The 57,671-nt window shown below is 39.6% G+C and carries 45 protein-coding genes (1 of these 45 running past the window's edge); 29 read left to right on the forward strand and 16 right to left on the reverse strand.

Annotated features, from left to right (window positions below):
* From PHO71_RS18490 to leuB, 7 genes are all read left to right on the forward strand, one after another.
* Positions 1 to 182 (forward strand): hypothetical protein (locus PHO71_RS18490; RefSeq protein WP_300206167.1); only part of this gene is annotated, 182 nt, incomplete at its 5' end.
* A 14-nt stretch (positions 183 to 196) separates the two neighbouring features.
* On the forward strand, positions 197 to 490 hold the full coding sequence (locus tag PHO71_RS18495) for a hypothetical protein (RefSeq protein WP_300206169.1): 294 nt from the start codon (positions 197 to 199) through the stop codon (positions 488 to 490).
* Positions 491 to 890: 400 nt separating this feature from the next.
* Positions 891 to 2,387: a 2-isopropylmalate synthase gene (locus PHO71_RS18500; RefSeq protein WP_300206171.1), complete on the forward strand. Its 1,497-nt coding sequence runs from the start codon at positions 891 to 893 to the stop codon at positions 2,385 to 2,387.
* A gap of 47 nt (positions 2,388 to 2,434) precedes the next feature.
* Entirely contained in the window at positions 2,435 to 3,829 is a 1,395-nt protein-coding gene (leuC, locus tag PHO71_RS18505; RefSeq protein WP_300206173.1) for a 3-isopropylmalate dehydratase large subunit, read from the forward strand.
* 27 nt (positions 3,830 to 3,856) lie between these two features.
* Positions 3,857 to 4,456 carry a 3-isopropylmalate dehydratase small subunit gene (gene leuD, locus PHO71_RS18510; RefSeq protein WP_300206175.1) on the forward strand — a complete coding sequence of 200 codons (600 nt, stop codon included), beginning with the start codon at positions 3,857 to 3,859 and terminating at the stop codon, positions 4,454 to 4,456.
* Complete coding sequence (locus PHO71_RS18515; protein ID WP_300206177.1) at positions 4,432 to 5,964, forward strand: alpha-isopropylmalate synthase regulatory domain-containing protein; 1,533 nt, start codon at positions 4,432 to 4,434, stop codon at positions 5,962 to 5,964. The genes leuD and PHO71_RS18515 overlap by 25 nt, the downstream gene beginning before the upstream one ends.
* 61 nt (positions 5,965 to 6,025) lie before the next feature.
* The gene (gene leuB, locus PHO71_RS18520) at positions 6,026 to 7,087 is read left to right on the forward strand and encodes a 3-isopropylmalate dehydrogenase (RefSeq protein WP_300206179.1); all 1,062 of its coding nucleotides are present in this window, start codon (positions 6,026 to 6,028) and stop codon (positions 7,085 to 7,087) included.
* Between the two features lie 196 nt (positions 7,088 to 7,283).
* On the opposite strand, the gene PHO71_RS18525 is transcribed toward leuB, so the two are convergent.
* Both PHO71_RS18525 and PHO71_RS18530 read right to left on the reverse strand, forming a co-directional pair.
* Positions 7,284 to 7,967, reverse strand: a complete 684-nt coding sequence (locus PHO71_RS18525; protein ID WP_300206181.1) for a phosphatase PAP2 family protein — start codon at positions 7,965 to 7,967, stop codon at positions 7,284 to 7,286.
* Positions 7,968 to 7,998: 31 nt separating this feature from the next.
* Positions 7,999 to 9,834 (reverse strand): LTA synthase family protein, encoded by a 1,836-nt coding sequence (locus tag PHO71_RS18530; RefSeq protein ID WP_300206183.1) that lies wholly within the window; start codon positions 9,832 to 9,834, stop codon positions 7,999 to 8,001.
* A gap of 88 nt (positions 9,835 to 9,922) precedes the next feature.
* On the opposite strand from PHO71_RS18530, the gene cysK reads away from it, so the two are divergent.
* Positions 9,923 to 10,870 carry a cysteine synthase A gene (cysK, locus tag PHO71_RS18535; RefSeq protein WP_300206185.1) on the forward strand — a complete coding sequence of 316 codons (948 nt, stop codon included), beginning with the start codon at positions 9,923 to 9,925 and terminating at the stop codon, positions 10,868 to 10,870.
* A gap of 70 nt (positions 10,871 to 10,940) precedes the next feature.
* Positions 10,941 to 11,813 (forward strand): tetratricopeptide repeat protein, encoded by an 873-nt coding sequence (locus tag PHO71_RS18540; protein WP_300206187.1) that lies wholly within the window; start codon positions 10,941 to 10,943, stop codon positions 11,811 to 11,813.
* 400 nt (positions 11,814 to 12,213) lie between these two features.
* Here PHO71_RS18540 and recQ read toward each other — a convergent pair whose 3' ends face one another.
* The gene (gene recQ / locus PHO71_RS18545; RefSeq protein ID WP_300206189.1) at positions 12,214 to 14,022 is read right to left on the reverse strand and encodes a DNA helicase RecQ; all 1,809 of its coding nucleotides are present in this window, start codon (positions 14,020 to 14,022) and stop codon (positions 12,214 to 12,216) included.
* 268 nt (positions 14,023 to 14,290) lie between these two features.
* Between recQ and PHO71_RS18550 the strand changes: the two genes are divergently transcribed.
* The 7 genes from PHO71_RS18550 (at position 14,291) to PHO71_RS18580 (ending at position 21,623) form a co-directional block, all read left to right on the forward strand.
* On the forward strand, positions 14,291 to 14,755 hold the full coding sequence (locus PHO71_RS18550) for an AraC family transcriptional regulator (protein WP_300206191.1): 465 nt from the start codon (positions 14,291 to 14,293) through the stop codon (positions 14,753 to 14,755).
* A 95-nt stretch (positions 14,756 to 14,850) separates the two neighbouring features.
* Entirely contained in the window at positions 14,851 to 16,899 is a 2,049-nt protein-coding gene (locus PHO71_RS18555) for a dihydrofolate reductase (RefSeq protein ID WP_300206193.1), read from the forward strand.
* A gap of 3 nt (positions 16,900 to 16,902) precedes the next feature.
* Positions 16,903 to 17,565, forward strand: a complete 663-nt coding sequence (locus tag PHO71_RS18560) for a DNA alkylation repair protein (RefSeq protein ID WP_300206195.1) — start codon at positions 16,903 to 16,905, stop codon at positions 17,563 to 17,565.
* Positions 17,566 to 17,676: 111 nt separating this feature from the next.
* Entirely contained in the window at positions 17,677 to 18,165 is a 489-nt protein-coding gene (locus PHO71_RS18565) for a Fur family transcriptional regulator (protein ID WP_300206255.1), read from the forward strand.
* The gene (locus PHO71_RS18570) at positions 18,162 to 19,433 is read left to right on the forward strand and encodes an adenylosuccinate synthase (protein WP_300206197.1); all 1,272 of its coding nucleotides are present in this window, start codon (positions 18,162 to 18,164) and stop codon (positions 19,431 to 19,433) included. Before PHO71_RS18565 ends, PHO71_RS18570 begins: the two co-directional genes overlap by 4 nt.
* A gap of 78 nt (positions 19,434 to 19,511) precedes the next feature.
* Positions 19,512 to 20,816 carry an alpha-L-fucosidase gene (locus PHO71_RS18575; RefSeq protein WP_300206199.1) on the forward strand — a complete coding sequence of 435 codons (1,305 nt, stop codon included), beginning with the start codon at positions 19,512 to 19,514 and terminating at the stop codon, positions 20,814 to 20,816.
* A 120-nt stretch (positions 20,817 to 20,936) separates the two neighbouring features.
* Entirely contained in the window at positions 20,937 to 21,623 is a 687-nt protein-coding gene (locus tag PHO71_RS18580; RefSeq protein ID WP_300206200.1) for a zinc metallopeptidase, read from the forward strand.
* A gap of 187 nt (positions 21,624 to 21,810) precedes the next feature.
* Here the strand turns inward: PHO71_RS18580 and PHO71_RS18585 are convergent, their stop codons facing one another.
* A complete protein-coding gene (locus tag PHO71_RS18585; RefSeq protein WP_300206202.1) occupies positions 21,811 to 22,020 on the reverse strand; it encodes a hypothetical protein in 210 nt (69 codons plus the stop codon).
* Positions 22,021 to 22,155: 135 nt separating this feature from the next.
* Between PHO71_RS18585 and hisS the strand changes: the two genes are divergently transcribed.
* A complete protein-coding gene (gene hisS / locus PHO71_RS18590; RefSeq protein WP_300206204.1) occupies positions 22,156 to 23,520 on the forward strand; it encodes a histidine--tRNA ligase in 1,365 nt (454 codons plus the stop codon).
* 62 nt (positions 23,521 to 23,582) lie between these two features.
* Here the strand turns inward: hisS and PHO71_RS18595 are convergent, their stop codons facing one another.
* The 5 genes from PHO71_RS18595 to PHO71_RS18615 are packed head-to-tail and all read right to left on the reverse strand — an operon-like array spanning position 23,583 to position 31,351.
* A complete protein-coding gene (locus tag PHO71_RS18595) occupies positions 23,583 to 26,120 on the reverse strand; it encodes a S9 family peptidase (RefSeq protein ID WP_300206206.1) in 2,538 nt (845 codons plus the stop codon).
* Positions 26,121 to 26,141: 21 nt separating this feature from the next.
* Positions 26,142 to 27,350, reverse strand: coding sequence for a [FeFe] hydrogenase H-cluster maturation GTPase HydF (gene hydF / locus PHO71_RS18600; RefSeq protein ID WP_300206208.1), 1,209 nt, complete (start codon positions 27,348 to 27,350; stop codon positions 26,142 to 26,144).
* A 52-nt stretch (positions 27,351 to 27,402) separates the two neighbouring features.
* Positions 27,403 to 28,824 carry a [FeFe] hydrogenase H-cluster radical SAM maturase HydG gene (gene hydG / locus PHO71_RS18605; protein WP_300206210.1) on the reverse strand — a complete coding sequence of 474 codons (1,422 nt, stop codon included), beginning with the start codon at positions 28,822 to 28,824 and terminating at the stop codon, positions 27,403 to 27,405.
* Positions 28,825 to 28,842: 18 nt separating this feature from the next.
* On the reverse strand, positions 28,843 to 29,901 hold the full coding sequence (hydE, locus tag PHO71_RS18610; RefSeq protein WP_300206212.1) for a [FeFe] hydrogenase H-cluster radical SAM maturase HydE: 1,059 nt from the start codon (positions 29,899 to 29,901) through the stop codon (positions 28,843 to 28,845).
* The gene (locus PHO71_RS18615) at positions 29,882 to 31,351 is read right to left on the reverse strand and encodes a 4Fe-4S dicluster domain-containing protein (RefSeq protein WP_300206214.1); all 1,470 of its coding nucleotides are present in this window, start codon (positions 31,349 to 31,351) and stop codon (positions 29,882 to 29,884) included. The genes hydE and PHO71_RS18615 overlap by 20 nt, the downstream gene beginning before the upstream one ends.
* A 198-nt stretch (positions 31,352 to 31,549) precedes the next feature.
* Between PHO71_RS18615 and PHO71_RS18620 the strand changes: the two genes are divergently transcribed.
* From PHO71_RS18620 to PHO71_RS18635, 4 genes are all read left to right on the forward strand, one after another.
* Entirely contained in the window at positions 31,550 to 32,698 is a 1,149-nt protein-coding gene (locus tag PHO71_RS18620; RefSeq protein WP_300206216.1) for a glycosyltransferase, read from the forward strand.
* A gap of 5 nt (positions 32,699 to 32,703) precedes the next feature.
* Complete coding sequence (locus PHO71_RS18625) at positions 32,704 to 33,714, forward strand: lysylphosphatidylglycerol synthase transmembrane domain-containing protein (protein ID WP_300206218.1); 1,011 nt, start codon at positions 32,704 to 32,706, stop codon at positions 33,712 to 33,714.
* Positions 33,715 to 33,796: 82 nt separating this feature from the next.
* On the forward strand, positions 33,797 to 33,958 hold the full coding sequence (locus PHO71_RS18630; protein WP_300206220.1) for a hypothetical protein: 162 nt from the start codon (positions 33,797 to 33,799) through the stop codon (positions 33,956 to 33,958).
* Positions 33,959 to 34,120: 162 nt separating this feature from the next.
* Positions 34,121 to 34,663 (forward strand): NUDIX hydrolase, encoded by a 543-nt coding sequence (locus PHO71_RS18635; RefSeq protein WP_300206257.1) that lies wholly within the window; start codon positions 34,121 to 34,123, stop codon positions 34,661 to 34,663.
* A 144-nt stretch (positions 34,664 to 34,807) separates the two neighbouring features.
* On the opposite strand, the gene PHO71_RS18640 is transcribed toward PHO71_RS18635, so the two are convergent.
* Together PHO71_RS18640 and PHO71_RS18645 are read right to left on the reverse strand one after the other, a co-directional pair.
* Positions 34,808 to 35,527 (reverse strand): murein L,D-transpeptidase catalytic domain family protein, encoded by a 720-nt coding sequence (locus PHO71_RS18640; RefSeq protein ID WP_300206222.1) that lies wholly within the window; start codon positions 35,525 to 35,527, stop codon positions 34,808 to 34,810.
* 43 nt (positions 35,528 to 35,570) lie between these two features.
* A complete protein-coding gene (locus tag PHO71_RS18645; RefSeq protein ID WP_300206224.1) occupies positions 35,571 to 36,587 on the reverse strand; it encodes a L,D-transpeptidase in 1,017 nt (338 codons plus the stop codon).
* A gap of 258 nt (positions 36,588 to 36,845) precedes the next feature.
* Between PHO71_RS18645 and PHO71_RS18650 the strand changes: the two genes are divergently transcribed.
* Positions 36,846 to 37,118 (forward strand): co-chaperone GroES, encoded by a 273-nt coding sequence (locus PHO71_RS18650; RefSeq protein ID WP_300206226.1) that lies wholly within the window; start codon positions 36,846 to 36,848, stop codon positions 37,116 to 37,118.
* A 42-nt stretch (positions 37,119 to 37,160) separates the two neighbouring features.
* Positions 37,161 to 38,798 carry a chaperonin GroEL gene (groL, locus tag PHO71_RS18655; protein ID WP_300206228.1) on the forward strand — a complete coding sequence of 546 codons (1,638 nt, stop codon included), beginning with the start codon at positions 37,161 to 37,163 and terminating at the stop codon, positions 38,796 to 38,798.
* 177 nt (positions 38,799 to 38,975) lie between these two features.
* Here groL and PHO71_RS18660 read toward each other — a convergent pair whose 3' ends face one another.
* Entirely contained in the window at positions 38,976 to 39,866 is an 891-nt protein-coding gene (locus tag PHO71_RS18660; protein ID WP_300206230.1) for an AraC family transcriptional regulator, read from the reverse strand.
* Positions 39,867 to 40,046: 180 nt separating this feature from the next.
* On the opposite strand from PHO71_RS18660, the gene PHO71_RS18665 reads away from it, so the two are divergent.
* The 6 genes from PHO71_RS18665 to PHO71_RS18690 all read left to right on the forward strand — a co-directional run bounded on the left by PHO71_RS18665 (position 40,047) and on the right by PHO71_RS18690 (position 54,442).
* Positions 40,047 to 41,429, forward strand: a complete 1,383-nt coding sequence (locus tag PHO71_RS18665) for a sugar porter family MFS transporter (RefSeq protein ID WP_300206232.1) — start codon at positions 40,047 to 40,049, stop codon at positions 41,427 to 41,429.
* A gap of 195 nt (positions 41,430 to 41,624) precedes the next feature.
* Entirely contained in the window at positions 41,625 to 44,912 is a 3,288-nt protein-coding gene (locus PHO71_RS18670; RefSeq protein WP_300206234.1) for a DUF5107 domain-containing protein, read from the forward strand.
* A gap of 188 nt (positions 44,913 to 45,100) precedes the next feature.
* Positions 45,101 to 48,247, forward strand: coding sequence for a TonB-dependent receptor (locus tag PHO71_RS18675; RefSeq protein ID WP_300206236.1), 3,147 nt, complete (start codon positions 45,101 to 45,103; stop codon positions 48,245 to 48,247).
* 21 nt (positions 48,248 to 48,268) lie between these two features.
* Complete coding sequence (locus PHO71_RS18680) at positions 48,269 to 50,224, forward strand: RagB/SusD family nutrient uptake outer membrane protein (RefSeq protein WP_300206238.1); 1,956 nt, start codon at positions 48,269 to 48,271, stop codon at positions 50,222 to 50,224.
* Positions 50,225 to 50,244: 20 nt separating this feature from the next.
* Positions 50,245 to 51,594, forward strand: a complete 1,350-nt coding sequence (locus PHO71_RS18685; RefSeq protein WP_300206240.1) for a DUF1735 domain-containing protein — start codon at positions 50,245 to 50,247, stop codon at positions 51,592 to 51,594.
* 52 nt (positions 51,595 to 51,646) lie between these two features.
* Complete coding sequence (locus PHO71_RS18690; protein ID WP_300206242.1) at positions 51,647 to 54,442, forward strand: sugar-binding domain-containing protein; 2,796 nt, start codon at positions 51,647 to 51,649, stop codon at positions 54,440 to 54,442.
* Positions 54,443 to 54,660: 218 nt separating this feature from the next.
* Here the strand turns inward: PHO71_RS18690 and PHO71_RS18695 are convergent, their stop codons facing one another.
* The 4 genes from PHO71_RS18695 to PHO71_RS18710 all read right to left on the reverse strand — a co-directional run.
* On the reverse strand, positions 54,661 to 55,164 hold the full coding sequence (locus PHO71_RS18695; RefSeq protein ID WP_300206244.1) for a GDYXXLXY domain-containing protein: 504 nt from the start codon (positions 55,162 to 55,164) through the stop codon (positions 54,661 to 54,663).
* Positions 55,151 to 56,110 (reverse strand): DUF4401 domain-containing protein, encoded by a 960-nt coding sequence (locus PHO71_RS18700; RefSeq protein WP_300206246.1) that lies wholly within the window; start codon positions 56,108 to 56,110, stop codon positions 55,151 to 55,153. The genes PHO71_RS18695 and PHO71_RS18700 overlap by 14 nt, the downstream gene beginning before the upstream one ends.
* Positions 56,094 to 57,011 (reverse strand): DUF2157 domain-containing protein, encoded by a 918-nt coding sequence (locus tag PHO71_RS18705; RefSeq protein ID WP_300206247.1) that lies wholly within the window; start codon positions 57,009 to 57,011, stop codon positions 56,094 to 56,096. Before PHO71_RS18705 ends, PHO71_RS18700 begins: the two co-directional genes overlap by 17 nt.
* Before the next feature lie 164 nt (positions 57,012 to 57,175).
* Positions 57,176 to 57,671 carry the 3' portion of a thiamine pyrophosphate-dependent enzyme gene (locus tag PHO71_RS18710; RefSeq protein WP_300206249.1) on the reverse strand. 1,244 nt of this gene lie beyond the right edge of the window, so only the last 496 of its 1,740 coding nucleotides appear in the window; the start codon falls outside the window, past its right edge; the stop codon is at positions 57,176 to 57,178.

Below are 57,671 nucleotides of genomic sequence, written 5' to 3' on the forward strand. Positions count from 1 at the left end.
CATTCCGAACAGAGAAGTTAAGCCTCGTCACGCCGATGGTACTGCGTAACAGTGGGAGAGTAGGTAACTGCCGTTTTTCAAGAAGCCCCTTGATTCGAAAGAGTCAAGGGGCTTTATTGCGTTTGGTGGATTCGAAAAAAAGTATTATATTCGCAACCGACAATTATATATTAATCGTTTAAAGCAAATCAAAAGTATGAAGATTAAATTATTCCTAACTGCTGTGGCAGTAACATTTACCTTTGCTATGATGTCTTGTTCTGGTAATAAAACAGCTAATAGTGCTTCTGAAGGAGAAGCAACGGATTCTGTTGAAGTTGTAGAAGCTGCTGTATGTACTCAAACTGACTCTTGCTGTCAAAAGACAGACTCTTGTGCTACTTCTTGTGATAAGAAGGCTGATTGCAATAAGACTAATTGTGATAAGAAAGCTAATTGCGACAAGAAAGCTGATAGTGCAGAAAAGAAAGAATGCTGCGATAAGAAGTAATTTATTGATTTAGAATGATAAATCAGGAGGGTACAGGGTGTTCCGACACTTTGTACCCTCTTTCTATTTTATGACGAATAGAGGATGACTTGTGATATATTCTTTTTTATTATTGGTTTTATCTTATGAAATGAAGTTTTTTTTGATAAAAAAGTAACGTATTATTTGGTGGATAAGAAATAATCTCTACCTTTGCATCGTTAAACAATAAAAAGACAATAAAATGAATCAGATGTTTATACATATTCTACTGTGCGGTATTATTATTCTACTATCAAAGTTTAGTGGAAGTGAGTGCTGCGCGTAAAAGTGTATGATCAAAATATACGAAAGCCTTTCTCACTTCCATGTGTGAAAGGCTTTTTTTTGATATTAATAATTATATAAATCATAATAGAAAATGGACAATAGGTTATTTATTTTCGATACCACCCTTCGGGATGGTGAGCAGGTTCCGGGATGCCAATTGAATACAGTAGAAAAAATTCAGGTAGCAAAGGCATTGGAAGCTCTGGGGGTAGATGTGATTGAAGCTGGTTTCCCTATCTCTAGTCCGGGAGATTTTAATTCGGTAATAGAGATTTCGAAAGCAGTGACTTGGCCTACAATTTGTGCTTTGACACGTGCCGTTCAAAAGGATATTGATGTTGCTGCGGATGCGTTGAGGTTTGCTAAACATAAACGTATTCATACAGGTATTGGTACTTCTGATTCTCACATCAAGTATAAGTTTAATTCAAATCGCGAAGAGATTATCGAACGTGCGGTAGCTGCTGTGAAATATGCACGTCGCTTTGTAGACGATGTGGAATTTTATGCAGAAGATGCAGGTCGTACAGATAAAGAATATCTGGCACGTGTAATTGAAGCAGTGATTAAAGCCGGAGCTACAGTAGTGAATATTCCGGATACAACTGGATATTGTTTACCTTCAGAATATGGTGCTAAGATTAAATATCTGATGGATCACGTTGATGGTATTGATAAAGCCATTATTTCTACTCATTGTCATAATGATTTAGGTATGGCAACAGCTAATACAATGGCGGGTGTTTTAAATGGTGCTCGTCAGGTAGAAGTAACCATTAATGGTATTGGTGAACGTGCCGGAAACACTGCTCTTGAGGAAATTGCAATGATTATCAAGAGCCATCATGAAATTGATATTCAAACTAATATTAATACTCAGAAGATTTATCCGACCAGCCGTATGGTATCTAGTTTGATGAATATGCCTGTGCAGCCGAATAAGGCAATTGTTGGTCGTAATGCTTTTGCCCATTCATCCGGTATTCATCAAGATGGTGTATTGAAGAATGTGCAAACGTATGAAATTATTGATCCTCATGATGTAGGTATTGATGATAACTCAATTGTATTGACTGCCCGTAGCGGACGTGCTGCTTTGAAGAGCCGTCTTGCTGTCTTAGGTGTTAAATTGGATCAGGATAATTTGGATAAGGTATACGAAGATTTCTTGAAGCTGGCTGATAAGAAAAAAGATATTAATGATGATGATATTCTTGTATTGGCGGGGGCAGATCGTACCCAGAATCATCGTATTAAATTAGATTATTTGCAGGTAACAAGTGGTATTGGTGTCCGTTCGGTTGCTAGTCTGGGATTGAATATTTCCGGTGAAAAGTTTGAAGCCTGTGCTAGTGGAAATGGTCCGGTAGATGCTGCGATTAAGGCTTTGAAAAAGATTGTAGACCGCCACATGACATTAAAGGAGTTTACGATTCAAGCTATCAGCAAAGGAAGTGATGACGTTGGAAAAGTGCATATGCAGGTAGAATATGATAACCAGATGTATTATGGCTTTGGAGCTAATACAGATATTATAGCGGCTTCTGTAGAAGCTTATATTGACTGCATTAATAAGTTCAAAAATTAAGGAGAAGACTATAATTCAATTCTAATTTGCAAAATTATAATAAATAAATGAATACATTATTTGATAAAATATGGGATGCTCACGTGGTAACTACCGTGGAAGATGGTCCTACACAGCTTTATATTGATCGGCTTTATTGCCATGAGGTGACTAGTCCGCAGGCTTTTTCAGGGTTGCGTGAACGGGGAATTAGCGTGTTACGTCCGGATAAAGTGTTTTGTATGCCGGATCATAATACACCAACGCATGATCAGGATAAACCGATTGAAGATCAGATATCCAAGACTCAGGTAGATACATTGACGAAAAATGCCAAAGATTTTGGTTTGACACATTACGGCATGATGCACCCAAAGAATGGAATTATTCATGTGGTAGGTCCTGAACGGGCTTTAACTCTGCCGGGTATGACAATTGTTTGTGGTGACTCTCATACTTCAACTCATGGTGCAATGGGTGCTATTGCTTTCGGTATCGGAACCAGTGAAGTGGAAATGGTATTGGCTTCTCAATGTATACTTCAGTCGAGACCGAAAACAATGCGTATTACTGTAGATGGAGAATTGGGAAAAGGGGTGACTGCAAAAGATGTGGCACTCTATATGATGTCAAAGATGACTACCAGTGGTGCTACAGGATATTTTGTAGAATATGCAGGTTCCACTATCCGTAATTTGACAATGGAAGGACGCCTTACTCTTTGTAATCTTTCTATCGAGATGGGTGCTCGTGGTGGTATGGTCGCTCCGGATGAAGTGACTTTTGAATATATCAAAGGTCGCGAAAATGCTCCGGAAGGCAAAGAGTGGGAGATAGCCATGGAATATTGGAAGACATTGAAAAGTGATGATGACGCTGTCTTTGATAAAGAAGTGCGGTTTGACGCAGCTGATATTGAGCCTATGATTACTTATGGAACTAATCCTGGCATGGGTATGGGTATCACACAGCATATTCCTACGATGGAAGGACTGGGAGAAGCGGCACAGGTTTCTTTCAAAAAATCTTTGGATTATATGGGATTCCAACCCGGTGAATCTCTATTGGGAAAGAAAATTGACTATGTATTTCTCGGAGCGTGTACCAATGGACGTATTGAAGACTTCCGGGCATTTGCTGCCATAGTGAAAGGGCGTAAGAAAGCGGATAACGTGATTGCATGGCTTGTTCCGGGTTCATGGATGGTAGATGCTCAAATTCGTAAAGAAGGTATAGACAAGATTCTGACAGAAGCCGGATTTGCAATTCGTCAGCCGGGATGTTCCGCTTGTTTGGCGATGAATGATGATAAGATTCCGGCAGGTAAATACTCCGTTTCAACTAGTAACCGTAACTTCGAAGGTCGTCAGGGACCGGGAGCACGTACCTTGTTGGCTAGCCCGTTAGTAGCTGCCGCTGCAGCAGTGACAGGAGTAATTACTGATCCGAGAGAATTTATTTAATTGATAATGGATAATAGATAATTGGAAATGAAAGCAAAATTTGATATAATAACAAGTACTTGTGTACCATTGCCCTTAGAAAATGTGGATACAGACCAGATTATTCCGGCACGTTTTCTGAAAGCGACAACTCGTGAAGAGAAATTTTTCGGAGATAACTTGTTTCGTGATTGGCGTTATAATGCAGATGGTTCTTTGAATAAAGATTTTGTGCTGAATGATCCTACCTATAGCGGACAAATATTGGTTGCCGGGAAAAATTTCGGTTCAGGTTCCAGCCGCGAACACGCAGCTTGGGCGATTGCCGGATATGGTTTCCGTGTAGTGGTATCTAGTTTCTTTGCAGACATTCATAAAAATAATGAATTGAACAATTTTGTGCTTCCTGTAGTTGTTTCAGAGGAATTCTTGCAAGAATTGTTCGACTCTATTTATGCGAATCCGAAGATGGAGGTGGAAGTGAATCTTCCGGAACAGACTATTACTAATAGAGCGACAGGTAAGAGCGAATGTTTTGAAATCAATGCTTATAAGAAACTTTGTCTGATGAATGGACTGGATGATATCGATTTCTTGTTGAGCAATAAAAATAAAATAGAACAATGGGAAGAGAAAGCGTCAAAATAGAGATCATGGACACAACCCTCCGCGACGGTGAACAGACCAGCGGAGTATCCTTTGTGCCTCATGAGAAACTAATGATTGCTCGTTTGCTATTGGAAGACTTAAAGGTGGACCGCGTAGAGGTTGCCTCAGCGCGTGTATCCGACGGTGAGTTTGAAGCCGTTAAGATGATATGTGACTGGGCAGCACGCCGGAATTTGCTTCATAAAGTCGAAGTATTGGGATTTGTAGATGGCGGTACTTCGGTCGATTGGATACAACGTACAGGTTGCCGCGTCATCAATCTGCTTTGCAAAGGTTCGTTGAAACATTGTATGCAGCAGTTGAAAAAAAGTCCGGAAGAACATATTGCTGATATTGTTAATGTAGTGGGTTATGCCGACGAACAAGATATTGCAGTTAATGTCTATCTGGAAGATTGGAGCAATGGAATGAAAGATTCTTCTGAATATGTATTTCAGTTGATGGATGGATTGAAAGGTGCTAATATCAAACGTTATATGTTGCCGGATACATTGGGAATACTGAATCCTTTACAAGTGATAGAGTATATGCGGAAGATGAAGAAACGGTATCCGGATACTCACTTTGATTTTCATGCACATAATGATTATGATCTGGCAGTAAGCAATGTGTTGGCGGCTGTCCTGAGTGGAGTGAAAGGATTGCATACGACGATTAACGGTTTGGGTGAGCGGGCCGGAAATGCCCCTTTGGCAAGTGTGCAGGCTATTCTGAAAGATCATTTCAATGCGCTGACTAATATTGATGAAAGCCGTTTGAACGATGTAAGTCGGGTAGTAGAGTCTTACTCCGGTATTGTAATTCCTGCCAATAAGCCGATTGTAGGTGAAAATGTATTTACGCAAGTAGCTGGTGTTCATGCTGATGGCGATAATAAGAACAATCTTTATTGCAATGATTTGTTGCCCGAACGTTTTGGACGTAAACGAGAGTATGCGTTAGGTAAAACCAGTGGTAAGGCTAATATTCGTAAAAATCTGGAAGATTTGGGATTGGATTTGGATGAAGAATCCATGCGTCAGGTCACAGAACGTATCATTGAATTGGGGGATAAGAAAGAGCTGGTTACTCAGGAAGATTTGCCTTATATTGTTTCAGATGTGCTAAAACATGGAGTGGAAGGTGAAAAAGTGAAATTAAAGAGCTATATTGTGAACCTTGCTCATGGTTTGAAACCAATGGCAACCTTGAAAATAGAAATCAACGGCAAAGAATTTGAAGAGAGTTCAAGTGGAGACGGTCAGTATGATGCTTTTGTACGTGCTTTACGTAAAATATATAAGGTAACTTTGGGGCGTAAATTCCCGATGCTGACAAATTATGCCGTAAGTATTCCTCCCGGCGGACGTACGGATGCATTTGTGCAGACTGTGATTACATGGAGTTATGAGGACAAAGTGTTCCGTACCCGTGGTCTGGATGCCGACCAGACAGAAGCTGCCATTAAGGCGACCGTGAAAATGCTGAATATCATTGAGAATGAATAGATGGGGTGCAGCTTTTCTAAAGAATATTTTATAAGTATATAAATAGAAAGAATTAACAATTATGGATTTTAAAATTGCTGTATTAGCAGGCGACGGTATCGGACCGGAAATCTCCGTGCAAGGAGTAAATGTAATGAGTGCCGTTTGTGAGAAGTTTGGTCACAAAGTAAGTTACGAATATGCAATCTGTGGTGCGGATGCTATTGATAAAGTAGGTGATCCGTTTCCGGAAAAAACTTTTCAGATTTGTAAGGATGCTGATGCTGTTTTATTTTCGGCTGTAGGTGATCCGAAATTTGATAATGATCCTACTGCAAAGGTTCGTCCGGAACAGGGATTGCTTGCTATGCGTAAAAAACTAGGCTTGTTTGCTAATATACGTCCGGTACAGACATTTAAATGCCTCATTCATAAGTCTCCTTTGCGTGCCGAGTTAGTAGAGAATGCTGACTTTGTCTGTATTCGTGAATTGACAGGCGGTATGTATTTCGGTGAAAAATATCAGGATAATGATAAGGCTTATGATACTAATTATTATACTCGTCCGGAAATTGAACGTATCTTGAAAGTTAGTTTTGAATACGCAATGAAGCGTAGAAAGCATCTGACGGTTGTAGATAAAGCAAACGTGTTGGCTTCTTCCCGTCTGTGGCGTCAGATTGCACAGGAAATGGCTCCTAACTATCCGGAGGTGACTACTGATTATATGTTTGTGGATAATGCTGCCATGAAGATGATTCAAGAACCTGCTTTCTTCGATGTGATGGTGACGGAAAACACATTCGGTGATATTCTTACTGACGAAGGTTCTGTAATCAGTGGTTCTATGGGCTTGCTCCCTTCTGCTTCTACCGGTGAAAGTACTCCTGTTTTTGAGCCGATTCATGGTTCATGGCCACAGGCTAAAGGATTAAATATTGCAAATCCGTTAGCTCAGATTCTTTCTGTAGCCATGTTGTTTGAATACTTTGATTGTAAGAAAGAGGGAGCCCTGATTCGTAAGGCAGTAGATGCTTCTTTAGATGAGAATGTACGTACTCCGGAAATTCAAGTTGCCGAAGGTGCTAAGTACGGAACAAAGGAAGTAGGACAATGGATTGTTGATTATATTAAAAACGTCTGATAATATATTTATAATAAAAAAGGAGACTGTCCGAAAATTGATTGTATGTTCTTATTTTGTTCTGTTATCCTGAACTTGTCGAAGGATCTACTTTGAATGTATCAAAGAGGAGGCTTTCACTACGCTCGGGATGGCAGAATGAGAGGACTTACAGACTTTTCGGCCAGTTCCCTTCCTTATTAAATGTACTTTTGCATTAACCTTGAACAATGGAATAAATAATGATACCAAGAGTGGTCAGTAATCCGGCATAGGTGATTATTTCTGTTTGTTTCGTCTTCTTTGTATTTGACGATTGGGTAACAGAATCCAGGTGGATCGCCAATTTATGGAAAATAAGATAGATTATCCATGCTCCGAATCCTCCGATAATAGCTCCCACTAATAAATCTCCGGGATAATGTAATCCCAGATACAGGCGTGTATATGAATTAGTAAATGCCCACAATACGATAAAGATACTCAGCCAACGTTTACGAAATAAACAAATCAGGAAGATGGCAAGTCCGAATGAATTGGCTGCATGACAGGAAGGAAAGCCGAAACCTCCTCCGTGTCTTCCATTTACAATATAGACTAGGTCAGCAATCGGATTTTCCGGATTGGAAGGACGCAAGCGACCTACCAACGGGCGAATCAGGCTATTACACATCTGGTCGCCAAAAGTGATAGTCAGTGCAATAGCTACTACATAACAAAGGGCTACTTTCCAATGGAAGTTTTTTAGTAATACATATAAAATAGTAGCGTACATTGGTATCCATATTACTTTTCCGGTAAAAGCACTCATAAAGTAATCCCAGAACGGTGAGTGTATTCCATTAAAGAATAAAAGTATATTAGTATCTATATTTGATAGACTTTGTATTATTTCATTCATATAAAATGTATTATAGAAAAGTGAAGTTTGTTTATCGTTTCGCTAAATCATCGTAGAGTTTCTGAAGGTAGGCTTTCCCTTTTTCCAGGTTAGCTCCTTTGGCTGTTCCTTCGTCCACTTGTATTTTATTGGCATCCAGATTGAACACCAATTGATTTTCCGGAGTAACCATACCAAAGAGAGACGTTTCGGTAAAATATCCAAAGTGGGGAGAGGAAGGATTCAGGATATTTTTACTGAAAGCAAAGTCATCATGTGGCAGTCCAAGTTGTGAAAGCAAGGTTGCAGGAATGTCTATTTGTGAACCATAAGTATCTACGATTTGTGGCTCTTTTATTGCTCCGCCAATCATAATGAGTGGAATGGTATGTCCTTCCAAAGGATTGTCTATCGGACGCGGATATCCTCCCAGGTGGTCAGGAACAAGTACAATCAATGTATTTTTCCACATCGGTGTTTTCTGATATTGTTTCACGAAATCTCCTACACAACTATCTGCGTAAGCAAAAGCATTGAGCACTTGGTTATCTAAACGGTGGAATGGAACTTCAAATGGTTCGTGACTACTGGATGTCTGTATGATTTTAAAGAATGGCTCTTTGGGCTTTTCTTCTTTAAGGTCTTTCAGAAAACGCTGGAATAATGTATGATCTAACGCTCCCCATTTGCCGGCACGTTCAGATAAAGCGAAGTCTTTTTCGGAAATAATCTTCTCTATACCCGAAGATACCAGATAAGAACGCATATTAGTAAAATCGGCATCTCCTCCGTAATAATATTTCAGGTCGTATCCGGCATTTTTTAGTGTACGTGGAATGGAAGGTAGGCTTTCTGTCTTTTCGGGATACTTCATGATGCTGGTACTTGGCTGTGCGGGATAGCCACTGATAATGGATACCAGACCACGGTCGGTACGGAAACTGTTAGCGTAGAAATTCGTAAATAATACACCTTCTTTTCCAAATCTGTCCAGATTAACTGCAACGTTCGGTTGTCCTCCGAGAGACTCCATTAAGTGATTGGAGAAACTTTCAAGGATGATGAAAATGATATTGGGGCGTTGTGTATTTAGTAGCTGGGGAATGCTGTCTGTTGGGGATACAGGCTTTTCAATCATTTGGTTAAATAACTTGTCTGCAATTTTAGGGTCCATAAAACGGTATTGCTTATCGAAGTTATTTTGATGGGTGGCGGAATACATAAAACTGAATGCCGGATTGATAGCCGCATGGTTCATTCGTTGGTTTTGGCTGAAATACACCTTGCTAAGATTCATGGTTGATACGGAGAAGCCGCCACGGATAGGGATAAAAAGAACTGCTGTTAATAATAGGAGTACTAAAGATACATTTTGTCTGTGATAAGGTATTTTTAAAGGTTTCTTTTCACGAATGAGTACACTATAAAAAACTCCGTATAGGATGGCTGCATAAATCAGTATCGTTAATAGTCCTAGTAATATATACCAGATGCTTACACTGGCTATGGCATCTTTGGGAGAAGTGAAGAAATAGAAAATGGGAGTGGCATCCAAACGGAATCCCCAGAACCCATATAATCCTAAATCAATAACAAAGATAGAAGCCATAATAAAGGCGATGAAGCGGAAATACCACTGTCGGATAGGACGCAGGATACGCGAGTCTGTCCAAGCGGAAACAATCAGTATCAGACCGGGAATTACCGTGAGGTATCCTGCCACAGAAAGGTCTAATGGCAGTCCGTGCCACATGACACTGAAATAGTCACTCCAGAATGCATCAGTATATATTTCATGGTAATAGCCCATGAATATAGGTTTTTGTATAACAAACAAAAGAACAAATAAAAAATAAGTAGTGAGAAATTGCAGAATTCTCTTTTTCATATCTATAAACTTAAAAAGATTGAACGGAGACAAAGGTACAATTCTTTTCTGTATCTTTGCGCATCAACCGAATAAAACGAGGTAGGCCATGCCAAAAATTGCGAAGAAATTGACAGATCTAGTGGGAAATACTCCACTGATGGAGCTTTCGGGATATAGCCGGAAGTATGAACTGAAAGAGAATTTAATAGCTAAGTTAGAAGCTTTCAATCCGGCAGGAAGTGTGAAAGACAGGGTTGCCCTGTCTATGATTGAGGATGCGGAGACACGCGGTGTATTGAAACCTGGTGCAACTATTATTGAACCGACGAGTGGAAATACAGGTGTAGGGTTGGCAATGGTGGCTACTATCAAAGGGTATCATTTAATATTAACTATGCCCGAGACGATGAGTCTGGAGCGGAGAAATTTGTTAAAAGCATTAGGGGCACAAATCGTTTTGACTGATGGCTTGGGGGGAATGTCTGCTTCTATTGCTAAAGCTCAGGAGTTACGTGATAGTATTCCCGGTTCGGTGATTCTTCAACAATTTGAGAACTCCTCTAATGCGGTTGCTCATGAACGGACTACCGGAGAGGAAATCTGGCGGGATACAGATGGCGAAGTTGCTGCATTTGTTGCAGGAGTGGGTACTGGAGGAACCGTGTGTGGTGTGGCCCGTGCTTTAAAAAAACATAATCCGGATATTTATATTGTGGCAGTTGAACCTGCTGCATCTCCTGTGCTGGAAGGTGGTCAGGCTGAACCACATCGTATTCAAGGAATTGGTGCGAATTTTATTCCGAAACTTTACGACGCTTCTGTCGTAAACGAAGTTATAGGTGTGCCCGATGATGAAGCGATTCGCGCAGGACGCGAGTTGGCTGCTACAGAAGGTTTGTTGGCAGGAATTTCTTCAGGAGCAGCAGTGTATGGTGCCCGGCAGTTGGCCTCACGTCCGGAATTCAAGAACAAAAAAATAGTAGTATTGTTACCTGATACAGGAGAACGTTATCTTTCAACTGAGTTGTTTGCATTTGACGTATATCCGTTGTAATAAGTTCTTCTTGTTGTCTTTTAGTGATTAGGAGCAAGAGCGTTTTGAATAATATTAATATGATTTACAAATGAAAAAAGTTTTGAGTGAAAATAAGGTGAGTGAAGTTGTGCTTTCAGTTTTTTTGAAAGGGACTTTTTTCTTCTTGTTTTTTTTATTTCCATTCACTTTGTTTGCGCAGACTTATCAACAGTTGTCCGAGAGGGCGATTGAGTGTATTGAGAAAGATAGTCTTCATCAGGCGGAAGATTTGTTAGTGAAGGCTTTGAAGCTGGACCCGAAGAATGAAAAAAATGCAATGCTTTTTTCTAATCTGGGACTGGTTCAGCGTCGCTTAGGGAAGTTTGATAAAGCACTTGAATCTTATTCTTTTGCATTGAATTTTGTTCCGTTGTCGGTACCTATTTTATTAGACCGTGCTGCAATTTATTTGGAAATGGGGAGAACGGATCGTGCCTATACCGATTATTGTCAGGTACTTGATGAAGATAAAAATAATAAGGAAGCGCTATTGATGCGGGCTTATATTTATATTCTTCGTCGGGATTATCCCACAGCGAGGGTAGATTATAATCGTTTGCTGGAGATTGATCCGTCGAGTTATAGCGGGCGACTCGGTTTAGCTACTCTTGAACAGAAAGAAGGGAAATTTAAGGAGTCGCTTAATATTTTAAATAAGATGATTGTGGAAACTCCTGATGATGCTACTTTATATGTTGCTCGTGCTGATGTGGAACATGAAATGGGACATGATGAATTGGCATTGGTAGATTTGGAGGAGGCTATACGATTAAATATTTCGTTGCCTGATGTTTATTTGTTGCGCGGTGAAATTTATCTGACTCAAAAGAAAAAGGTTTTGGCAAAGGCTGATTTTGAAAAAGCGATTTCGTTGGGTGTGCCACAGGCGGATTTGCATGAGCAGCTGCAACGCTGTCGCTGATGTTCTTTTTTATTATACTCACTTTTTTTGCGATGCTAAAGGGACAAAATTTGCTGTACTCAAACAGCCTGTCCTTTTGGATGCTTCGTTCAAGGCGTTCGCTTAACTGAATAAATAGACGGGAAGACTGTGCGGAGTATTTGTTTGCAGTAGGAAGAGTTAGAAAGTACTGCTTTATTCTTAGTTGTATATTTACATATTAGTTTTATTTTATGGGAGAGAGTCTAGAGAACTTTTAGTTGTTCTCGTGCCACCTTATTGTCACAACTGTGCCATGCTGTTGGCACAAGTATGACAATAGGGTGGCACAGTTGTGACAATAAGGTGGCATAAATCCATTCCTTTAGTGTCAATATTTACTTTGCAAAGGTTTCTGCTCGGTAGTCTTGTTTGTTAGGTTTTAGTCTACAAATTGCTTGATAAGGTTGATAAAATCTTTGCCATATTTTTTCTTTTTGTATTCTCCAATTCCGCTGATGGCTCCAAACTCTTCGATGGTAGTGGGACGTGAAAGGCTGAGGAGATGTAATACTTTGTCGGATAAAACGATATAGGCAGGGAGTCCTTCTTGGTCGGCTAGTTGTTTTCTTAGACCACGGAGAGCTTCAAAAAGGTCCTCGTTTTCTGTGCCTGGCAGTCCGAATGAGAATTCTTTGGAAATGACTATTTTTTTCTTTTTGGTTTTGGTAGTTGCTGTTTCTTCGCGGTGAATAACTGTTAGAGTGGCTTTGGCTCTGCTAAAGAGAACATCACTGCCGCTTGAAGTGATTTTAAGATGATTGTTTTCGTTGTAGGCGATTTCGAAGTAGCCTAGTTGTAACATCTGTAATAAATAATCTTGCCAGTCGCGAGTTGGAATTTCTCTTCCGACTCCAAATGTTTTTAATTCCTGATAACCTTTTCCGGTTACTTCGGTAGAGTAGTTACCACGGAGAATTTCTATTAGTAATCCGGTTCCGATCTGTTGGTCGGTACGGGCTATGGCACTTAATGCTTTTTGAGCAATGGTTGTGCCGTCGAATCTTTCGGGAGGGTTTTTGCAGACGTCACAGTTGCCACAGTCTTTTGTAGTTGTTTCTCCGAAATAGTTTAATAAGATTCTTCTTCGGCAGATGTCTGCTTCAGCATATTGTTGCATTCGTTGAAGTTTCTCCACATTGATAGTTTGTTGATTACTTTCGTTTGCAAATTTAGTGAGTAGGATTAGATCTCCTATTGAATAAAACAGGATGGTATCACTGGGCAGCCCGTCACGACCGGCTCGACCTATTTCCTGATAAAAACTTTCAATGCTTTTGGGTAGATTGTAATGGATTACCCACCGGACGTTGGATTTGTCAATTCCCATGCCAAATGCTATCGTGGCACATACTACTTGAATACGGTCGTTGATGAAATCATTTTGAGTTTCGTCCCGATGTCGGGGGGATAAACCGGCATGATATACTCCGCATCGGATACCTTGCTTTTGTAACATTTGGGCTACGGTTTCCGTTTTATTACGGCTCATGCAATAGATAATTCCACTTTCTCCACTGTGACGGTGAATAAATTCAAGGATTGCTCTGTTTTTCTCTTTGGCTTGAGAATCTCGTTTTACTGTCAGGCTAATGTTGGGACGGTCGAAAGAGGAGATAAAGGTTCGCGGGTTGATCAGATGGAGCTGGCGTATGATGTCCTCACGGGTTATTTTATCAGCAGTCGCTGTCAATGCAACGATTGGTATTTGCGGAAATTGTTGGTGTAGTATTCCCATTTGTGTGTATTCCGGTCGGAAGTCGTGTCCCCATTGCGAGATGCAGTGTGCTTCATCAATGGCAAATAAAGAGATATTCATATCTCGTAGCAAATAGTCTTTTTCTGTTACTAGTTTTTCTGGCGAAATGTATAATAGCTTGAGTCTCCCTTCGATACAGGCACGGCGTAAGTTAATATTTTCTGTTTCGTCGTTGTTGCTGTTCAAAGCTCCGGCAGCAATACCGTTAGATTGTAATGCTTCTACTTGATCTTTCATCAGAGAGATAAGCGGTGATACAACTATTGCAGTCCCTTCACAAAGTAAAGCAGGTAACTGATAGCAAATAGATTTGCCACCTCCGGTAGGCATTAGTACTAACGCATCTTGCTTGTTTAGAATGTGACGGATAATTTCTTCTTGTAAAGGGCGGAAATTATCGTATCCAAAATATGTTTTAAGGGTTTGTCTCATCAATGGATCTATTAAACTTGTTGCAAAGATACATTTTCTTTAGTATACTTTATCATGTATCGATTTATGTTCTATAATAAATCCCTAAAAGGTTAAAGTTTCTTATTATTCTGCTGCAATTTCGCTATTTCAAGCTTTTTGATTGTTTAAGTAGAAAAAAAATGCACAAAAAAATTGTGTATTAAAAAAAAAAGTAAGACATTTGTGACATGCAATGTTGTAAATGTGCAATATTAATTAATGAACAAACCCCTAACCAGTTAATTCGATGAGTGATTTAGAGAAAAAAACAACGGAGGAAACTCCTAAGAAGCGCCCTTATAATTTGAGGGAGAAGAAAGAAAAGAAAGCTGCGTATAGATCTTTGATTAGACCGGAATTAGCAGATGAGTTGTATGACAAGATTCTGAATATTGTTGTTGTTCAGAAGAAGTATAAAGACCCAGATTATTCTGCTAAGGATTTAGCTAAAGAGCTTAAAACAAATACACGCTATCTTTCTGCAGTGGTGAATTCTCGTTTTGGCATGAACTATTCTTGTTTGTTGAACGAGTACAGAGTGAAAGATGCTCTACATTTATTAACTGACAAACGTTATGCTGACAAGAATGTAGAAGAGATCAGCTCAATGGTTGGCTTTGCAAATCGTCAATCTTTTTATGCTGCATTTTACAAGAACGTAGGTGAAACTCCTAACGGATATCGCAAGAAACATACTGATAGCAAAAAGTAATTGCGTATTCTGAAACTTAATAAAAGGAATTACCTCTGAATGAAAGTTTAGAGATAGTTCCTTTTTCTCTTTTTAATTGAACAATACTAGTTATTATGAAAAAACATTTTATTTCGATAGTTGTAGCAGGAACATTTTTAGTATCTTGCGGAGGAACTAAAACAACAACTGCTGAGGCAGATAAATTTGATTATACAGTGGAACAATTTGCAGATTTACAAATATTGCGGTACAAAGCTTCCGGATTTGAGGAACTGTCGCTGAAACAAAAAGAGTTGATTTATTACCTGAATCAAGCTGCTTTGGAAGGACGGGATATTTTGTTTGACCAGAACGGAAAGTATAACCTGAGAATTCGAAGGATGCTTGAAGCTGTGTATACAAACTATCAGGGAGACAAAGCTAGTCCTGATTTCAAAAATATGGAAGTGTATCTTAAACGGGTATGGTTTTCCAATGGCATTCATCATCATTACGGTATGGAAAAGTTTGTACCCAACTTTTCACAGGAATTTTTGAAACAAGCTGTGCTTAGTGTTGATGCTTCATTGCTTCCGTTAGTGGAAGGACAAACTGCCGAACAACTGTGTGCCGAATTATTCCCTGTTATATTTGATCCGGTTATTATGCCGAAACGGGTGAACCAGGCAGATGGCGAAGATTTGGTGCTTACTTCTGCTTGTAACTATTACGACGGTGTGACGCAGAAAGAAGCAGAAGATTTCTATAGTACTATGAAAGATCCGAAAGATGAAACTCCGGTTTCTTATGGATTGAATAGTCGTTTGGTTAAAGAGGAGGGTAAGATACAAGAAAAGGTATGGAAAGTAGGTGGACTCTATACACAGGCTATTGAAAAGATTGTCTTTTGGCTGAAGAAAGCTGAGACAGTTGCTGAGAATGATGCCCAAAAGGCTATGATTAGCAAGTTGATTCAGTTTTACGAAACAGGTAGTTTGAAGGACTTTGATGAATATGCTATTCTTTGGGTGAAAGATTTGGATTCACGAATTGATTTTGTGAATGGTTTCACTGAAAGTTACGGTGATCCGTTAGGAATGAAAGCTAGCTGGGAGTCCTTAGTGAACTTTAAGGATATGGATGCTACACATCGTACGGAGACTATCAGCAGTAATGCACAATGGTTTGAAGATCATTCTCCGGTAGATAAATTATTCAAAAAAGATAAAGTGAAGGGGGTATCTGCGAAAGTAATTACTGCTGCTATACTTGCCGGTGATTTATATCCATCCACGGCTATTGGTATCAACCTTCCGAATGCCAACTGGATTCGTGCTCATCACGGATCGAAATCTGTTACTATCGGAAACATTACTGATGCTTATAATAAAGCAGCTCACGGCAATGGCTTCAACGAAGAATTTGCCTACAGTGATGTGGAAATTCAATTTATGGATAAATATGGTGATTTGACGGACGAACTTCATACTGACTTACATGAGTGTTTGGGACATGGTTCCGGTAAATTACTTTCGGGAGTAGATCCGGATGCTTTGAAAGCGTATGGTTCTACTATTGAAGAGGCTCGTGCGGATTTGTTTGGCTTGTATTACGTGGCTGATCCGAAGCTGGTGGAATTGAAACTTGTGCCGGATGCAGATGCTTATAAGGCTGAATATTATAAATTTTTGATGAATGGCTTGATGACACAATTGGTACGCATCGAACCGGGAAATAATATTGAGGAAGCTCATATGCGTAACCGTCAGTTGATAGCTCGTTGGGTATTTGAAAACGGAGCAGCTGATAAAGTGGTGGAGATGGTGAAGAAAGACGGAAAAACTTATGTTGTGATTAATGATTATCAGAAGGTACGCGAACTATTTGGTAAATTGTTAGCTGAAATCCAACGCATCAAGTCTACCGGTGATTTTGCAGGAGCTCGTAAGTTAGTTGAGAATTATGCAGTAAAAGTAGATCCGGTTCTTCATGCAGAGATATTGGAACGTTATAAGAAACTGAATCTTGCTCCTTATAAAGGATTTGTGAATCCCAAGTATGAATTGGTGACAGATGAAAATGGTAATATTACAGATGTTACTGTATCTTATAACGAAGGTTATGTGGAACAAATGTTGCGTTATAGTAAGGACTATTCTCCCCTGCCTTCGATAAACAATTAAAAAATGGATATTAAAGAACAATTGAAAGATATCAAAACGCAGCTCCGTCTCTCTATGAACGGGGCTGTGTCTCAAAGTATGCGTGAGAAGGGATTGGTGTATAAACTCAATTTCGGTGTAGAACTTCCACGTATCAAGATGATTGCTGATGGTTACGAGAAAAACCACGATCTGGCTCAGGCATTATGGAAAGAGAATATTCGTGAATGTAAGATTCTGGCTGCGATGTTACAACCCATCGATACCTTTTATCCTGAGATTGCCGATATTTGGGTAGAAGATATTCAGAACATTGAGATAGCGGAATTAACGTGTATGAACCTTTTTCAGCACTTACCGTATGCACCGGCTAAATCATTCCATTGGATAGCTGACGAGCGGGAGTATGTACAGACCTGTGGGTTTTTAACCGTAGCCCGTCTTTTGATGAAAAAAGGGGATATAACGGAAAGAGTAGCCGGAGAGTTGCTTGATCAGGCTATTTGTGCCGTATATTCGGAAAGTTACCGTGTTCGGAATGCAGCGATGTTGGCCATTCGTAAATATATGCAGCATAGTGAAGGAAATGCTTTTCAGGTATGCCGTTTGGTGGAAGGAATGTCAGATTCTACTATAGAAGCAGAACAAATGTTGTATAATATGGTGAGGGAAGAAGTGGATGAGTGACGGACAGCTTGCTACTGAACTACCAAATTATCCTTCATACAAATATCATAGAAATTCTTTTGCTTTCCGCAAAAAAGGCTTAACTTTGTTCGCGCTAATTTTGTGCTGATGATGGAAACTCAAAATGTGAAAGATACAGTACGGCAGATATTCACCGAATATCTTACTGGAAACGGGCATCGTAAGACTCCCGAACGTTATGCCATACTCGAAACTATTTACTCCATCGAAGGACATTTCGACATTGATATGCTCTATTTACGGATGATGGACCAGGAGAATTTTCGGGTAAGCCGTGCAACTCTCTACAATACTATTATTCTGTTAATCAATGCGCGTCTAGTCATCAAACATCAGTTTGGAACATCCTCCCAATATGAAAAATCATACAATCGTGATACACATCATCATCAGATATGTACCCAATGCGGTAAGGTAACTGAGTTTCAAAACGAGGAGTTGCAGCATGCCATTGAGAATACAAAGTTAAGTCGCTTTCAACTTTCTCATTACTCCTTATATATATATGGATTGTGTAGTAAATGCGACAGAGCGAATAAACGGAAAAAAGTAAATAACAACAATAAAAAAGAAAAATGAAAGTAGATGTTCTATTAGGATTACAATGGGGCGACGAAGGTAAAGGAAAAGTAGTCGATGTATTAACACCTAAGTATGATGTGGTTGCTCGTTTTCAGGGCGGTCCGAATGCTGGTCATACACTTGAGTTTGAAGGACAAAAATATGTACTTCGTTCCATCCCTTCCGGTATTTTTCAAGGGGATAAAGTAAATATCATCGGCAACGGTGTGGTACTTGATCCGGCACTGTTCAAAGCAGAAGCAGAAGCACTTGAAGCATCGGGGCACCCGTTGAAAGAACGCTTGCATATCTCGAAGAAAGCTCATCTTATTCTTCCGACACATCGTGTTTTGGATGCTGCTTATGAAGCAGCTAAGGGGGATGCGAAAGTGGGTACTACCGGCAAAGGTATCGGTCCGACTTATACAGATAAGGTAAGTCGTAATGGTGTTCGTGTAGGTGATATTCTTCATAATTTCGAACAGAAATATGCAGCCGCCAAAGCTCGTCACGAGCAAATCCTGAAGGATTTGAATTATGAATATGATCTGACCGAGCTTGAAAAAGCTTGGATGGAAGGTATTGAATATCTGAAACAATTCCATCTTGTAGATAGCGAGCATGAAATCAATAATCTGCTGAACGATGGAAAAAGTGTACTTTGCGAAGGTGCGCAGGGAACAATGTTGGATGTCGATTTTGGCTCTTATCCTTTTGTTACTTCTTCTAATACAATTTGTGCCGGTGCTTGCACAGGTTTGGGTATTGGTCCTAATCGTATCGGCGAAGTATATGGTATTTTCAAGGCATATTGTACACGTGTAGGTGCAGGTCCTTTCCCAACAGAATTGTTTGACGAGACTGGCGATAAAATAGGCGCGTTGGGACATGAATTTGGTGCAGTGACAGGGCGTAAGCGTCGTTGCGGATGGATTGATTTGGTAGCATTGAAATATTCGGTAATGATTAATGGTGTAACTAAATTGATCATGATGAAGAGTGATGTTCTTGATACATTCGATACCATCAAAGCTTGTGTTGCTTATAAATTGAATGGTGAAGAAATCGACTATTTCCCTTATGACATAACAGAAGGAGTAGAACCTGTATTTGCTGAACTTCCGGGTTGGAAAACAGATATGACGAAAATGCAGAGTGAAGATGAGTTTCCGGAAGAATTCAATGCTTATCTTAGCTTCTTAGAGGAACAACTTGGGGTACAAATCAAGATTGTTTCCGTAGGACCTGATAGAGCACAAACTATCGAACGTTATACAGAAGAATAAAATAGTTCTATAATTTTTTGGAAGGGCGGAGTTTTTTATCTCCGCCTTTTTTGTTTAAGTTTTTAATAATAATGCCTTATGAAAACACATCTTATTTCATTCCTTTTATTATTAGGTATAAGTTTTGGGATGTACGCTCAACCTTCTTATCAACCTACTCAGGAAAATTTGAAAGCCCGTCAGGAGTTTCAGGATAATAAATTTGGTATTTTTCTTCATTGGGGTATGTATGCTATGCTAGCTACCGGTGAATGGACGATGACAAACAACAACCTGAATTATAAAGAGTATGCCAAACTGGCAGATGGCTTCTATCCTTCTAAATTTGATGCTGAGAAATGGGTGGCAGCTATTAAGGCTTCAGGAGCAAAATACATCTGTTTCACTAGCCGTCATCATGAAGGTTTTTCTATGTTCTATACGAAGTATTCTGATTTTAATGTAGTCAAGGCCACTCCTTTTAAAAGAGATATTATAAAAGAATTAGCTGCCGCTTGTGCTAAACAGGGGATCAAGCTTCATTTTTATTATTCTCATCTTGACTGGTCACGTGAGGATTATCCATGGGGACGTACGGGACGTGGAACAGGACGACCGAATCCGAAGGGGGATTGGAAAAGTTATTATCAGTTTATGAATAATCAGCTGACAGAATTACTGACGAATTATGGTCCGGTAGGTGCTATTTGGTTTGATGGATGGTGGGATCAGGATCAGAATCCAAGCTTTGATTGGGAACTTCCGGAGCAATATGCATTGATTCATAAACTTCAACCGGGATGTTTGGTTGGAAACAATCATCATCAAGTTCCTTTTCAAGGTGAAGATATTCAGATTTTTGAGCGTGACCTGCCGGGAGAAAATACGGCGGGACTTTCCGGACAGGATGTAAGTCAATTGCCTTTGGAAACTTGTGAAACAATGAACGGAATGTGGGGATATAAGATTACTGATCAGAATTATAAATCGACGAAGACATTGATTCACTATTTGGTAAAAGCCGCTGGTAGGAATGCAAATCTTTTGATGAATATCGGTCCTCAGCCTAATGGGGAACTTCCGGAAGTGGCTGTACAGCGCTTGAAAGAAGTAGGTGAATGGATGAATCAGTATGGTGAAACTATTTATGGTACAAGGGGTGGTATCATTGCTCCTCAAGACTGGGGAGTTACCACACAGAAAGGAGATAAACTATATGTGCATATCCTTGATTTGAAGGATAAGACATTATTATTACCTCTAACTAATAAAAAGGTGAAGAAAGCCGTTTTATTTAAGGATAAATCTCTAGTTCGATATACCAAAATGAAAGAGGGTATTTTGCTTGAACTATCAGAGGTTCCCCAAGATGTAGATTATATCGTTGAACTTACAATTGACTAATTTTTAGCTAATTCTTCCTAAAAGGATGGAGAAACTATTCTTACATTGATGGTTTACTCTTATTTTTGGCAAAGTATTTGTTTATATACTATTGAGTAATAATTTTAAAAAGAATAAAGTATGGTTTCATATGGATATTGGATATTAATTATCGGAATTGCTGTCGTAAGTTGGATAGTGCAGATGAACTTGCAGAATAAGTTCAAGAAATATTCGAAGATTCCTACCGGAAACGGTATGACAGGTCGAGATGTAGCTGTGAAGATGTTGCAAGACAATGGTATTTATGATGTGCAGGTGACACATACTCCCGGACAGCTGACCGACCACTATAATCCTGCCAATAAGACAGTGAATTTGAGTGAAGGTGTATATGAGAGTAACAGTATAATGGCAGCTGCCGTAGCAGCTCATGAGTGCGGTCATGCTGTTCAGCATGCACGTATGTATGCCCCGCTAAAAATGCGTAGTGCATTAGTGCCTATTGTCAATTTCTCATCTTCTATCATGACATGGGTTTTATTGGGTGGTCTACTTATGGTAAATACATTTCCTCAACTGCTTTGGGCCGGTATTATTTTATTTGCCATGACAACGTTGTTTAGTTTTATCACATTGCCGGTAGAAATTAATGCAAGTAAGCGTGCTCTTGTTTGGTTGAGTTCATCTGGTATTACTAATTCTTACAATCATTCACAGGCTGAGGATGCTCTTCGTTCTGCTGCTTATACCTATGTCGTTGCTGCATTAAGTTCATTGGCAACATTGATTTATTATATATCAATTGCTTTAGGAAGAAGAAACTAAACTTCATTTATCAGAATATAATAAGTGCTTCCGTAGTGTTTTATAATTGCTATGGAGGCACTGATTGTTTTATCGGGCGTATTATTGCAAATGAAATTTGGCTCTATGAGGGTAAAAAATGGAAGGTACTTCGAAAAAGATGCTTACCAACATCATTTTTAATAATGTAAGAATAGAGAAGGAATTGCTAAAGGCTGATGGTTATTTTCGCTTTCGGACAAATAATTTTTCCGGGAATGAACCATTGGTCAATTATTGTTTCATTAATACATTTCACGATAAATAACCGATTGATCTGTCGAATAGATAAAACGCCAGTCAGCCCTTTATTCAATTTTTCTACAATAAGTTTCTTTTTAGAGAATATAGCGATAATGCTCGTTGTGAGTATTTTCATACTTAGTCTATTTTATCTTGTTTGCAATATTCATTGTTTTTTTAAATATATCGAAATCATTTGGATCTCTTTTCTTTGAGCTAATTCAATAATTTACAGTAAATTTGCAAATCAAATTTATAAGCAGAAAATATTATGGCAGCAAAACCAAGTATTCCTAAAGGAACTCGTGACTTTTCGCCGGTAGAAATGGCGAAGCGTAACTATATATTCAATACAATTCGTGATGTATATCATCTGTATGGTTTTCAGCAGATAGAGACTCCATCCATGGAGATGCTTTCTACCTTGATGGGAAAATATGGAGATGAAGGTGACAAACTTCTTTTCAAGATTCAGAATTCAGGTGATTATTTTTCGGGGATTACTGACGAAGAGTTATTGAGTCGTAATGCTACTAAACTGGCAAGTAAGTTCTGTGAAAAAGGACTCCGCTATGACTTGACTGTGCCTTTTGCCCGTTATGTGGTGATGCATCGTGATGAAATTACTTTCCCGTTCAAACGTTATCAGATTCAACCGGTTTGGCGAGCAGACCGTCCACAGAAAGGACGTTATCGTGAATTTTATCAGTGTGATGCTGATGTGGTAGGTAGCGATTCATTGCTGAATGAGGTTGAGTTGATGCAGATTGTAGATACGGTGTTCAGCCGTTTCGGTATTCGTGTTTGTATTAAAATTAACAACCGTAAAATCCTTTCAGGTATTGCTGAGATTATAGGCGAGGCTGATAAGATTGTAGACATAACGGTAGCTATTGATAAACTAGATAAGATCGGTTTAGATAATGTGAATGCTGAACTGAAAGAAAAAGGAATCAGTGATGAGGCCATTGCTAAGTTGCAACCGATTATTCTATTGAGTGGAACTAATGCTGAGAAGCTCGGAACTTTGAAGAATGTGTTGGCTGCAAGCGAAATAGGTATGAAAGGAGTGGAGGAAAGTGAATTCATTCTGAATACCTTGGAAACAATGGGATTGAAAAATGAAATAGAATTAGATCTGACATTGGCTCGCGGATTGAATTATTATACTGGTGCTATCTTTGAAGTGAAAGCGTTGGATGTACAGATTGGCAGTATTACTGGTGGAGGTCGTTATGATAACCTGACGGGAGTATTCGGTATGTCCGGTGTATCCGGTGTTGGTATTTCTTTTGGTGCCGATCGTATTTTCGATGTGCTGAATCAGTTGGAACTTTATCCGAAAGAAGCAGTAAATAGTACGGAAGTATTGTTTGTGAATTTTGGTGAGAAAGAAGCAGCTTTCGCTATCGGGATGTTAGCTAAAGTACGTACAGTAGGTATACGTGCTGAAATATTTCCGGATGCAGCTAAGATGAAAAAGCAGATGAGCTATGCAAATGCTAAAAATATTCCTTATGTTGCTATCGTTGGAGAGAATGAAATGAATGAAGGTAAAGCTATGCTTAAGAATATGGAAACAGGAGAGCAAAGTCTTGTTTCAGCAGAAGAACTGATTGTTATTTTGCGGAAATAAGATATCTTTTTGTAAAGAATAGGAGGTATGCTAAAAGCTGTTTTGCATACCTCCTATATTTTTTACAGATGTCGTTCCGGATACATCTCATTCCACCATTCCGGTCGTTCTTGCAGCCATCGTGCAAACCAAGCCATGATAGAATTGTGCCATTTGATACGTTTGTCGTAGTCTGAGATAAAATGGTTTTCTCCTTCTACAGTGATAAATTCCACTGTTTTTCCTAATATTTTAAGAGCATTGAAAAGCTGAATGCTTTCGCCAATAGGTACGTTAGTGTCCACAGTACCGTGCAATAAAAGCAATGGAGTGTTAATCTTATCAGCATTGAAGAGTGAGCCTTGTTTAGTAAATAAATCGGGATTTTTCCATGGATAGCTGTCAGCAGCTGCAACGGCATTATATCCATATCCCCAATAGCCTTCTCCCCAATAGCTGGTCACATCACTGATACCTGCGTGTGATACAGCAGCGGCGAATATGTCAGTTTGAGTTTGTAGGTACTGAGTCATAAACCCGCCGTAAGAAGCACCGATACATCCGATTCGCTTCTCGTCCACAAACGAATGTTCTTTGCAGAATTGCTTCGTACCTTCAATGATATCATCAGCGGTACGCTTTCCCCATGCATTGACATGACGGGCAGAAAACTCCTGTCCGAAACCAATAGTGCCGCTAGGCTGAATGACATATACTACATAATCTCGTGAGGCAAATAGCTGTGCACAATACGGGTTACTGATACCACGAGTTGTAGGAGTCGTACCACCGTAATAATATACAATCATCGGATATTTTTTATTCGGATTGAAATCAGGGGGTAAACATATTTTTCCTGTGATTACTGTTCCGTCCGAAGCTGTAAAGTTCCAAGGTTCTGTTTTTCCTAATTCTATTTTATCCAGAATAGGTTTCATTGGGTCTGCCAGCAAACGGGAAGTTTTCTTTTTCATATCATATAGATAGGCAACACCTGCATTGTGATCTGATTGACCAATATAGGCAGCCATCCATGGATTGTTTTCTGCTAAAGTGAAAGAATTGGTGACATCTGTTTCTAAATTCAACTTCTCAAATTCATTATTTTTAGGGGAATAACGATAAATGTTTTTGCAGTCGCCATCATCTGTGTTGAAATAGATATATCCATCTTCTCGGTTCCACTGTAAAAGACTGACGGTAGGATTGAAGTTTTTAGTGATCGGCTCTATCTTACGGGTAGTCAAGTCCATTATAAAGGCTTGGGTGTCGTAATCATTGGCAATAGGATGATTGCTGCAATTCTTACCAATACCACCAAAAGCTTCGGGGCTGGCAGTCAGCAATAGTTGTTTTCCATCAGGAGAGTAATTCGCTCCTCCCAAGAATCGTTCTTCATGGAAAAGAGTATCCACTTTCAGTGTTTCCAAATCGACCAGATATAGAGAAGACAGAGAGTAGGGGCGTTGGGTGATGTTCTCCTTTGAAGAACTGTATATCAGATATCTGCCATCTGGAGAAATATCCTGCAAATAGGTGCTATGATTACCAAAAGTCAATCTTTCCGAAACGCCATTGGTTATATCATATTTAGCAAGAAAACTTCGTCCACGAGTGTTGGGAATACGGTCAGCCGGACTGACAATTCGCCGTAATTCACCTGACTCCTTTTCTCCCTCTTCTTGAGGATAATAAATAAGAAATTCTTCGGTGGGTGACCAAGTGAAACTTTGTTCGGGAATTCCTTTTAAAATAGTCTCTTCACGTAGCGTAGCAGGGTCAAGCGCAAGTACATCATTTCCGTCAGAAGCAGTTACTGTGTAATACAACTTATCGCTTTTAGGCATCCAGCGCATTCCGTCTCTTGCGTTCTCTATAATAACTTTACCGGTTTTCAAATCAGTAAGTTCACAATAAATACGTGAACGTTTGGCGGAATGGTTGTTCCAATAACGTGTCAGTAGATATTTTCCGCTGGGAGAGATGGATACAGCGATAGCTTTGTTTCCATATACTGTATTATCGAGCGAAAAACGTTTCTTGGCATTTGGGTCCAAAGTGCAGGCAATATCTTTGAATTTCTTGTCTTTTATAAATTCACTTTTTAGCGTGGGTACAGCCTTATCTTCAGCAGTAGACAGTAGTTTGAATGTGATCTCATAATCCCGTTCCGGTTCCATGCTGATGGCAATTTCTTGGGAAGAGGCAGCAGTTATACTGTCTTCGGCATTTTCTTTTTTTTGTTTTGAAACTCCATCAATAAAAACCTCCCAGCGTACAGGAGAAGTGACTTTCAGCTTACCTTTAACGAAACGTTCTGCCCGAATCTGTGTCTTGAGCAAATAGATTCTGCTGTCTTTTTCAGCTTTCGTTAATTTTAAGAATCCTGCCGTGTCTACAGTGAGCATTTGCATAGGTGCATCCGGTAAGTCCAATACTACTGGGGTTTGAAGTAGCATTTTGGTTGTGTGCTTTTCTCCTTTAGGATTAATACTGTCGTTCATAATAGGAGTACGAACATCAATCGCATTCCGAACTTGGTATTGCGTCAATCTTTCCTGTGCCTGGAGAGCAACGCCTGTTGCCATAAAAATGGCTAAAATTATTCTTTCCTTTTTCATGTGCGGTGTATTTAATTAGTATTAGTATTCGATGTGTTTTAAGATTCCGTTCAAGAAAGCGATGGCTACTCCATAGTTTGTCATGGGAACCTTTTGTTCGCGAGTGCGTTCAATGCGGTTGAGTACATATTTGCGGTTAAACATACAAGCACCACAATGTATGACAAGCGAATACGGAGTCAGGTCCTGTGGGAAATCAGTTCCGGATACGATATCAATGGATAGCTTTTCACCGATCTTTTTCCGCAATAGTCCCGGAAGCTTTACTCTTCCTATATCTTCGGAGAGGGGAGCATGGGTACACGCTTCGGCTATCAACACACGCGATGATTCGGTCAGGTTTTCAATGGCAGCGGCACTTTCTATATAGAAACCGATATCTCCTTTATAATTTGCAAAAAGGATAGAGAAAGAGGTAAGTTTGCTCTCTTCCGGTTTCTGCTCATAGACTGTTTTGAAAACTTGTGAGTCAGTGATTATTAATTTAGGAGGACGGGCAAGTACTTTTAATGTTTCCGCCAGTTTGTCCGTGGTACACGTCATCACGAGGCATTTCTTGTCAAGTAATTCGCGGATTGTTTGCACTTGTGGCAAAATCAATCTCCCTTTCGGAGCCTGAATATCCTGCGGCATGACAAGTAGTACAAGATCATCTTCTGCCACAAGTTTACCGGTGATACTTTGCTCTTCAAAATCTGTAGGTAGCTTCTCAAGAATAGCCAGACGAATCTGCTCGATACCCGTCCATTCTTTAGTACTGACTAAAATAGGGTTATTTTCTAAAAGCTCTCTTATACGTTTGGCAAGAGATTCTGTCGTTTTCCGAATATCCGTTTTGTTGATTAGAAGAATAATCGGAATATTCCTTTCTTTCAGTTGTTCACACCAATATAGTTCCTCTTTCAGCTCTGGTTCTTCTTCTGTAGCGTCACCTCCACAAATTATAATAGCAATATCTGTTTTCTCTATCGCCTTTTTTGTTTTTTCAATGCGCATCTTTCCCAATTCCCCTTCATCATTGAATCCCGGTGTATCAATAAATAGACAAGGGCCTATTCCCGCAATTTCCATTGCTTTCGATACAGGATCAGTCGTAGTACCCGGAGTGTCGGAGACAAGAGCTACCTCCTGTCCCGTCAATGCGTTAATGAGCGATGATTTTCCGCTATTGCACTTCCCGAAAAGAGTTATATGTAGCCGGTTGGCATTGGGAGTATCTGATAAACTCATAATTTATTCTTGGTATGATATTTATTATTGGTACAAAGCTACATTTTATTGGTTAGAATCTAAAATCTCTTTTGCCTTCAGCTATCTCTTTTAAGTTCCTTATTGCTATTTCTCTGATTTTTGGATTGGGTATTCCTACCGTTTCCTTCTGAATCAAAGTTATACCTTTTTCGCGTGTACTTTCCGAAGCATAATCTTCCAGATATTCTTTCAGAGTCATTAAAGCATTCGGTGCGCAGCAATTGGCTATCTGACCGGATTTGACTAATGACATAAAACGATCTCCGGTTCTTCCTTCCCGATAACAGGCCGTGCAGAAACTAGGGATATATCCTAATTGGAGCAGCCAATTTACTACCTCGTCCAATGATCGTGTATCACTCACATCAAACTGTGCAGAATTGTTTTTCGGAAGTTCCGTTTCTGCATATCCTCCGACACTGGTACGGGAACCGCCACTTATCTGTGAAATCCCTAGTTCTAAAACCTTTTTGCGCGATTCCTGTGATTCGCGCGTGGAGATTATCATTCCTGTGTATGGCACAGCAATTCGGATGACAGCCACAATTTTACTGAATATCTCGTCGGAGATAGCGTTTGGAAAATCTTCAGCATCTATATCGTCTGCCGAACAAATACGAGGCACGCTGATGGTGTGAGGTCCTACACCGAATCGCGCTTCCAGATGTTCGGCGTGCATTAGCAATCCTGCAAAATCATATCGGAAAGTATTTAGTCCGAAAAGTACACCTAGTCCCACATCGTCTATTCCTCCTTCCATAGCACGATCCATTGCTTCCGTATGGTAGGCGTAATTGCTTTTCGGACCGGTGGGATGGAGTATCTCATAATTTTCTTTATGGTAAGTCTCCTGAAATAGGATATAAGTTCCGATTCCTGCTTCTTTCAAACGTTGGTAATTCTCTACCGTAGTAGCAGCAATATTCACATTTACACGTCGGATTGCTCCGTTTTTATGCTTGATACTGTAAATTGTTTGAATAGACTCCAGAATATATTCTATGGGATTTAATGAAGGATGTTCTCCGGCTTCAAGTGCCAGACGCTTATGTCCCATATCCTGTAAAGCAATTACTTCTTTACAGATTTCTTCCTGTGTCAGCTTCTTACGGGCAATCGTTTTATTTTTGGCATGGTACGGACAGTAAACACAGCCATTTACACAATAGTTAGACAAATAAAGTGGAGCAAACATCACAATACGATTGCCATAAAACTTCTGTTTGATCTCCTTAGCAAGGTGGAAGATTCTTTCTATCAGGTCAGGTTGATCGCATTCCAATAGCAAGGATGCTTCCCTGTGAGTTAGTCCTTTGCAGAGAGCAGCCTTTTCGATAAGATGCTCTATCAAAACACGGTTATTTTTATTAGTTTGTGCATATTCTAAAGTTTCCAGAATTTCTTCGTGGTTAATAAACTCTTCTGCTTTTGATGAATCTGCTTGGTATCTCATAATTTTCTATTTAAATTCTCAACTCTCGTTTTTCAACATCTCACGTTCGAAGTCTCCTCTGTAAGCGGAAATCTCATAGCCGATGGATTGTAATTGCTTTTGCAGGAGTATTAATCCTTCGGCAGATTCTGCCCCCAGAGAAGCCTTGTTATTATATAATTCATATTTTTTCCGTTCTTCTCGTGGCGACAGGTTCGGCATGACTACATTAGCACCTGCTAATATTCCTCTTTCCCGTCCGTTGGGAGTGAGAGTTGCAAGTGCTGTCGTAGCCGGAATCAGTGCTGTGGGATGCATGAGACGGAAGATAGATAATAAAAGTAAAGTCTGCTCCACCGTTCCACTCGGACAGTGTGCAAAAGGTGTATCGTGATGCGACAGGAAAGGTCCGATTCCGATCATTTCGGGATGTAACTTTTCGATAAACAGAATATCTTGTATCAGATGTTCTACTGTTTGCCCCGGACTACCGACCATGATTCCTGTTCCTGTTTGATAACCAATATCTTTTAAATCCTGCAAACACTGTAGACGATGTTTTCCCGACATCTCGGCAGGATGTAACTGACGATAATGAGACTCGTCGTATGTTTCGTGTCGTAATAAATAACGGTTTGCTCCGGCTTGGAAGAAACGTTCATAAACTTCGCGCGGCTTTTCACCAAGCGATAAAGTGATGGCACAATCAGGGTACTGTTGCCGGATGGCAAAGACAATAGCTTCTATCCGATCATCTGTTAAAACAGGATCTTCTCCTCCTTGCAGAACAAAAGTTCGGAAACCAAGTGAGTATCCCTGTTTACAACAATCGAGTATGCTTTCCATACTCAACCTATAGCGTTTGATATGAGGATTCCCTTTTCGGATTCCACAATAATAGCAATTATTCCGGCAACAATTGCTGACCTCGATTAGCCCGCGGATATAAATCTTGTTGCCAAAATGTTGTAGGCTTACTTCTCGCGCCTGTTTATTGATGTGACGCAGAGTTTCCGCGTCACATCTTGTTAATAACTGTCGAAATTCTTCCGGTTGGAGAGTCTTTTCCTGTCTTAATTTATCGATCCATTGTCTCATAGCTTTCTTTCCGCTTGAGCAACTCTTGCGCCAACTGGCGACGTCCCGAAACAATATCATTATGCGTACTAGGTCCGGTGATACATCCACCTTCACAAGCCATCACTTCCACAAATTGTCCGGCTATCTTTCCGGTTTTGGCAGCCACACGCAGCAATGCAATACTTTTCTTATTAATGTCCGAAACTTGAATCGCATTGATTTTATCAGCTTCCTCTTTCAAATAGGCCTTAACTGCTCCCATCACACCACCGGCTTGAGCGAAACCATGTGCTTCACGAACAGAAGTCTGAACAACGGAGAATGCCTGAACTTGTTCTAACTCAATATCCAGTCCGTCAATAACGGAGCCGATCTCTTCGAAGGTGAGGATAAAGTCTACCGCTTCGTCGCGACGTACTTCTTTACGTTTTGCAACGCAAGGACCAACGAATACGATTTTTGCATCCGGATACTTTTCTTTAGCAATTCGTGCCGTATAGTACATCGGCGAACCAGTACTTGAAACATAAGGTTTCATACCGGGAATATGTTTTTCCACTAATTCTATATAAGAAGGGCAACAAGAAGTTGTCATAAAAGTCTGTCCTTCTTCCAACTTTTCCATTAACTCGTGTGCCTCGTTGCTGGTGGTCATCATTGCACCTTCGGCTACTTCAATAATATCAGTAAATCCTATTTCCTTGAAAGCTCCGTACACTTGATTGATAGTCGTGTTGAACTGTCCGAGGATAGACGGAGCAATGATAGCCACCATTTTCTCACCTTTGCGAATCCGTTGCAATACGTCGAAAGTTTGTGAAATTTCAAAAATAGCACCGAATGGACACGCGTTCATACACTTTCCGCAGTAGATACATTTGCTTTCGTCAATATGCTCTATGCCATGTTCGTCTTTGCTGATCGCTTTTACCGGACAGGACTCTTCACAAGGAACGGGAATATATACAATTGCATGATAAGGACAACTCTTATGGCAAATGCCACAACTAATGCAAGTATCGTGATCAATCATTGCTTGTCCGTTTTTCTTGAAGCGTATTGCATCTTTCGGACAGTTAATGTAGCAATTGCGAGCCACGCAGCCACGGCAAAGATTAGTAATCTCATAATTGATCTGTACACAAGAAGAGCAGGCTTCATCAATAACGCACATGATGTTTTCCTTGACCGGTTCCGGACGATTTAATGCCATTTTCGCATATTCGGAAAGTGGAGTTACTTCATCGTGTTCATCTGTCATGTCGAGCCCCATCAGTGGAAACGTTTTATATCTCCATACCGCACGTTCTTTATGTACGCAGCAACGTCCTATTGGTTTGGATTTGCGCGGACTCAATTCGATGGGAAGGCGATCTATTTTTTCAACTAACTGGTCGTTTTTCCAGAGCCTTACAAGGTCAGCCAGCAACTTATGCCGGACAATCATAATATTATTCGTAAATGCCATATTTTATTTAAAGGGGTTGTTAGCAGTTGCAAAGATAATTCTTTTAATTCTGAATTCTGAATTTTTATTTATGAAATATTCGCTATTGGGGAGTTTACACTGTAAAACCTCGAATTCAAAACTCTTCCTGATTGTAACATCTTCGTCAAACAAATGTAATGTCTGAATTGTTTCTTTGTAATCAGATAATAAAAGATAATGATAGGTCTATTCAACGATTGCTTCCCGCCCATTATGGACGGAGTTTCATTAACGACACAGAATTATGCTTATTGGCTGAACAAGAAGGCCGGTAATGTTTGTGTAGTAACTCCCAGTGCGCCTGACGCAAGGGATGACGGAGCTTATCCGGTATATCGTTACTCATCTATTCCTATTCCAATGCGGAAGCCTTACCGACTGGGTTTCCCACGTATCGACTGGCCTTTTCATGCCCGCATCCATAAACTCTCATTCGATTTGGTCCATGCTCATTGCCCTTTTTCTTCAGGATCATTGGCTATGCGTATAGCGAGAACCCAGCATATTCCTCTTGTAGCCACATTCCATTCCAAATATCGCTCTGATTTTGAGCGGGCTATTCCGTGTAAAAGTATAGTCGATTATCTGATCCGTAATGTTGTTCGTTTCTATGAAATGGCAGATGAGGTTTGGATTCCACAAGCTTCTGTTGAAGAAACCTTGCGTGAATATGGATATAAAGGAAGAGTAGAAGTAGTAGACAATGGTAATGATTTTGCTGATGGAACACCTATAGCAGACTTAAGACATTTGGCTAGAGAAACGTTGAAATTAGGTAAAGATGAGATGATGTTTCTGTTTGTAGGACAACATATCTGGGAAAAGAATCTGAGCTTTTTGTTGGATGCATTGGCACAGATAAAAGAAAAGCCGTTTCGAATGTATTTTATCGGTACCGGATACGCTGTTTCGGAAATAAAGCAAAAAGCCCGTGAACTTTCTCTTATGGGGAAAATAATTTTTGTAGGAAATATATCTGAACGCGAACGGTTAAAGCGGTACTATGCTGCTGCTGACCTGTTCCTTTTTCCTTCTTTGTATGATAATGCTCCGTTGGTAGTGCGTGAAGCTGCTGCTTTGCATACACCTTCTGTGATGATTAAGAATTCTACTGCAGCCGAAATCATCTCTGACTCTTCAAATGGTTTCCTGAGTGAGAATAATGTGAACTCTTATGCCGAACGGATTACTGAATTACTTCGGCAACCTCGTCTGATTGCCGAAGTAGGAGATGAGGCTTCAAGGACTATCGCCCGCTCTTGGGAGGATGTGGCGGAAGAAGTATATGATCGATATGAGAACTTAATGAAACGAAAAAGAAGATAGGTACGATGATGAAACAATTTAAAATTTCATATGTGATTATTCCTGTCGTTATTGGTCTTTCTGTTGTAGGCTGGTTGTTCTGGAAAGAATTTAATCCTCAACTATTTTCGGATATTCATTTTTCTTGGAGATTGTTGGGAGGTCTGCTACTTGCCTTTCTGTTTATGTTTGGGCGCGATGGCGGGCTGATAGCGCGGTTTCGTTATCTTTCTGAGGAAACTCTTTCTTGGCGAAAAGCTTTCAATGTCAATATGCTCTGTGAATTTACTTCCGCAGTAACGCCTTCGGCAGTGGGGGGAAGCAGCCTGATTGTACTTTTTTTGAATAGAGAAGGAATAAATGCCGGGCGAAGCTCTGCTTTGATGATTTCCTGCTTATTTCTGGATGAACTATTTCTGGTGATTGCTTGTCCGCTAGCATTGTTGTTTTTCCCTTTTTCGGAGCTGTTTGGAAATATCTCAGTTTTCTCGGAAAGTATTAAATTGTTGTTCTTTGTTGTTTATGGAGTCGTAACGATCTGGACTATTTTATTATATCTGGCATTATTTCATCGTCCCGAATGGGTAAAGCATCTATTGATTGGTATTTTTCGTTTGCCGTTTCTTCGCCGTTGGAAGAAAGCGATTGAGGAATTGACGGATAATCTGGTGGAAAGTTCTCATCAAATCAGTGGAAAATCTTTTTCTTTTTGGTTGAAAGCATTCGGACTGACTTGCTGTGCCTGGGTGTCGCGTTATCTGGTAGTGAATGCTTTATTGTTTGCTTTTACTACGGACGGTAGTCAATGGGTTGCTTTTGTCCGGCAACTTATTTTGTGGGTTGTAATGACCGTCAGCCCTACTCCGGGCGGAAGTGGGATCAGTGAATATATGTTTCAAGTGTATTATGCTGACTTTTTCACTGTTTCGGGAATGGCATTAGTCGTTGCTTTTGTCTGGCGAATCATTACTTATTATATGTACCTGATTATTGGAGTGTTTATTATTCCGGGATGGTTAAAGAAATTCAATTTTTAAGATTTTTGAAATATTCTTGAAAAATATTTGTAGCTTGTATGCGTTATCTTTGCAGTAGACAAAAATAAAAGGAGAAAGAAATATGAATAACAGTCTTTTAGAACAAAGAAGTCGCTTTGCTATGATTGGAGCATTAATGATGATCATCAGCCTGATGTTTTTATTCTATATGGGTAGTTCGATGGTCAGTGCAACAAAAAAGTATCTGGAACAGGTACAGGGAGTGGAGATTACTTGTCGTTAAAATGACAAGTGAAACTCTTCTCTTTTAGTCTCTATTGTATTATCCAGGTGGAGATATTGATTTGGTCAAAAAAAACTTAGTCCATTGTTTCAAATTTAATTCTTTCAAGTATTGTCGATGGAGAAGGATTTATTACTTTTGTTGGAAAATAAACTGATAACAATGGAAGAAAAACCTTGGAAAACCGTAAGTAGTGAGTATATATTTCGTCGCCCTTGGCTGACCGTGCGTCAGGAAGATATATTGCTTCCTAATGGAAATCATATTCCTGAATATTATATTTTAGAATACCCTGACTGGGTAAATACTATTGCCATAACCAAGGAAGGACAATTTGTGATGGTTCGTCAATATCGTCCAGGAGTGGGACGTTATTGTTATGAACTTTGTGCAGGAGTTTGTGAGAAAGAAGATACTTCTCCATTAGTCTCTGCTCAACGCGAATTGTGGGAAGAGACCGGATATGGTAAGGGGAAATGGCAAGAATATATGGTCATATCTGCTAATCCGAGTACCCATACGAATTTAACTCACTGTTTTCTTGCTACGGATGTAGAATTAGTCGATCATCAACATCTGGAAGCTACCGAGGATATAACTGTTCATTTGTTGTCATTGGAAGAAGTGAGAAGCCTTTTGGAGAATAATGAGATCATGCAGGCTTTGAATGTAGCTCCGCTTTGGAAGTATATGGCGAATTTATAATTTACTTTCATAACGCCTCTCATCGTTGAAAAAAGTAATTTTATCTGCAACTGCAACAAAGTGGTTGTTATCTTTCTGATATATAGATTTTTGTATGCGTTATAGTGTATGAACACTATATTACTATCTTTAATTATATATGAATTATAGTTTTGATGCGTCGGTAATCCAAGTCATTTTTAATAAACTGCTTTGAGCCAGATACTTGGCATTATTGGCATAGATAAACATGACGCTCCCGTCTTTGATCGTATTAATAATAGGCTTTGTCAAAGTCTGCGGAAGTGCAGGACATCCGAAACTTCTTCCCAAACGTCCGGAAGTAATCACAGAAGGATTAGCATAAGCAGCTCCGTGCACTACAATCGCACGTTCTTTTGCCTTATCATTGATACCTTTTTCGAGTCCGTTAAGAATAAGTGAATATCCGTTTTTCCCCTGATAAGTGTTTTCTGTCAGATAAAAGCCCAATGAACTTTTGTAAGAGCCGGTTTGATTAGAGAAAGAAGTCGCATAATTCTCTCCGCTATTTTTTCCATGCGAGACAACAGAACTATACAGGAGTTTTTTCTTTTCTATGTCAAAGACAAAAAGTCGTTTCTCTGTGGAAGGCTTGGAGAAGTCAATCAACGTCAGTATAGGTTTTTTCTTCTCGTGGATTTGATTGTAGCCTGCTACGGCCTGACGAAAAGCGATAAAATTGACCATACCTTCCAATCCCATCTCTTCGTAAAGCTGTTCACCTGCTGCTAATTCCGATACCGGAAGAGAAGAAAGTACAGTATTATCCTCGGTATCTCTGGTAGAGATAGTATTGAGTGGAATGAAAAGAAGTAAACAACTTAGTGCGATTTTCTGAAACATGATAGATATTCTATAAAAAACGATGTGGCAAATATAGAAAATTTTATTCCAATACAAAAATAATCGTCTCATTTACAGGCGCCCAATCGAAAATAAACTTGGAATGAGACGTCGCATTTCGTACACACATATGCGATCTCGGAGTAGTTCCCAACGACCAACTGTATTCTATTTGGGTGGTACGTGGTGCATTGACAGGTACTCCATGAATATAAGCCCCGTCGGTGAAACGGCTCGCATAAGGAGCATATCCTCCCGTTTCTACCGAACCGTCTTTCAAGAATATCATTTTGACTTTCTTTTCTTGTAATACAAACATTCCCAAAGGAGTTTCTTGTGCATAAGGTGGGCGATGAAGCCCTGTGGTAGCAGGATTCATACTACGAATCAGCCATTGTCCTTCTCCTGTACGTTCTAAAGTAGCAATATTCTGATTATGGCGGTCCACAAAAATAGCTTTGTTGAAAACGATGGTATCACCGATCACTTTGACATACTTTTTAGGAACCATCCATTCATCACCAGTGAATATAGGTTCTACTCTTACAAAACCATCTCCGTCTTCTAAGAAACGGGTCAGTTCTCCATCTTGTCCGTAACGTTCGGGTACAAGCGTATCTGTCAGGAGATAAAGTGGGATCGATTGATATCGTTCCACGCCAAGCGTATCTGCTATGCGCTTATATGCATTTCTTTTATAGTTTTTTACGAGAGGTGCTTCTCCGTTCCTATTCTTATAGTTTTGAATAATAGCCCATTGCGATGGTTGCAATTGTAGTGTTTCGAGCAAAGCAAGCCGCTCTTTAATTTTGTCCCACTGAAAGCTGCGGGTCGTATCCTTGTAAGGATATGTATCTTCCAATGTATATTTGTCATACAGTAATTCTTTGCCAATATGAATGTTTTCCGCAGTAATTTTCTTGATAACAGGTATTTCAATCGTGTCTTGTATCACAGAATCCATTGTTGGTATTTCGACAGTAGAAACCTCTCCTGTACGTGAGGTGCAGGAATAGAGTGTGCAAAAGGCAGTAAATATGCCGATTCCTATTTTTTTCATTATCATATACTTCATTTAAAAGCCCATTTACGAATATACGCTAATATAAGGAATAATCTCCTTCTTTTGTTTAAAAAGTAGGGAACAAATGCACATTTTGCGAATCAAACTGAATGGACGGTCATTTTGTCAGTTCATTTCTGCCAAACAAACATTATTTTACTTTGGCACGCTTTTCGCAATATGCTTAACGTTCTGCTCGAAAAAGCGGGCAACTATTACTATTAAATGTATAACAATATAAAATCAAAAAAAACTATGAACATTAAACCGTTAGCAGACAGAGTGCTTATCCTCCCTGCACCTGCAGAAGAAAAAACAATTGGTGGTATCATTATTCCTGATACGGCAAAAGAGAAACCTTTGAAGGGTGAAGTTGTGGCAGTAGGTCACGGAACAAAAGACGAAGAAATGGTATTGAAAGTAGGCGATACAGTTCTTTATGGCAAATATGCCGGAACAGAACTCGAAGTTGAAGGTGCAAAATACCTGATTATGCGTCAGAGCGATGTTGTCGCTGTTTTGGGTTAATTAAAATAGTAAACTATAAATCTTTAAATTGTAAATATCATTATGGCAAAAGAAATATTATTCAATATCGATGCCCGTGACCAATTGAAAAAAGGTGTCGATGCGTTGGCAAATGCAGTAAAAGTAACACTTGGCCCGAAAGGACGTAACGTTATTATCGAAAAGAAATTTGGTGCTCCGCACATTACAAAAGACGGTGTGACAGTAGCAAAAGAAATCGAATTGTCAGATGCTTACCAGAATACCGGTGCACAACTGGTTAAAGAAGTTGCTTCTAAGACTGGTGACGATGCAGGTGACGGTACTACTACTGCAACTGTTTTGGCTCAGGCTATCATAGCTGAAGGCTTGAAAAATGTAACTGCCGGTGCAAGCCCGATGGATATCAAACGTGGTATTGACAAGGCTGTTGCCAAAGTGGTAGAATCAATCGAAGGACAAGCTGAAACTGTAGGTGACAACTACGACAAGATTGAACAAGTTGCTGCTGTTTCTGCAAACAATGATCCGGTGATCGGTAAATTGATCGCTGACGCTATGCGTAAGGTTTCTAAAGACGGTGTGATCACTATCGAAGAAGCTAAAGGTACTGATACTACTATCGGTGTAGTAGAAGGTATGCAGTTCGACCGTGGTTATTTGTCTGCTTACTTCGTAACGAATACAGAGAAGATGGAATGTGAGATGGAGAAACCTTACATCCTGATCTATGATAAGAAGATCTCTAACCTGAAAGATTTCTTGCCTATTCTTGAACCGGCTGTACAGTCAGGACGTCCTTTATTGGTAATTGCAGAAGATGTAGACAGCGAAGCATTGACTACGTTGGTTGTAAACCGTCTGCGTTCTCAATTGAAGATCTGTGCTGTGAAAGCTCCGGGCTTCGGCGATCGTCGTAAAGAAATGTTGGAAGATATTGCTATCCTGACAGGTGGTGTAGTTATCAGCGAAGAAAAAGGTCTGAAACTGGAACAAGCTACTATCGAAATGTTGGGTACTGCTGATAAGATTACTGTTACTAAAGATTACACTACAGTTGTAAACGGTGCAGGTGACAAAACTGCAATCAAAGAACGTTGTGGTCAGATCAAATCTCAGATTGAAGCTACTAAATCAGATTACGACCGCGAGAAATTGCAGGAACGTCTGGCTAAATTGTCAGGTGGTGTAGCTGTACTTTATGTAGGTGCTGCTTCTGAAGTAGAAATGAAAGAAAAGAAAGACCGTGTAGATGACGCATTGCGTGCTACTCGTGCTGCTATCGAAGAAGGTATCGTTGCTGGTGGTGGTGTTGCTTATATCCGCGCTATCGACGCTTTGGAAGGTATGACGGGTGACAATGCTGATGAAACAACAGGTATTGATATCATCAAACGTGCTATTGAAGAACCACTTCGCCAGATTGTAGCTAACGCTGGTAAAGAAGGTGCAGTAGTTGTTCAGAAAGTACGCGAAGGTAAAGGTAACTTCGGTTACAATGCTCGTTTGGATATTTACGAAAACTTGCATGCAGCAGGTGTTGTAGATCCGGCTAAAGTAACTCGTGTTGCTTTGGAAAATGCAGCTTCTATCGCAGGTATGTTCCTGACAACTGAATGTGTGGTTGTAGAAAAGAAAGAAGACAAACCTGAAATGCCGATGGGTAATCCCGGAATGGGAGGCATGGGCGGAATGATGTAATATCGTTCTTCTTTAGAATAACATATAAAAAAGTTAGAACCGCTTTCCTTGTAAAAGGAGGCGGTTCTTTTTTTGCTTTAAATTCTTTCTGTCTTATTTAGCGTTTTGCTGACAAACTTTTTTTCGATTAAGTCCGTAGGCAAGTGTCTAACAGGTCATGGATAGAGGGATATTTAGTTATCCTTTCTTTGATTTACGGTATTCTCTTGGAGACATTCCCATTATTTTGCTAAATAAACGAGAAAAATAATAAGTATCTTCTATACCTATTTTATAGCATATTTGGTTAATCTTCATATCCGTTGTATCGAGTAACAGACAAGCTTGCTGTATTTTTAGTAAATTGAAATAAGTCAGCGGGCTGTGTCCCGTCTGTTTCTTGAATAACATAGAAAAGTGAGAAGGAGAATAACCTATTTGTTTGGCAATGTCTTCCAAACTTAAATGCTTTTCAATGTTTTCTTTCATATAATGAATGGTTATTTCTTCAATATTCTCGTTATCCTCCTGACTATTATTCGTTGCATTACGATATTGCTGTATATAACGCAATGTTCCTAAATAGAAATGGAACATGGAGAAAGCATACCGCAGGTTTTCGAGGTTATAACTATTCTTCAAAGTATTGAATATTTCCTCGAATAAATCGATTCGGGTATTGATACGCGAGTGCTGTAAAGGCTTGATGTCCATCGGACGGTTGGCTTCTTTGGCATAAAATGGCGCTAGCGTACCTTTAAAGTGAATCCAGTAAATAGTCCATGGACAAGATTTATCGGAAGCATAGGCATGGGGTACTCCTGCGGGAAGGATAAAGTACTGATTGGCAGAAATAGTATATTCTTGATTACCTACCCGGTACCATCCGGCCCCATCTATACAATAAATGAATACATATTGATTGATAGGTTCATTACGTTCACGAAAGTGATGTTTGGCTTTAGGGTAATAACCTATGTCGGTTATGTGCAGCATAGATACCAAAGGATCTTCTTCCATTAAGTCGATAATCATACGGGGAACAACTAGTGCCCTTTCTCCTGAAAATCCATCTTTTAGTTTTATCATAGCTTTTAATTTAAATGGTCGTGCTCCACAAATATATGACATCGGAATCTATTTATCAAGTGCTATCTGGGAAAATATGTGGAAAAATAAAATAGTCCATCTTTATAAGATGATCCTCTATTTTTTCTATTTTTGATTCGTATTATTTTTGTAGCGTTAATTAATCTAAGTTCTAGTGATATGAAGAATTATAATAAGAAGTTCGTTTATTTTATCTGTCTGGTCTCAGCAATGGGAGGACTGTTGTTCGGATATGATTGGGTAGTGATTGGAGGTGCAAAACCTTTCTATGAACTTTATTTTGATATTGCCGATATACCTACAATGCAAGGATTGGCTATGAGTGTAGCATTGTTGGGGTGTCTGATCGGTGCGATGCTAAGTGGTATGTTGGCCGACCGTTACGGACGAAAACCTCTTTTGATGGTTTCAGCTATTATATTTTTGGTTTCCGCGTATGCCACCGGAGTTTTTTCTGTATTTAGCTGGTTTTTGATTGCTCGTTTTTTGGGAGGTATAGGCATCGGTATTGCTTCAGGTCTTTCACCTATGTATATTGCAGAGGTGGCTCCGACTTCAATTCGCGGTAAATTAGTTTCATTGAATCAACTGACTATAGTATTAGGTATTCTTGGAGCACAAATAGCCAATTGGCTGATTGCCGATCCTATTCCGGCAGACTTTACCAGTGCGGACATTGCTGCATCCTGGAATGGACAAATGGGATGGCGATGGATGTTTTGGGGAGCAGCTTTTCCGGCAGCACTATTCTTATTACTTACTTGTTTCATTCCAGAAAGTCCCCGTTGGTTGGCCATGAAGGATAAGCAGAAAAAGGCTGAAAATATACTTTGTAAAATTGGAGGGAAAAGTTATGCGGAACAAGAACTTCGTTTGTTGCAAGAGACAACTGCTACAGGAAAAAATGGAGGTGGATTACGGTTGTTATTCAGTCGGCCGTATCGTAAGGTATTGATCTTTGGTATTGTCATAGCCGTATTTCAACAGTGGTGCGGTACAAATGTGATCTTTAATTATGCTCAGGAAATATTCCAGTCCGCAGGATACTCACTGGGTGATGTACTTTTCAATATTGTGATAACGGGGGTGGCGAATGTAATCTTTACCTTTGTAGCTATCTATACAGTGGAACGCTTAGGACGTCGTGTACTCATGCTTATCGGAGCCGGAGGGTTAGCTGGCATTTATTTGATTTTAGGTACATGTTATTTCTTTCAAGTCAGCGGTTTTTTCATGATAGTGCTGGTAGTAATGGCAATAGCATGTTATGCTATGTCTTTAGGACCTATCACCTGGGTACTACTTGCTGAAATATTTCCCAATCGTATACGTGCTGTAGCTATGGCAACCTGTACATTTGCATTATGGGTAGCTAGTTTCATTTTGACATATACATTTCCTTTACTAAATAGTTTCTTGGGAAGTAGCGGTACGTTCTGGATCTATGGCTTAATTTGTATAGCCGGTTTTTGGTTTCTTCGCAGGCTTCCTGAAACAAAAGGAAAATCGCTGGAGGCATTGGAAAAAGAATTAATAAAATAAAGCTTTGCATATCACGGGCTGATTAAATAAGGTTGATATAAGTTTGGTAAATAGATAAGGCAGGGAAAAGCTACTTTTCCTTGTCACGGGTACTCTTTGTCTGTTTATTTCCCAAACGATTAGTAAAATAAAGAACATGAAAGTCTGGAATAAGGCTTTTCAGAATCGCGTTAATAAATAGTAATAATTGATAGTATGGTAAGAGCATGGAAAGAAAAAAAGGTAATTCCTACCTATGAGATCGGGAGACCGGAAAAGAATCCGATTTTCTTAGAGAAGCGCGTTTATCAAGGTAGTAGCGGGGTGGTTTATCCCTATCCTGTCATTGAATCGATCTCCGATGAGAAGGTTGATAAAGAGTATGACGCGTATTTTCTGGAGAACGAATATATTAAAGTGATGATACTGCCTGAGTTGGGTGGTCGTATACAGATGGCATACGATAAAATCAAGCAACGTCATTTTATTTATTATAATCATGTGATCAAACCGGCTTTGGTGGGATTGACCGGTCCGTGGATTTCAGGAGGTATAGAGTTTAATTGGCCCCAACATCATCGTCCCAGCACCTTTATGCCGGTAGATGTAGCTATTGAAGAGAATGAAGATGGCAGTGTTACGATATGGGTAAGTGAAATGGAACGTATGTTCCATCAGAAAGGGATGGCAGGTTTCACACTTCGTCCCGGACATGCTTATCTTGAGATTAAAGGAGTCCTTTATAATCGTACAGAGATACCACAGACATTCTTGTGGTGGGCAAATCCGGCGGTAGCAGTAAATGACTATTATCAAAGTGTATTTCCCCCCGATATTAACGCTGTATTTGATCATGGTAAACGTGCAGTGTCAAGTTTTCCGGTTGCTACGGGGACTTATTATAAAATGGATTATTCGGCAGGTGTAGATATTTCAAATTATAAGAATATTAAAGTCCCTACTTCTTATATGGCCGTTAATTCCCGCTTCAACTTTGTGGGCGGTTATGAAAATGATACCCGTGCAGGTATGCTGCACGTAGCCAACCATCACATTTCTCGGGGTAAAAAGCAATGGACATGGGGAAATGGTGATTTCGGCCGGGCATGGGATCGCAACCTGACTGATGAGGACGGACCATACATTGAGCTTATGGCAGGTGTATATACTGAGAACCAACCGGATTTTACATGGCTGCAACCTTATGAAGAAAAGAGTTTTGTCCAGTACTTTTTGCCATACCGGGAGTTAGGAATTGTAAAAAATGTAAGTAAAGACTTACTGATGAATATTGATCCGGTAGATGAACATCAAGTGAGATTTAAAATATTTGCTACTTCCAACCAGACTGTGACAGTGGTTTTGAAAGGGAAAGACGGTAACGTTTATTTCAATAAAGAGGTTACTATTACTCCGGAAAATCTGCTGGATGAAACAGTAAGTACAGGGGGAGAAGATTTTAGTGAATTGACTCTTGGAATCTTTGGAGATGGAACAGAATTGCTATCATGGCATGCGGAACTGGATGAAGTGAAACCTATTCCCGACGCGGCAGAAGCTGCATTGTTACCGGAAGAAATAAAAACAACGGAGCAACTTTATCTGACAGGTTTGCATTTGGAGCAGTATAGGCACGCTACTTATAATCCGGTGGATTACTATGAAGAAGCTCTACGCCGTGATCCGATCGATGTTCGCAACAACAATGCACTTGGTTTGTGGTATATTCGCAAAGGATGTTTTGATAAAGCCGAACCGTATTTGCGGACAGCTGTAAAAACTTTACAGAAACGTAATCCGAATCCTTACGATGGAGAACCGATTTATAATCTGGGACTTGCATTGAAGTATCAGGGGAAAATCAGTGAGGCTTATGATTGGTTTTACAAGTCATGTTGGAATGCGGCTTGGCAAGACGCCGGTTATTTTGCATGTGCCCAGATTTCTGTAATGCAGGGACGTTTGGAAGACGCTTTGGATGAAATAAATCATTCGTTGATTCGTAATTGGCATAACCATAAAGCCCGCGCTTTGAAAATAGTAATTCTCCGTCGGATGGGTAGGAGAGAAGAAGCCATGCAATGGATTAAAGACTCATTATCGATTGATAAATTCAATTTTGGTTGTTATTATGAGAAGTATTTGATTACCAATGCTTCTGAAGACTTGGCTGTTTTGAAAGGAATGCTACGCAAGGAGGCTCACAACTATGATGAAATAGCACTTGATTACTGTGGAGCCGGTTGCTGGACGGAAGCGGTTTTTTTATGGAAAGTAGCGATCGATGAGGCTGCTATCACTCCGATGACTTATTATTATGTAGGATGGAGTCTGTTGCAAGGAGAATTTGATGGGGTACAGCAAGCATTTGCAGATGCAGCCAACATATGTCCGGACTATTGTTTCCCTAACCGTCTGGAAGCAATTCTTGCCTTGCGATGTGCTATGAAAGAGAATTCATGTGATGCAAAAGCTTCTCACTATTTGGGTAATTTATATTATGACAAAAGGCAATATAATCTGGCCATTGAAGCATGGGAAACTTCCATCAAATTGGATGATAAGTTTCCGACCGTATGGCGTAATTTAGCTTTAGCCTATTTCAATAAAAGAGATGAGAAGGCAAAAGCAATGGAATACATGGAGCGTGCTTTTCAACTCAATCCGACGGATGCACGTATTCTAATGGAACTTGATCAGCTTTATAAACGTATGTGTCGTTCACATGCAGACCGCTTGGCTTTTTTGCAGCAGTATCCTGAATTAATTATGCAACGTGACGATTTGGTATTGGAAAAGATAACTTTGTTGAATCAGATCGGTGAATATGAAAAAGCTAAAGAACTTCTCGACGCTCATATTTTTCATCCTTGGGAAGGTGGTGAAGGGAAAGTTTCTGCCCAATATCAGTTTGCCCGTTTAGAGTTGGCGAAAGAGGCGTTGGCAACAAGTAAGATTGATGATGCGGTTACGTTGTTGAAAGAGTGCTTGGAATATCCGCATCATTTGGGGGAAGGTAAGCTGCATGGTGCACAAGAAAATGATTTTTACTACTTTTTAGGATGTGCTTATGAGGTGCTCGGTCAAGAAGAAATAGCGATAACTTGTTGGAAACAAGCTGTCATAGGTCCCACCGAACCTGCAGCAGCCTTATATTATAATGATGCCAAATCGGATAAGATCTTCTATCAGGGATTAGCCCTGTTAAAATTAGGTCGTATAGATGAAGCTAACGGGCGTTTTCATAAATTAGTCTCATACGGAGAAAAACATCTGTTCGATAAGATAAAAGTAGATTATTTTGCCGTATCCTTACCCGATCTGTTAATTTGGGAAGATGATTTGAGTGTGCGTAATGTGATTCACTGCAAATACATGATGGCATTAGGATATTGGGGACTACGGCAAAAAGAAAAAGCCATCAGGTTACTGCATGAGATAGAGAAAACGGATATTAACCATCTGGGAATTCTATCCTTAACTCATCTGATAAGTAAATGTTAGTGTAAATATAAAAAGAATGCTTATGTTCTATAATGTAAATATGGTTCCTCCGTGAAAGAGAGCCAATAGAAAATATTGTATGCTTATGTATGGTCTTTTGTTTATTAGTTTGAGAACTAAAAAACAAAAACTGAAAAATTGAATTCGTAAAATAAGCTATTTATAACTATCTAATTCAGAATGAAAACATGAGAAAGAAATATATATTGAAAAATACGGGTTGGTTAAAGTGTCCTTTGTTTTGCTTATTATTGGCATGCCCTATTTCTGTAAAGGCAGTTGATAGCATAGCTATCGCAGTACACATGGAAAATGCAGAAGTACTTGAAAATATGCAACAGAAAGTACAGACACGAACTGTATTCGGTACGATTGTAGATAATACTGACAATGTTCCTATCATTGGAGCAACTATCAAAATTAAAGGAACAAACGTTGGAGTTATTAGCGATTCAGAAGGACATTTTGAGATTCAGGTTTCTAAAGGGAAAAATACAATACTTGAAATTAGTTATGTGGGGTATAAGACACAAACTGTTTTGATTTCCGATCAGGGAGAGATTAAGATTAAAATGGAATCAGATAATGAAATGTTGGACGAGGTGGTAGTTGTTGGTGCTGGTATACAGAAAAAGGTTTCTGTTACGGGAGCTATTACGACTATCAAGGGTTCTGATTTACGAACTCCTACCTCCTCATTAACAAATAATTTGGCTGGAAAACTGGCAGGTATTATTGCTTATACTAATGGTGGGGAAGCCGGATCTTTTGCCGGATTTTATATTCGTGGTATTGGCAGTTTTGCAGGACGTACCACACCGCTGATTTTGTTGGATGGAATAGAAATATCTGCAGGAGATTTAGACCGTGTTCCTTCTGAAAATATAGAGAGCTTTTCTTTGCTGAAGGATGCTTCTGCTACGGCTATATATGGTGCGCGAGGAGCGAATGGAGTGCTTTTGGTGACAACAAAGAGTGGTGAGTTGAATCAAAAAGCAAAAATCAATGTCAATTTTGAGGCTTCTGTACAACAGCCTATGCAGTTTGTAGAATATGTGGACGGTGCACGTTGGATGGAAGTATATAATGAGGCATCTATAGCTCGTGATGGTGGTGCTGTATATTCTCAAGAAGATATTGACTTGACTCGTAGCCATAAATACCCGTATCGTTATCCGAATATGGATTGGCAGGAAATGATGTTCAAGGATTATACATGGAACGAGCGTGCCAATATCAATATATCTGGTGGTGGTGCTCGAATGACGTATTATATGAGTTTGCAGGTAAATCATGATACTGGTATGCTGGATATCCCGAAAACATATTCTTATGATAATAATATAAATCATTGGACTTACATTTTTCAGAATAATATAGCTTATAATTTGACTCCAACTACTAAGATTGGTTTAAAGATGAATGCTCAGATTTATAATTGGAAAGGTCCGTCTTATGGAGTCAACGATTTGTTTAGTGCTGCACGTGATACTAATCCTACGGCTTTCCCTGCCACTTTCCCTGCTCGTGAAGGTGATGAACATATTCGGTTTGGTAATAATTGGATTGTATCTAATAATGATTTATATACTAATCCATATGCTAAAATGCTCAGTGGTTTTAAAGAAGATAATACTAATTCGATATATAATATATTGAGTATAGAGCAAGATTTTAGCTTTATTACAGAGGGATTAAAAGCGACAACTCTTGTCAACTTCAATAATTGGTCTATAACAGACTATACTCGTTCTATTGACCCGTATTATTATCGGATGGTGAAAGATACATGGCATGTTGATTCTCCGGATGTATATGATTTAGAACGAGTAGGTACCTCAGGTACTGACTATATTAATGAGCATGATAATGGATATCGGTCAGGTCAGGTATTTTATTTAGATGCTCGTTTGGATTACAATAGAACATTCGGCAATCATAATGTAACGGGTATGCTGATGTATATGCAACGTGAAAGTAGAAGTGGGGTTCGTCCCAATCGATTACAAGGCTTCTCAGGGCGTTTTACTTATGATTATGGACATAAATATTTGGCTGAGTTTAACTTTGGCTATAATGGAACAGAACGCTTAAAAAAAGGAGAACGGTTTGAATTTTTCCCTGCAATGTCTGTGGGATGGGTTCCCAATGGCGAGGATTTTTGGGAACCGTTGCAGGACTATGTCAGTTTTTTGAAGATACGCTCTTCTTATGGTGTTGTTGGTAATGATGGAATGGATGAAGGTGCGGGGCATTTCTTGTATGTGGATAATGTTAATTTGAATGGAGGAGGTTTTCACACTGGATATGACGGTGGATATTATTATGTAGGACCTAATTTTAGTACGTATGCGGTAGAAAATGCTTGTTGGGAACGTGTGAATAAATTGAATATCGGTGTAGATATGGAACTTTTTAATCAATTGAACCTGACTTTTGATTGGTTTTATGATCATCGTCATAAAATATTCATGAGACGTGGATCTTGGCCCATATTGATGGGATATGGTGGTGCAACTCCATGGAGTAATGTGGGAGAAGTGGATAATCATGGAGTGGAACTGACCGCAAACTGGAGGAAAAAGATTGCAAAAGATCTATCGATGGAGTTTCGGGGTACTTTTACTTATAATAAAAATAGGTATGTCTACTTTGACGAACCTAAATATGAAACGGTATGGACAAGAAAAGACGGATTGCCACTCAGTTATATTTGGGGATATGTTTCAGAAGGCTATTTTACTAGTGAGGACGAAATTAAACATTGGCCGGATCAGACGGGATTAGGTAGTCAGCCAAAACCAGGTGATATAAAATATACGGATCTTAATGGGGATGGAATAATCAATGGTTCTGATGCTATAACGATTTCTCCTTATGGTTCTATGCCTCGTATTCAATATGGCTTTGGGGTGAATCTTGCTTATAAGAAGTTTGACTTTGGAGTCTTTTTCAATGGGTCAGCTCAACGGAAAATCATGATTAATGAAGCTATGACCGCATTTGGATGGCGTAACAACAACGTTATGAAATGTATTGCGGATGACCATTGGTCGATAGATAATCCGAATGCGAACGCTCAGTTCCCAAGATTGGGATTAAGGCATACAGATATTGATAATAATACTCAACCAAGTACTCATTGGCTACGCAATGGTAATTTTATTCGGTTTAAAACTTTAGAGCTTGGATATACATTACCACATTGTCGTATTTTCTTTAGTGCTGATAATTTGGCTGTATGGAGTCCTTTTAAACTATGGGATCCGGAACTAGGATGGAATTCTTATCCATTACAACGAACATTTAATATGGGTGTACAAGTTAATATTTAATTAATATAAAAGTTCTGAATTATGAAATATACTTTTCAAAAAGTTATAATGATGGTCTCTTTTTTATCAGGCTTGTGTGTGGCATGTGATTATTTGGACGTGGTACCTCCTGAGCAGCCTACTGCAACTGATACAATGAAAGATAGAGGGGATGCGATAGGCTTCATTAACTCTTGTTATATAGCTGTAGAGTCAACAAGTCCTATGGGGTATTTAACTTATGAATGGGCAAATGATGAGTCTGTTATATCAAAATTCTGGCAAGATAAATGTCAAAAAGCTGCATGGAATCTTTATTCAGAAACGGATGCGGCAGGTTATTGGGGAGATTGTTACAATTATTTAGGGCAATGTCATATGTTTTTAAAGTTGTTAAATCAATCAAATCCTACAGGAGCAACTGAAGAGGATAAGACTCGTTGGAGAGCGGAAATTGAATTTTTAAAAGCATACTATCATTTTCGTTTATTGGAGATGTACGGACCTATTCCCATTATGGATGACCGTATGCCACAATCTACATTACCTGGAGAGTTTCCTGGACGTTCTCATTTTGACTATGTAGTAGATTATATCTGTAATCAGAAGTTGAGTGACGAAACAATCAATGTTCTTCCTGATGTGGGTAAGGCAGACGATTGGGGACGTGCCACCAAGTCTGCTGCATTGGCGCTGAAAGGGCGTTTGTTATTATATGCCGCTTCTCCTTTGTGGAATGGTAAATTCCCTTATCCGGATTGGAAAAATATGAATTATGAGACTCCTGGATATGGTTATGAATTGGTAAGCCATCAAGAAGATAAGAGTAAGTGGGATCGTGCTTTGCAGGCTAATTTAAGGGCTTTGGAAGTGGCGGAAAGTACAGGAGAGCGGAAGTTGGTAGATATGGATAACTTACCGAGCAATATACGTGATGTGCCTATTCCTTATATTGCAGGGGTGGATACTTCTACTGTAGAAGGAAAGGAGTTTGCTAAACGGGTGTTAATGCTTCGTTCTGTTACTTCTTCAAATGAGGATGATGGTAATAAGGAAATGATCTGGGGGGTGATTCCTCAAGGAGATAATAGCAGATGGACTTTTGCTCAATGTCCCCCTCGTATAATTTGTTATAATGAGGCTGATAACAGTTGGGCAGATGGTTGGGGAGCTATTAATCCTACTCTTTATTCTATAGAGCATTTTTATACGAAAGATGGATTACTTCCTGATAATGACTTGAGTTTTCCGCAAGTAGACGCTCGTTTCGAGAAAGCGGGGATTTTATTGACAGGACATGAGAACGTGATTAAACTGAATGTAAATAGGGAGCCTCGTTTTTATGCGACATTCTCGTTTGATGGAGATGATTATTCTCCTCTTATGAGGGATGGTAAACCTTTGACTATTAATATGATGAGTAGTAAAGCTCAAGGTTATGGATGGGATCAAAATGGGCATAATTATATTGAAGGGGGTTATCTTACTAAAAAATATATATCTCCAAAAGTGCAATATTCTGCAGTAACAGGTCAAGGTAATAATGAAAATTGGGCAAAACCATTATTTCGTTTGGCTGAATTATATTTGAATGTGGCAGAATGTTATGCAGCAAAAGGTGAGGTAGGTAATGCTTTAAAGTATTTAAATCGGATTCGTGAGCGTGCTGGAGTAAAGAAATTATCTGAGCAGGATGTTGCAGCTTCCAGAATGACAATTACTGACTGGGTACGTAGTGAGCGTTTTATTGAGCTTTGGGGTGAAGGACACCGTTACTATGATGTACGTCGTTGGCTGCTGGCTCCTCAGCAACTAAAGGCTGGTGCACGTGAAGGATTGAATTTGTTGGGAGCAGGAAAGGATCCTTCGTTTGAGGAATTTAATAAACGGACAGTTATCAATCAACCGTTCCAATGGGATAATCGCATGTATTTATGGCCTATTGCATGGACAGAGGTTGCCAATGATCCTCAATTGCTTCAGTCTCCAGGATATTAACCCATTTAATAAAAAGAGTTATGAAAAAAATACTATATTTATTTCTTTGCATAATAGAAGGTCTTATTTTTACATCCTGTAATAGGGATGAATACGATATTGACAAACAAATACCGGAAATGTACAATAAGATCCTTTATATGCAAACAACAGGTAAAGAGGAACTTGTATTATATAATACAGGTGAAAAGAATCGGTTTGATTATGCGGTAGTCAAGAGTGGAAGTAATCCGGATTTGTCGGCTACAGCGGAGGTAAAGGTTTTGTCGCAAGAAGAATTAACCCGGCTATATGGCGAACTGGAAGGTGTTAACTATAAACTGCTGACAGAGAATGTATATTCTTTAGAAAATACTCACATGGAGTTTTCTTCGGAAGACCGTTATAAAACCGTGACAGTTGCTGTTGATCCTGAAATGTTAAAGGAGGAAATGGAGACAGATCCTACTGCGGTTTGGACTTTGCCTTTATATGTTGTCAGTGAAGAGGATTCGGTAAATGCGGATAGAAATAGTGTATTTCTACAGTTTAAAGAAATAGTTACTCCAACGATACAATTCTCTAATACCAATATAAGCGTGCTGGAAAGGCAATATGGGGCAGTAGAAACCTTTGTGCAAAAAATCCCGTTTCAGCTTGATGTAGAGAATACATCGTGGGACATAACTTGTAATTTCACAATAGATGCTGGGTATGTAAATACATATAATGAGGAACATGAAACTTCATTTAGAATGTTAGATAGTAATAGTTACGTACTGTCAGAACAGATGTCTTTGCCGAAGGGAACAACAGAAACGTTATTAGAAGTTACTATTGATGAAGCCAATTTACAACCTGGTGATTATATGTTGCCTATCCGTTTAAAGGAGACCTCGATGTTTGCTCCTGCGGAAGGTAAAGATTTGTATGTATTAGCTTTTCGTATTGTAGGTAAGCAACTGGATAGGAAAGGATGGACTGTTATACCGAGCTCAGAGACTGTAGAAGGAAGTGGAAACGGAGCGGCTACCAATGTCTTTGACGGTAACATTAATACCTATTGGCATTCTAAATGGGACGGAGGATTTGCTCCATTACCGCATGTGTTGACTGTTGATACTAAAGCGACACACACATTTACTCAGGTTATGTTACAACGTAGATTAGGTATTATAAATGCTCATCGTGGTAATTTTTATGTGAGCAATAATGGAGACTCTTGGGTTAATGTCGGAACATTTACCATTGCGGATACTGATGCTGTACAGATGTTTAGCATTACTCCGACTGAAGGGAAATATGTAAAGATTGAAATTACTGAAAGTCTTAATGCAAACGATTGTGTCGCCTTCTCAGAGATAAATATATATGGTATAGAACAAAAGTAATAATGAGATTATTAAGATAAATGTAGTATGCTAAATTAATAAAAACAGACAAATGAAGAATAATTTATTAAAAATTGGTTTATTTACACTGGCTTTGTGTGGAATATATGCTTGTCAGACGAATACGGATAGAGATTGTTCGTTAGCAGGTGAGTGGAGATTTGCTTTAGACAGGAACGATGTAGGAGAAACCGAGCGTTGGGCCGAAAGGACTTTTGAAGAATGGGTAAATTTACCCGGTTCATTACAAGCACAGGGAAAGGGGGATGACGTTAGTGTCAATACGCAATGGACGGGAGATGTGAATAATAAATCATGGTATACGGAAGATAGATACGCTAAGTTTCGTGAGCCGGGAAATATTAAAATACCTTTTTGGCTGACTCCTGACAAGCATTATGTGGGCGTAGCGTGGTATCAGAAAGATATTGAGATACCAGAGTCATGGCAAGGCAAGCGGATTCAGTTTGACTTTGAGCGTACTCACTGGGAGACTACTTTTTACATAGACGGACAACGGGTCGGATGCCGGGACGCCTTGCACACTCCTCATCAGTATGTGATCGCTTCCTTAGCTCCGGGAAAGCACGTGCTGACGCTGAGGGTCGATAACCGCGTGAATGTGGATGTCGGCAGGAACGCTCACAGTGTATCCGACCACACTCAATCCAATTGGAATGGAGTGATCGGAAAGATGAATATGCGCGCTCTTCCCTCATTGGCTATTGAGGATATCCAGATCTATCCCGACCTTAAGGACAGGAAAGCTGTCGTAAAGGTATATTTGGACGGAAAGCCGGAGAATGTGGACTTATCGTTGAAGGTATCTTTGAAGGGAAGCACTGTCTTAAAGAAGAAGATAGAGGTGACGCCCGATGGTGGAGATTGTATAGAAACCACTCTTGTATGGAATGATGAAGTGGAGCCGTGGTCTGAGTTTACTCCTAATGTGTATCAATTGCAGGCTGTGTTGGATTCTCATGACGGTAATAGTGTGAAAACTGTGGATTTTGGATTCCGTGATTTTAAAACGGATGGTAGTCATTTCACCATTAATGGTCGCCCCGCCTTTCTTCGCGGTACATTGGAATGCTGCATTTTCCCGAATACGGGTTATCCGGCTATGGATAATGAGTATTGGGCTAAAATCTACACTACTTGTCAAAAGTATGGGTTGAATCATGTTCGCTTTCATTCTTGGTGCCCTCCGGAAGCGGCTTTCCATGTGGCGGATAGCCTTGGAATGTATTTGCAGGTAGAATGCGGTGGCTGGGCGTTGATAGGAGACGGACTTAAGCAGGATGTATGGCTTAAGAGAGAGAGCGATCGTATATTGAAAGAATATGGCAATCATCCTTCTTTCTGCATGCTAGCTTATGGCAATGAGCCGGGAGGTGGCAATCAGTCGCATTATTTGCATGCCCTTATCGATCATTGGAAGCAAAAAGACGACAGAAGGTTGTATACTGGTGCTGCGGGGTGGCCCTATATCTCAAATGCTGATTATTTCAATACACCTAATCCGCGTGTGGGTGGATTTCCGAATAATATAATTAACACTTCCGTGCCGCGTACAGACTATGACCATCAAGGGATTGGTAAAGAGATGCCGACGGTCAGTCATGAGATAGGTCAATACTGTGTTTATCCCGATTTTAAGGAAATAGATCAATACAAAGGTGTCTTAAAAGCGAAGAACTTTGAAATTTTTAAGGAGACGTTGAAAGAAGCTGGAATGGAAGATATGGGAGAGAAATTCTTATATGCTTCCGGACGTTTGCAGACATTATGCTATAAGGCGGAAATAGAGATGGCATTAAGGACAGAAGAGTTAGGAGGTTTTCAGTTATTGGACCTGCATGATTTTCCGGGACAAGGAACGGCTTTGGTAGGTGTCTTGAATGCTTTTTGGGAAAACAAGGGATATGTGGATGAAAAGGAATATAGTCAGTTCTGTAACCAGATTGTACCTTTAGTTAGAATGCCAAAGCAGATTTTGACGAATGATGAGCACTTTAAGGCAAGCGTTGAGTTTGCTCAATATGCAGAGAAACCATTACGTGGAGTTACTGTAGAATGGAAATTGGTGAAGAAGTCAGGTGAAGCTTTCAAGTCGGGTTCTTTCCAATGTGACCTTCCAATCGGAAGCGGAATAAGGGTAGGGGACATCGACTGTGCTTTGAGTGATATAACCGTGCCTACGCAGTTGACACTAGAAGTTGGTGTTAAAGATACGGAAATTGCAAACAATTGGCATATATGGGTATATCCGGCAGAAAAGAAAGTGGTTGAAAAGATGCCATATATTACTTCAAATCTGAATATGGCAATTTCCAAGTTGGCTCAGGGAGAAAATGTACTGTTGCTTTCGCATGGGAAAGTAGCTCAGGAAAAAGGGGGAAATACGGTAGTTGCGTTTACACCGATTTTCTGGAATTTGGCATGGAGCGGACATCAGCCTCCCCACACTTTAGGTTTCTTGTGCGATCCCAAACACGACGCCTTTGCTTCTTTCCCCAACGACGGGTACTCCGATTTCCAGTGGAAAGACCTTGCCGTGAATTGCAATGCGATGGTAATGGACGATTTCCCACATGATTTCCGCCCGTTGGTATATATCATCGACGACTGGTTTGAAAATCGAAAATTGGGAATGCTTTTTGAAGGGAAGGTCGGTAAAGGCAAGCTGATGGTTTGTAGTGTTGATTTAGAGACGGATTTGGATACCCGATTATCTGTAGCGCAGTTCAGACAAAGTTTGTTGGAATATATGGCTTCAGACAAATTCAAACCTCAGCAGGAAATAGATTTGCAGTTATTACAGCCTATGTTCCTAACAGAGAAATAAGCAATTATTGCTTACATATTGAAGAAGTGTAAATTTAGTTTTCGGAACTTTTAAAAAGGCCAGAAACTGTCTTTCTAAGATAGTGACGGTATCCTATGAAGAAGGTGACGGTATATGGTTAGGATGGTGACGCCATCCTGACCATATACCGTCACTCTTTTATAATGACATTATAGCTATCTGTGAATGGATATCGGTTGTTTTCTTTTGATGGATAACTATTTATTAGACTTCGGTTGAATCAATTGAAATTTCTCATCATACAATCCGATCAGCAGGCTTTGTCCTTTTCTATCCACTTTTAATCCTCCGTAAACGGCGTTTTCATAGACATCGGCTTGCCCTTCCTCAAAAAAGAAAGATTCTGCCCCAAAGAATAACCGGGAATCAATTACTTTATATTTGATAGCCAGCTCATTTTTTGATATAGGCTCCAGATTTTCTTGCAGGCGAATGACTTGTCCCACTTGGTTACTGTCTGTTTTCAGAATAGCGTATCCATGTGCAGGTGTATTTTCCTGTATCAGTTCTGATCTTGCTTCCTCGTAGCTGAGGCGCATATAATCTCCTTGCATCAGAGAACGGGGATCAACCGGAGCTAATTGCAATAACAACAGTTGCCCGTTTTCCAATATCTTTTCCTTTTGATAAACAGACCAATTGAAGTATCCTAATAGAAGGATAAGGTTTACGATAATCAGTATCCGGCTATATCTTTTCATGTTTCGTTCTTTTTTGAGTGAAGTAATGCCATGCAATTAGTAAAGCAATTCCTGTGAAGAAGAGGGTGATGGACTTTACAAGCAGACTTTGGCTTAAATCATAATAGTATTTGGAGATGGCATAGATGAATAATAGAAGTGAGGTAGCACACTCCGCCCGGTAACCATAGTGAAAACAGATCAGGATAAGAAACAGACTACCTGATAAGTATGGGGCAAATAGGGTGGGTAGACAGATAATGAGACAAATAGCATAAACTCCTACCTGTTTGGTTGTAGACTGCACTTCCATTACTTTCATGATTTGTCGGGTAATGATAAAGATTCCTATCCAAATGGCAATGGATGATATCCAGAAAAAGTCGGTATCAATGATCCAGGAACGGATGGATAATACTGCTAATAAAACAATACAGCAAACAAATAGTCCGGCATGGAACGGTCTATATTTGGCAATATGCTTCTTAAAAAAGAGAGAGACCCTCGTTTCGTATACATTTGTCAGAAGGAAAGTTCCTAAAATGAGGATCACACCGACTTCCAACAGTTTCCATGAAGAAGATAAATGAATGACTTCTCCGATGAGAGATATGACAAACAAGATAACTGAGAGGAAAGGGAGAATGAATCCTTTCGATAATAGGAAAGTGAGAATACTGATTCCGGCAAGTACTATGAAAAGGATATCCAAGTCCCGGCTGAGTCCATAAGCTATTAGCATACCTCCGGCTATGTACAAGGTAATATTCATAGCATCCAGAAAGGAAGCTATGGAAAAGCGGTTGATGGTAAGCGTACTAATAATTAATATAATTCCTATTATTAATGCTGCGTCCTGCGATTTAATCAAAGAACTAACTGCAAGGAATCCCAGGAAAAGAATGGCTGTCAGGATTCCTCCGATGATTGATAAGACTTGTATTGTCAGGCTATTCTTCTGTACCATACCATTTCTTTTTTAAGTTCAGTATTGCATATATAAGTAAAGTAGTTCCGGTAATCATAATGAGTCCTCCACCCAAAAACAGTTCTGTATCTCCTAATTGACTGCGGAATAGATATAGGAATAATAAAATCATCAGGATTGCGAAAGGAATGATTGAAAGATAGAATAAATTTCTTTGTTTCCAGCCAAACCATAGTCCGATGGGAAATAAAAGGATAACACTGGCCAAAGGGAGTAAAATCAAATTCTCTTTTTCGACAATTGCTGCGATTATCAGGTAACTGGCATGAATAATAGTAGCTACAGACAATATTTTGATAAACCAGTGATTCTGTTCTGCTAATTTCCTTTTTACATTCATACGTTCCGCCAGAATCGTTGCCAAAGCACAAATCCATGTTACGGCATTAGTCAATAATGCTACTTTTTCGATTTCTCCGGGAATGATTTGTAAGGTGTAGAGCCATAATGTGATACAGAGTAATCCCAAAAATGTCAGCCAGAGTGGTGCAAAACGAATGGCAATTGCCCAAAGAAAAGTGAAAAGTGTCCAGCCTAAGAACAGGTCATAGGCGTCGGCACCTGTTTGATAAATTTGCCCGAATACAGCAAAAAGAGTACCTGTCAGAAAGGTAGCTCCGGTGAGTAGAATCTGTTTAGTGAGTAGATTCCAACGGGTAAAAATTGTTAGTAAGACTGTGGTTGCTAATAATACTTCTACCATTCCTAATTTGACAAACTTCGGTAGTGCATCCCAGTTGTAGGCAAAGAAAAAGATAATTCCTGCAACGGTGAAACCAATGCCGGCTGTTAATAAGAAGATGGAAAGAAACTGATTCCATTGTTTTTTATTTGCGTACATTGGTTGGCGGAAGGAAGATGAATAGTCGGGCTTTTCCATATGCTTTTTTTTGATGATTTACAAACATAAGAAAATAAAATGATTTCTACCTAGGGAAGTATATAAAAAGGTATAGTCTGCTTTATCTTGAGTGAATCAATAGACAAACTATACCTTAATTAAACAAGTGATAAATCGCTAATTAGAAGTAATTTATTTCTCCTTTAAAATACTTCTCTGATATGTTTATAATTCGAATTGATCGTATCGATTACTTCTTGTGTCCGTCCGTTAATCAATAACTTATACATTGATTGTGCAAAACCGACCATTTGCCCTAATTCAATTTTAGGAGGCATGGCAAGTGCATTCGGATCTGTCATGATATTAATCAGTACCGGACCGTCAATTTCGAAAGCGTTATATAATGTAGTCAATACTTCTTCGGGATCGCTTACATTGAATCCTGTCATTCCCATCGCTCCGGCAACTTGTGCAAAGTCGGGATTCAGCATATCTGTTTGCCAGTCCGGCAGACCGTCTACTTCCATTTCCAGCTTGACCATCCCCAAAGAACGGTTATTGAATACAATGATTTTGATAGGTAGTTTATATTGAACAACAGTTTGTAAGTCTCCTAATGTCATCGATAATCCACCGTCTCCACATAATGCCAGTACCTGCCGTTCGGGACAAGCTAAAGCTGCTCCGATAGCTTGT

The sequence above is a fragment of the Bacteroides sp. genome, assembly GCF_028690125.1.
Classification (GTDB): Bacteria; Bacteroidota; Bacteroidia; order Bacteroidales; family Bacteroidaceae; genus Bacteroides.

Bases quoted from the DNA above. Each gene is read 5' to 3' on its own strand.
- PHO71_RS18705 (WP_300206247.1), bottom strand. From the start codon at position 57,011: ATGGAAAAGCCCGACTATTCATCTTCCTTCCGCCAACCAATGTACGCA.
- PHO71_RS18700 (WP_300206246.1), bottom strand. From the start codon at position 56,110: ATGGTACAGAAGAATAGCCTGACAATACAAGTCTTATCAATCATCGGA.
- PHO71_RS18595 (WP_300206206.1), bottom strand. From the start codon at position 26,120: ATGAAAAAGGAAAGAATAATTTTAGCCATTTTTATGGCAACAGGCGTT.
- PHO71_RS18665 (WP_300206232.1), top strand. From the start codon at position 40,047: ATGAAGAATTATAATAAGAAGTTCGTTTATTTTATCTGTCTGGTCTCA.
- PHO71_RS18565 (WP_300206255.1), top strand. From the start codon at position 17,677: ATGGAAACTCAAAATGTGAAAGATACAGTACGGCAGATATTCACCGAA.
- PHO71_RS18680 (WP_300206238.1), top strand. From the start codon at position 48,269: ATGAAATATACTTTTCAAAAAGTTATAATGATGGTCTCTTTTTTATCA.
- hydG (WP_300206210.1), bottom strand. From the start codon at position 28,824: ATGAGATACCAAGCAGATTCATCAAAAGCAGAAGAGTTTATTAACCAC.
- PHO71_RS18500 (WP_300206171.1), top strand. From the start codon at position 891: ATGGACAATAGGTTATTTATTTTCGATACCACCCTTCGGGATGGTGAG.
- PHO71_RS18540 (WP_300206187.1), top strand. From the start codon at position 10,941: ATGAAAAAAGTTTTGAGTGAAAATAAGGTGAGTGAAGTTGTGCTTTCA.
- PHO71_RS18580 (WP_300206200.1), top strand. From the start codon at position 20,937: ATGGTTTCATATGGATATTGGATATTAATTATCGGAATTGCTGTCGTA.
- PHO71_RS18640 (WP_300206222.1), bottom strand. From the start codon at position 35,527: ATGTTTCAGAAAATCGCACTAAGTTGTTTACTTCTTTTCATTCCACTC.
- PHO71_RS18635 (WP_300206257.1), top strand. From the start codon at position 34,121: ATGGAAGAAAAACCTTGGAAAACCGTAAGTAGTGAGTATATATTTCGT.
- PHO71_RS18625 (WP_300206218.1), top strand. From the start codon at position 32,704: ATGATGAAACAATTTAAAATTTCATATGTGATTATTCCTGTCGTTATT.
- PHO71_RS18670 (WP_300206234.1), top strand. From the start codon at position 41,625: ATGGTAAGAGCATGGAAAGAAAAAAAGGTAATTCCTACCTATGAGATC.
- PHO71_RS18585 (WP_300206202.1), bottom strand. From the start codon at position 22,020: ATGAAAATACTCACAACGAGCATTATCGCTATATTCTCTAAAAAGAAA.
- PHO71_RS18575 (WP_300206199.1), top strand. From the start codon at position 19,512: ATGAAAACACATCTTATTTCATTCCTTTTATTATTAGGTATAAGTTTT.
- hisS (WP_300206204.1), top strand. From the start codon at position 22,156: ATGGCAGCAAAACCAAGTATTCCTAAAGGAACTCGTGACTTTTCGCCG.
- PHO71_RS18695 (WP_300206244.1), bottom strand. From the start codon at position 55,164: ATGAAAAGATATAGCCGGATACTGATTATCGTAAACCTTATCCTTCTA.
- hydF (WP_300206208.1), bottom strand. From the start codon at position 27,350: ATGAGTTTATCAGATACTCCCAATGCCAACCGGCTACATATAACTCTT.
- PHO71_RS18495 (WP_300206169.1), top strand. From the start codon at position 197: ATGAAGATTAAATTATTCCTAACTGCTGTGGCAGTAACATTTACCTTT.
- PHO71_RS18555 (WP_300206193.1), top strand. From the start codon at position 14,851: ATGAAAAAACATTTTATTTCGATAGTTGTAGCAGGAACATTTTTAGTA.
- PHO71_RS18630 (WP_300206220.1), top strand. From the start codon at position 33,797: ATGAATAACAGTCTTTTAGAACAAAGAAGTCGCTTTGCTATGATTGGA.
- hydE (WP_300206212.1), bottom strand. From the start codon at position 29,901: ATGAGACAATGGATCGATAAATTAAGACAGGAAAAGACTCTCCAACCG.
- PHO71_RS18650 (WP_300206226.1), top strand. From the start codon at position 36,846: ATGAACATTAAACCGTTAGCAGACAGAGTGCTTATCCTCCCTGCACCT.
- PHO71_RS18685 (WP_300206240.1), top strand. From the start codon at position 50,245: ATGAAAAAAATACTATATTTATTTCTTTGCATAATAGAAGGTCTTATT.
- PHO71_RS18525 (WP_300206181.1), bottom strand. From the start codon at position 7,967: ATGAATGAAATAATACAAAGTCTATCAAATATAGATACTAATATACTT.
- PHO71_RS18515 (WP_300206177.1), top strand. From the start codon at position 4,432: ATGGGAAGAGAAAGCGTCAAAATAGAGATCATGGACACAACCCTCCGC.
- leuC (WP_300206173.1), top strand. From the start codon at position 2,435: ATGAATACATTATTTGATAAAATATGGGATGCTCACGTGGTAACTACC.
- PHO71_RS18675 (WP_300206236.1), top strand. From the start codon at position 45,101: ATGAGAAAGAAATATATATTGAAAAATACGGGTTGGTTAAAGTGTCCT.
- groL (WP_300206228.1), top strand. From the start codon at position 37,161: ATGGCAAAAGAAATATTATTCAATATCGATGCCCGTGACCAATTGAAA.
- PHO71_RS18645 (WP_300206224.1), bottom strand. From the start codon at position 36,587: ATGAAAAAAATAGGAATCGGCATATTTACTGCCTTTTGCACACTCTAT.
- PHO71_RS18690 (WP_300206242.1), top strand. From the start codon at position 51,647: ATGAAGAATAATTTATTAAAAATTGGTTTATTTACACTGGCTTTGTGT.
- PHO71_RS18615 (WP_300206214.1), bottom strand. From the start codon at position 31,351: ATGGCATTTACGAATAATATTATGATTGTCCGGCATAAGTTGCTGGCT.
- PHO71_RS18570 (WP_300206197.1), top strand. From the start codon at position 18,162: ATGAAAGTAGATGTTCTATTAGGATTACAATGGGGCGACGAAGGTAAA.
- PHO71_RS18560 (WP_300206195.1), top strand. From the start codon at position 16,903: ATGGATATTAAAGAACAATTGAAAGATATCAAAACGCAGCTCCGTCTC.
- leuD (WP_300206175.1), top strand. From the start codon at position 3,857: ATGAAAGCAAAATTTGATATAATAACAAGTACTTGTGTACCATTGCCC.
- PHO71_RS18550 (WP_300206191.1), top strand. From the start codon at position 14,291: ATGAGTGATTTAGAGAAAAAAACAACGGAGGAAACTCCTAAGAAGCGC.
- PHO71_RS18620 (WP_300206216.1), top strand. From the start codon at position 31,550: ATGATAGGTCTATTCAACGATTGCTTCCCGCCCATTATGGACGGAGTT.
- PHO71_RS18660 (WP_300206230.1), bottom strand. From the start codon at position 39,866: ATGATAAAACTAAAAGATGGATTTTCAGGAGAAAGGGCACTAGTTGTT.
- PHO71_RS18530 (WP_300206183.1), bottom strand. From the start codon at position 9,834: ATGAAAAAGAGAATTCTGCAATTTCTCACTACTTATTTTTTATTTGTT.
- cysK (WP_300206185.1), top strand. From the start codon at position 9,923: ATGCCAAAAATTGCGAAGAAATTGACAGATCTAGTGGGAAATACTCCA.
- leuB (WP_300206179.1), top strand. From the start codon at position 6,026: ATGGATTTTAAAATTGCTGTATTAGCAGGCGACGGTATCGGACCGGAA.
- recQ (WP_300206189.1), bottom strand. From the start codon at position 14,022: ATGAGACAAACCCTTAAAACATATTTTGGATACGATAATTTCCGCCCT.